Annotated in this window: 56 protein-coding genes and 3 tRNA genes (1 of these 59 only partly in view); 34 read left to right on the top strand and 25 right to left on the bottom strand. The window is 66.6% G+C overall.

What is annotated here, in order from left to right:
- Positions 1-794 carry the 3' portion of a TIGR03862 family flavoprotein gene (locus BM115_RS07515; protein WP_092292267.1) on the top strand. The gene continues 469 nt to the left of window position 1, outside the view, so the window shows 794 of its 1,263 coding nt (coding positions 470-1,263); its start codon lies beyond the left edge, outside the window; the stop codon is at positions 792-794.
- 3 nt (positions 795-797) lie between these two features.
- Here the strand turns inward: BM115_RS07515 and BM115_RS07510 are convergent, their stop codons facing one another.
- Positions 798-2,417, bottom strand: coding sequence for an NAD(P)/FAD-dependent oxidoreductase (locus BM115_RS07510; protein ID WP_092292265.1), 1,620 nt, complete (start codon positions 2,415-2,417; stop codon positions 798-800).
- Positions 2,401-2,784 (bottom strand): hypothetical protein, encoded by a 384-nt coding sequence (locus tag BM115_RS07505; protein ID WP_092292263.1) that lies wholly within the window; start codon positions 2,782-2,784, stop codon positions 2,401-2,403. The genes BM115_RS07510 and BM115_RS07505 overlap by 17 nt, the downstream gene beginning before the upstream one ends.
- A 176-nt stretch (positions 2,785-2,960) precedes the next feature.
- Between BM115_RS07505 and BM115_RS07500 the strand changes: the two genes are divergently transcribed.
- Positions 2,961-4,409, top strand: a complete 1,449-nt coding sequence (locus BM115_RS07500; protein ID WP_092292261.1) for an aminotransferase-like domain-containing protein — start codon at positions 2,961-2,963, stop codon at positions 4,407-4,409.
- A gap of 90 nt (positions 4,410-4,499) precedes the next feature.
- On the top strand, positions 4,500-6,032 hold the full coding sequence (locus tag BM115_RS07495) for a sensor domain-containing diguanylate cyclase (protein ID WP_177219870.1): 1,533 nt from the start codon (positions 4,500-4,502) through the stop codon (positions 6,030-6,032).
- 24 nt (positions 6,033-6,056) lie between these two features.
- Here the strand turns inward: BM115_RS07495 and lpxO are convergent, their stop codons facing one another.
- The 3 genes from lpxO to BM115_RS07480 all read right to left on the bottom strand — a co-directional run bounded on the left by lpxO (position 6,057) and on the right by BM115_RS07480 (position 8,837).
- Positions 6,057-6,959 carry a lipid A hydroxylase LpxO gene (lpxO, locus tag BM115_RS07490; RefSeq protein WP_092292257.1) on the bottom strand — a complete coding sequence of 301 codons (903 nt, stop codon included), beginning with the start codon at positions 6,957-6,959 and terminating at the stop codon, positions 6,057-6,059.
- Positions 6,960-7,070: 111 nt separating this feature from the next.
- On the bottom strand, positions 7,071-7,382 hold the full coding sequence (locus BM115_RS07485) for a hypothetical protein (RefSeq protein ID WP_092292255.1): 312 nt from the start codon (positions 7,380-7,382) through the stop codon (positions 7,071-7,073).
- Between the two features lie 39 nt (positions 7,383-7,421).
- The gene (locus BM115_RS07480; protein ID WP_092292253.1) at positions 7,422-8,837 is read right to left on the bottom strand and encodes a DUF2252 domain-containing protein; all 1,416 of its coding nucleotides are present in this window, start codon (positions 8,835-8,837) and stop codon (positions 7,422-7,424) included.
- A gap of 229 nt (positions 8,838-9,066) precedes the next feature.
- Here BM115_RS07480 and BM115_RS07475 point away from each other — a divergent pair, with 229 nt between their 5' ends.
- Both BM115_RS07475 and BM115_RS07470 read left to right on the top strand, forming a co-directional pair.
- Positions 9,067-9,348, top strand: coding sequence for a hypothetical protein (locus BM115_RS07475; protein WP_092292251.1), 282 nt, complete (start codon positions 9,067-9,069; stop codon positions 9,346-9,348).
- A gap of 56 nt (positions 9,349-9,404) precedes the next feature.
- On the top strand, positions 9,405-9,668 hold the full coding sequence (locus BM115_RS07470; RefSeq protein ID WP_092292249.1) for a hypothetical protein: 264 nt from the start codon (positions 9,405-9,407) through the stop codon (positions 9,666-9,668).
- Between the two features lie 93 nt (positions 9,669-9,761).
- Here BM115_RS07470 and BM115_RS07465 read toward each other — a convergent pair.
- The 4 genes from BM115_RS07465 to BM115_RS07450 all read right to left on the bottom strand — a co-directional run bounded on the left by BM115_RS07465 (position 9,762) and on the right by BM115_RS07450 (position 10,854).
- A tRNA-Met gene (locus tag BM115_RS07465) sits at positions 9,762-9,837 on the bottom strand.
- Positions 9,838-9,959: 122 nt separating this feature from the next.
- Positions 9,960-10,199, bottom strand: a complete 240-nt coding sequence (locus tag BM115_RS07460) for a hypothetical protein (RefSeq protein ID WP_092292247.1) — start codon at positions 10,197-10,199, stop codon at positions 9,960-9,962.
- Positions 10,200-10,359: 160 nt separating this feature from the next.
- Entirely contained in the window at positions 10,360-10,638 is a 279-nt protein-coding gene (locus BM115_RS07455) for a hypothetical protein (RefSeq protein ID WP_092292245.1), read from the bottom strand.
- A gap of 139 nt (positions 10,639-10,777) precedes the next feature.
- A tRNA-Arg gene (locus tag BM115_RS07450) sits at positions 10,778-10,854 on the bottom strand.
- Positions 10,855-10,979: 125 nt separating this feature from the next.
- On the opposite strand from BM115_RS07450, the gene greB reads away from it, so the two are divergent.
- Positions 10,980-11,549, top strand: coding sequence for a transcription elongation factor GreB (greB, locus tag BM115_RS07445; RefSeq protein WP_092292243.1), 570 nt, complete (start codon positions 10,980-10,982; stop codon positions 11,547-11,549).
- Positions 11,550-11,552: 3 nt separating this feature from the next.
- Here greB and BM115_RS07440 read toward each other — a convergent pair whose 3' ends face one another.
- From BM115_RS07440 to BM115_RS07425, 4 genes are all read right to left on the bottom strand, one after another.
- Entirely contained in the window at positions 11,553-13,970 is a 2,418-nt protein-coding gene (locus tag BM115_RS07440) for a RelA/SpoT family protein (RefSeq protein ID WP_092293273.1), read from the bottom strand.
- Positions 13,971-14,286: 316 nt separating this feature from the next.
- Positions 14,287-14,490, bottom strand: a complete 204-nt coding sequence (rpoZ, locus tag BM115_RS07435) for a DNA-directed RNA polymerase subunit omega (protein WP_006578656.1) — start codon at positions 14,488-14,490, stop codon at positions 14,287-14,289.
- A 97-nt stretch (positions 14,491-14,587) separates the two neighbouring features.
- The gene (gmk, locus tag BM115_RS07430; RefSeq protein WP_092292241.1) at positions 14,588-15,262 is read right to left on the bottom strand and encodes a guanylate kinase; all 675 of its coding nucleotides are present in this window, start codon (positions 15,260-15,262) and stop codon (positions 14,588-14,590) included.
- A gap of 10 nt (positions 15,263-15,272) precedes the next feature.
- Positions 15,273-16,208, bottom strand: coding sequence for a YicC/YloC family endoribonuclease (locus tag BM115_RS07425; protein ID WP_092292239.1), 936 nt, complete (start codon positions 16,206-16,208; stop codon positions 15,273-15,275).
- Positions 16,209-16,455: 247 nt separating this feature from the next.
- On the opposite strand from BM115_RS07425, the gene BM115_RS07420 reads away from it, so the two are divergent.
- From BM115_RS07420 to hemW, 5 genes are all read left to right on the top strand, one after another.
- Entirely contained in the window at positions 16,456-17,502 is a 1,047-nt protein-coding gene (locus tag BM115_RS07420) for a serine/threonine protein kinase (protein WP_092292237.1), read from the top strand.
- Positions 17,503-17,561: 59 nt separating this feature from the next.
- Positions 17,562-18,476 (top strand): PP2C family protein-serine/threonine phosphatase, encoded by a 915-nt coding sequence (locus BM115_RS07415; protein ID WP_092292235.1) that lies wholly within the window; start codon positions 17,562-17,564, stop codon positions 18,474-18,476.
- An 85-nt stretch (positions 18,477-18,561) separates the two neighbouring features.
- On the top strand, positions 18,562-19,278 hold the full coding sequence (rph, locus tag BM115_RS07410) for a ribonuclease PH (RefSeq protein WP_092292233.1): 717 nt from the start codon (positions 18,562-18,564) through the stop codon (positions 19,276-19,278).
- A gap of 35 nt (positions 19,279-19,313) precedes the next feature.
- Positions 19,314-19,928: an RdgB/HAM1 family non-canonical purine NTP pyrophosphatase gene (rdgB, locus tag BM115_RS07405; RefSeq protein ID WP_092293271.1), complete on the top strand. Its 615-nt coding sequence runs from the start codon at positions 19,314-19,316 to the stop codon at positions 19,926-19,928.
- On the top strand, positions 19,925-21,193 hold the full coding sequence (gene hemW / locus BM115_RS07400; protein ID WP_092292231.1) for a radical SAM family heme chaperone HemW: 1,269 nt from the start codon (positions 19,925-19,927) through the stop codon (positions 21,191-21,193). The genes rdgB and hemW overlap by 4 nt, the downstream gene beginning before the upstream one ends.
- Before the next feature lie 76 nt (positions 21,194-21,269).
- Here hemW and BM115_RS07395 read toward each other — a convergent pair whose 3' ends face one another.
- Positions 21,270-21,782 carry an outer membrane lipoprotein gene (locus tag BM115_RS07395; protein WP_092292229.1) on the bottom strand — a complete coding sequence of 171 codons (513 nt, stop codon included), beginning with the start codon at positions 21,780-21,782 and terminating at the stop codon, positions 21,270-21,272.
- Between the two features lie 192 nt (positions 21,783-21,974).
- Here BM115_RS07395 and BM115_RS07390 point away from each other — a divergent pair.
- A tRNA-Ser gene (locus tag BM115_RS07390) sits at positions 21,975-22,064 on the top strand.
- An 82-nt stretch (positions 22,065-22,146) separates the two neighbouring features.
- Here the strand turns inward: BM115_RS07390 and BM115_RS07385 are convergent.
- Positions 22,147-23,145: a Bug family tripartite tricarboxylate transporter substrate binding protein gene (locus tag BM115_RS07385; protein ID WP_092292227.1), complete on the bottom strand. Its 999-nt coding sequence runs from the start codon at positions 23,143-23,145 to the stop codon at positions 22,147-22,149.
- 58 nt (positions 23,146-23,203) lie between these two features.
- Positions 23,204-24,556, bottom strand: coding sequence for a glucarate dehydratase (gene gudD / locus BM115_RS07380; protein ID WP_092292225.1), 1,353 nt, complete (start codon positions 24,554-24,556; stop codon positions 23,204-23,206).
- Positions 24,557-24,775: 219 nt separating this feature from the next.
- Between gudD and BM115_RS07375 the strand changes: the two genes are divergently transcribed.
- Both BM115_RS07375 and BM115_RS07370 read left to right on the top strand, forming a co-directional pair.
- Positions 24,776-25,534: a FadR/GntR family transcriptional regulator gene (locus BM115_RS07375; RefSeq protein ID WP_092292223.1), complete on the top strand. Its 759-nt coding sequence runs from the start codon at positions 24,776-24,778 to the stop codon at positions 25,532-25,534.
- A 112-nt stretch (positions 25,535-25,646) separates the two neighbouring features.
- Positions 25,647-27,224, top strand: a complete 1,578-nt coding sequence (locus BM115_RS07370) for an aldehyde dehydrogenase (NADP(+)) (protein ID WP_092292221.1) — start codon at positions 25,647-25,649, stop codon at positions 27,222-27,224.
- A gap of 87 nt (positions 27,225-27,311) precedes the next feature.
- Here the strand turns inward: BM115_RS07370 and BM115_RS07365 are convergent, their stop codons facing one another.
- The 4 genes from BM115_RS07365 to BM115_RS07350 are packed head-to-tail and all read right to left on the bottom strand — an operon-like array spanning position 27,312 to position 30,846.
- Positions 27,312-28,514 (bottom strand): osmoprotectant ABC transporter ATP-binding protein OsmV, encoded by a 1,203-nt coding sequence (locus tag BM115_RS07365; RefSeq protein ID WP_092292219.1) that lies wholly within the window; start codon positions 28,512-28,514, stop codon positions 27,312-27,314.
- Positions 28,511-29,164, bottom strand: a complete 654-nt coding sequence (locus tag BM115_RS07360; RefSeq protein ID WP_092292217.1) for an ABC transporter permease — start codon at positions 29,162-29,164, stop codon at positions 28,511-28,513. Before BM115_RS07360 ends, BM115_RS07365 begins: the two co-directional genes overlap by 4 nt.
- Before the next feature lie 10 nt (positions 29,165-29,174).
- Positions 29,175-30,116, bottom strand: a complete 942-nt coding sequence (locus BM115_RS07355; RefSeq protein ID WP_092292215.1) for a glycine betaine ABC transporter substrate-binding protein — start codon at positions 30,114-30,116, stop codon at positions 29,175-29,177.
- Between the two features lie 13 nt (positions 30,117-30,129).
- Positions 30,130-30,846: an ABC transporter permease gene (locus tag BM115_RS07350; RefSeq protein WP_092292213.1), complete on the bottom strand. Its 717-nt coding sequence runs from the start codon at positions 30,844-30,846 to the stop codon at positions 30,130-30,132.
- Between the two features lie 679 nt (positions 30,847-31,525).
- On the opposite strand from BM115_RS07350, the gene BM115_RS07345 reads away from it, so the two are divergent.
- From BM115_RS07345 to BM115_RS07320, 6 genes are all read left to right on the top strand, one after another.
- On the top strand, positions 31,526-32,431 hold the full coding sequence (locus BM115_RS07345; protein WP_092292211.1) for a pirin family protein: 906 nt from the start codon (positions 31,526-31,528) through the stop codon (positions 32,429-32,431).
- 341 nt (positions 32,432-32,772) lie between these two features.
- Complete coding sequence (locus BM115_RS07340; RefSeq protein WP_092292209.1) at positions 32,773-34,341, top strand: ABC transporter ATP-binding protein; 1,569 nt, start codon at positions 32,773-32,775, stop codon at positions 34,339-34,341.
- A complete protein-coding gene (locus tag BM115_RS07335) occupies positions 34,334-35,428 on the top strand; it encodes an ABC transporter permease (RefSeq protein WP_092292207.1) in 1,095 nt (364 codons plus the stop codon). The genes BM115_RS07340 and BM115_RS07335 overlap by 8 nt, the downstream gene beginning before the upstream one ends.
- Before the next feature lie 18 nt (positions 35,429-35,446).
- Entirely contained in the window at positions 35,447-36,367 is a 921-nt protein-coding gene (locus BM115_RS07330; RefSeq protein WP_092292205.1) for an ABC transporter permease, read from the top strand.
- Between the two features lie 72 nt (positions 36,368-36,439).
- A complete protein-coding gene (locus BM115_RS07325; RefSeq protein WP_092292203.1) occupies positions 36,440-37,582 on the top strand; it encodes a BMP family ABC transporter substrate-binding protein in 1,143 nt (380 codons plus the stop codon).
- Between the two features lie 147 nt (positions 37,583-37,729).
- Positions 37,730-38,023 carry a YkvA family protein gene (locus BM115_RS07320; RefSeq protein WP_092292201.1) on the top strand — a complete coding sequence of 98 codons (294 nt, stop codon included), beginning with the start codon at positions 37,730-37,732 and terminating at the stop codon, positions 38,021-38,023.
- A gap of 19 nt (positions 38,024-38,042) precedes the next feature.
- On the opposite strand, the gene BM115_RS07315 is transcribed toward BM115_RS07320, so the two are convergent.
- The 3 genes from BM115_RS07315 to BM115_RS07305 form a co-directional block, all read right to left on the bottom strand.
- On the bottom strand, positions 38,043-38,462 hold the full coding sequence (locus BM115_RS07315) for a methylglyoxal synthase (RefSeq protein WP_092293269.1): 420 nt from the start codon (positions 38,460-38,462) through the stop codon (positions 38,043-38,045).
- Positions 38,459-39,247: an SDR family oxidoreductase gene (locus tag BM115_RS07310; protein ID WP_092292199.1), complete on the bottom strand. Its 789-nt coding sequence runs from the start codon at positions 39,245-39,247 to the stop codon at positions 38,459-38,461. The genes BM115_RS07315 and BM115_RS07310 overlap by 4 nt, the downstream gene beginning before the upstream one ends.
- Before the next feature lie 76 nt (positions 39,248-39,323).
- Positions 39,324-40,211 (bottom strand): DMT family transporter, encoded by an 888-nt coding sequence (locus BM115_RS07305; protein WP_092293267.1) that lies wholly within the window; start codon positions 40,209-40,211, stop codon positions 39,324-39,326.
- 246 nt (positions 40,212-40,457) lie between these two features.
- On the opposite strand from BM115_RS07305, the gene BM115_RS07300 reads away from it, so the two are divergent.
- Both BM115_RS07300 and upp read left to right on the top strand, forming a co-directional pair.
- Entirely contained in the window at positions 40,458-41,435 is a 978-nt protein-coding gene (locus tag BM115_RS07300) for a Bug family tripartite tricarboxylate transporter substrate binding protein (RefSeq protein WP_092292197.1), read from the top strand.
- Between the two features lie 158 nt (positions 41,436-41,593).
- Positions 41,594-42,244: a uracil phosphoribosyltransferase gene (gene upp, locus BM115_RS07295; RefSeq protein ID WP_092292195.1), complete on the top strand. Its 651-nt coding sequence runs from the start codon at positions 41,594-41,596 to the stop codon at positions 42,242-42,244.
- Positions 42,245-42,313: 69 nt separating this feature from the next.
- Here upp and BM115_RS07290 read toward each other — a convergent pair whose 3' ends face one another.
- Positions 42,314-43,840: a helicase HerA-like C-terminal domain-containing protein gene (locus BM115_RS07290; protein WP_092292193.1), complete on the bottom strand. Its 1,527-nt coding sequence runs from the start codon at positions 43,838-43,840 to the stop codon at positions 42,314-42,316.
- Positions 43,841-44,008: 168 nt separating this feature from the next.
- On the opposite strand from BM115_RS07290, the gene BM115_RS07285 reads away from it, so the two are divergent.
- The 12 genes from BM115_RS07285 to BM115_RS07230 all read left to right on the top strand — a co-directional run bounded on the left by BM115_RS07285 (position 44,009) and on the right by BM115_RS07230 (position 54,882).
- Complete coding sequence (locus tag BM115_RS07285) at positions 44,009-44,734, top strand: YebC/PmpR family DNA-binding transcriptional regulator (RefSeq protein WP_092292191.1); 726 nt, start codon at positions 44,009-44,011, stop codon at positions 44,732-44,734.
- An 82-nt stretch (positions 44,735-44,816) separates the two neighbouring features.
- Positions 44,817-46,085, top strand: coding sequence for a phosphoribosylamine--glycine ligase (purD, locus tag BM115_RS07280; protein WP_092292189.1), 1,269 nt, complete (start codon positions 44,817-44,819; stop codon positions 46,083-46,085).
- Positions 46,086-46,221: 136 nt separating this feature from the next.
- The gene (gene hemF / locus BM115_RS07275) at positions 46,222-47,133 is read left to right on the top strand and encodes an oxygen-dependent coproporphyrinogen oxidase (RefSeq protein WP_092292187.1); all 912 of its coding nucleotides are present in this window, start codon (positions 46,222-46,224) and stop codon (positions 47,131-47,133) included.
- 11 nt (positions 47,134-47,144) lie between these two features.
- The gene (locus BM115_RS07270) at positions 47,145-47,852 is read left to right on the top strand and encodes a nicotinate-nucleotide adenylyltransferase (RefSeq protein ID WP_092292185.1); all 708 of its coding nucleotides are present in this window, start codon (positions 47,145-47,147) and stop codon (positions 47,850-47,852) included.
- 44 nt (positions 47,853-47,896) lie between these two features.
- Positions 47,897-48,652 (top strand): ribosome silencing factor, encoded by a 756-nt coding sequence (gene rsfS / locus BM115_RS07265; RefSeq protein ID WP_092292183.1) that lies wholly within the window; start codon positions 47,897-47,899, stop codon positions 48,650-48,652.
- Between the two features lie 58 nt (positions 48,653-48,710).
- Complete coding sequence (gene rlmH / locus BM115_RS07260) at positions 48,711-49,190, top strand: 23S rRNA (pseudouridine(1915)-N(3))-methyltransferase RlmH (RefSeq protein ID WP_092292181.1); 480 nt, start codon at positions 48,711-48,713, stop codon at positions 49,188-49,190.
- Positions 49,191-49,233: 43 nt separating this feature from the next.
- A complete protein-coding gene (locus BM115_RS07255; RefSeq protein ID WP_092292179.1) occupies positions 49,234-49,848 on the top strand; it encodes a Maf family protein in 615 nt (204 codons plus the stop codon).
- 82 nt (positions 49,849-49,930) lie between these two features.
- Positions 49,931-51,394, top strand: coding sequence for a ribonuclease G (rng, locus tag BM115_RS07250; RefSeq protein WP_092292175.1), 1,464 nt, complete (start codon positions 49,931-49,933; stop codon positions 51,392-51,394).
- Between the two features lie 129 nt (positions 51,395-51,523).
- Positions 51,524-52,372, top strand: coding sequence for a phosphonate ABC transporter ATP-binding protein (phnC, locus tag BM115_RS07245; protein ID WP_092292173.1), 849 nt, complete (start codon positions 51,524-51,526; stop codon positions 52,370-52,372).
- Between the two features lie 87 nt (positions 52,373-52,459).
- Entirely contained in the window at positions 52,460-53,440 is a 981-nt protein-coding gene (phnD, locus tag BM115_RS07240) for a phosphonate ABC transporter substrate-binding protein (protein ID WP_092292171.1), read from the top strand.
- Between the two features lie 78 nt (positions 53,441-53,518).
- Positions 53,519-54,340 (top strand): phosphonate ABC transporter, permease protein PhnE, encoded by an 822-nt coding sequence (gene phnE, locus BM115_RS07235; RefSeq protein ID WP_092292169.1) that lies wholly within the window; start codon positions 53,519-53,521, stop codon positions 54,338-54,340.
- Positions 54,337-54,882: a phosphonate degradation HD-domain oxygenase gene (locus BM115_RS07230; protein WP_092292167.1), complete on the top strand. Its 546-nt coding sequence runs from the start codon at positions 54,337-54,339 to the stop codon at positions 54,880-54,882. Before phnE ends, BM115_RS07230 begins: the two co-directional genes overlap by 4 nt.
- Positions 54,883-54,946: 64 nt before the next feature.
- On the opposite strand, the gene BM115_RS07225 is transcribed toward BM115_RS07230, so the two are convergent.
- A partial coding sequence (locus BM115_RS07225) for an IS3 family transposase (protein WP_143093865.1) occupies positions 54,947-55,257 on the bottom strand: 311 nt, incomplete at its 5' end.

Below are 55,257 nucleotides of genomic sequence, written 5' to 3'. Positions count from 1 at the left end.
CCTCGCCGGCGGGCGAATCGACGGTGTCGGCGCCAGCCGTGGTGCTGGCGCTGGGCGGCGGCAGCTGGGCGCGACTGGGATCGGACGCAGCCTGGGTACCCTGGCTCGCCGAACATGACGTGACCATCACCCCGCTGCGCCCCGCCAATTGCGGATTCGACGTGGACTGGTCCGATGTCTTCCGCGAGCGCTACGCCGGCCAGCCGGTGAAATCCGTGGCGATGGCGGTCACCACGCCGGACGGCACGCCGCTGCATCGCCAGGGCGAGTTCGTGATCAGCGCGACCGGCATCGAAGGCAGCCTGTTCTACGCGCTGTCCGCCCCGATCCGCGATCTCATCGAACGGGATGGCAGCGCCGAGATCCGCCTGGACCTGGCGCCCGGCATGAGCGCGGCGCGCGTGGCCGACGAGATCGCCCGCCCGCGCGGCTCGCGCTCGGTGTCGAGCCACCTGCAGAGCAAGCTCGGCATTACCGGGGTCAAGGCAGGGCTGCTCTATGAAGGCGTGTCGAAGGCCGACATGCATGATCCGGCCGCCCTCGCGGCGGCCATCAAGGCGCTGCCGCTGCGGCTGGTGCGCGCGCGGCCCATCGACGAGGTCATCAGCACGGCCGGCGGCGTCGCGTTCGAGGCGATGAACGATCACCTGATGCTCAACGCCATGCCGGGCGTGTTCTGCGCGGGGGAGATGCTGGACTGGGAGGCGCCCACCGGCGGCTATCTGCTGACAGCCTGCTTCGCCAGTGGGCGGATGGCCGGCCTGGGCGCGGCCAACTATCTGATGGGTATGTAACGGCTAGCTGTTGGCGATGTCGAGCGCCACGGCTTCGGCCACCTCGATACCGTCGATGGCGGCCGAGTAGATCCCGCCCGCATAGCCGGCGCCCTCGCCCGCCGGGTACAGCCCCTTCACATTGATGCTCTGGTAGTCGTCGTTATTGCGCCGGATCCGCAGCGGCGACGACGTGCGCGTCTCCACCCCGGTCAGCACGGCGTCGTGCATCGCAAACCCGGCAATCTTCTTGTCGAGTTCCGGCAGCGCCTCGCGGATCGCGTCAATCACATAGTCCGGCAGCGCCGTGCTGAGGTCCGTCGGCGTCACGCCCGGCTTGTACGAGGGCTCGACCGAGCCCAGCGCCGTGGACGGCCGTCCCGCGATGAAATCCCCCACCAGCTGGCCCGGCGCGCGGTAGTCGCTGCCGCCGAGCACGAAGGCACGCTCCTCCCAGTGACGCTGGAGGGCGATGCCGGCCAGCGGGCCACCCGGGAAATCGACCTCCGGCGTGATACCCACCACGATGCCGGCGTTGGCGTTGCGCTCGGCCCGGTAGTACTGGCTCATGCCGTTGGTCACCAGCCGGCCCGGCTCGGATGCCGCCGCCACCACCGTGCCGCCCGGGCACATGCAGAAGCTGTACACCGCGCGCCCATTGCTGGCGTGGTGCACCACCTTGTAGTCCGCCGCGCCCAGCAGCTTGTTGCCAGCGAACTTGCCGAAGCGGCTGCGGTTGATCAGCCCCTGCGGATGCTCGATGCGGAAGCCCAGCGAGAACGGCTTGGCCTCCATGAACACGCCGCGGTCGTGCAGCATGTGGAAGGTGTCGCGCGCGCTGTGGCCCACGGCCAGCACCACGTGGTCGCACTCGAGGTAGTCGCCGGTGGAGAGCTTGAGCCCGCGCACCTGGCCGTTCTCGATGTCGATGTCGTCCACGCGCGTCTCGAAGCGGATTTCGGCGCCCAGCGACAGCATCTCGGCGCGCATCTTCTCCACCATGCTCACCAGCCGGAATGTGCCGATGTGGGGCCGCGCCTTGAAGAGGATGTCCTCGGGTGCGCCCGCGCGCACAAATTCATCGAGCACCTTGCGACCGTAGTGGCGGGGGTCCTTGATCTGGCTGTAGAGCTTGCCGTCCGAGAACGTGCCCGCGCCGCCTTCGCCAAACTGCACGTTCGACTCGGGATTGAGCACGCTCTTGCGCCACAGGCCGAAAGTGTCCTTGGTGCGCTCGCGCACTTCCTTGCCGCGCTCGAGGATGATCGGGCGGAAGCCCATCTGCGCCAGCAGCAGGCCCGCCAGCAGCCCGCACGGACCCAGGCCGATCACCACCGGGCGCAGCGTCGGCCCGCCCGCCGGGGCCTGTGCCACGAAGCGGTACGTCATGTCGGGCGTCACGCTCCAGTTGGGCTTGCCGGCCATGCGCTGGAGGGCGGCGGCCTCGTCGCGGACTTCGATATCGACGATGTAGGTCAGCTTGATATCGGCGCGCTTGCGGGCATCGTGCGCGCGGCGGAAGACGGTGAACGCGACCATCCCGTCGCCTTTGACACCGATCTGCGCGAGGTGGCTGCGCACGGCTGCCTCCAGGTCGCTCTCGGTATGGTCGAGCGGGAGTTTGACTTCACTTAGACGTAGCATGGGGAACGGGTATTTCAGCGGCCTTGGTGTCTGGTGGCCGGGCGTTACCCAGCAGGAGGCCAGATCGGCCGAAGCGGGATTTTATCAGTCGCCACCATCCCGGGGGCGGCGACGGCTGCATGATGTGCACGGTTGCCGCGCCGTGGGCCGCCAGCGTGGTCCAGCCGGCGATGCCGGCGATGTACACCGCGCCGGGCGTGAGCGTGGCGGCAGGCCGGCTAACCGTCTCGGCCAGCCAGGTTGGCGGGCCCGCCACGGTCAGGCGACCGGATGCGAGGTGCACCACGGCGCCGGGCTTCAGGTGCAGCTTGAGCCACTGACCGGCGGCCAACTGGTAGGTTTCGGTCGAAAATTTCGCTTGGGACATGATCGCGCTCCGGGGTCCAGAATCAGGTTTCCAGCCTATCCGGCGACCCGCCAAGCCAACAGGCACAAGGGATTGCGGGTGCGACCAGAACAGATCGCACAGTCCGGCTCTGTTACGATACAGACACCCTTCATCTGTATCTGTTGTGCCCGCGCCCCGTGGGCGATGATCGCGCCATGACTGCCACGCACCCCTCCCTCCCCCTTTATCAACAGGTGGCCGGCCACTACCGGCAGGCCATCGCCGCCGGCACGCTGGCCGTGGGCGACCGCATGCCGTCGGTGCGGTCGCTGATGGGGCTGCATGAGGTGAGCCTGTCCACGGCGCTCCAGGCGTGCCGGGAGCTGGAAACCGCGGGCCTGCTCGAAGCGCGGCCGCGCTCGGGCTACTTCGTGCGCGCGCCGTCGCGCCCGGCGCTGGCGCAGATCGAGGAACCGGCCGCCGGCCTGCCTGACCCGGCGCAATACGTCGGCATCCATCAGCGCATCTCGGCCATCCTCGCGCGCGGCCAGCATCGCGATATCAAGATCAACTTTGGCGGCGCGTGCGGCGCGCCCTCGCTCTACCCCACCGCTGCGCTGCGCACCGCCACGGCTCGCGCGCTGCGGCGCTATCCCGATCTCTTCGGCACCGCAGCCGAGGCGGACGGCCACCCGTCCCTGCGCGCCGCACTCGCCCGGCACGCGCTGCGCTCGCGGATCCAGCTCGCGCCTGAGGACGTCGTCGTCACCCACGGCTGCACCGAGGCGCTGAACCTCGCCCTGCGCGCCGTGGCCAAGCCTGGCGATGTCATCGCCGTGGAATCGCCCACGTATTACGGTTTGTTGCAGATTCTCGAGAGCCTGGGCATGCGCGCGCTCGAAATCCCGTGCAGCCCGCAGACCGGCATCTCGCTGGAGGCGCTGGAACTGGCCGCGCAGACCTACGACAACATCAAGGCCGTGGCCGTGGTGCCGAATCTGCAGAACCCGCTCGGCTGCGTCATGCCCGACGCGCACAAGCAGCGCCTGGTGGCGTGGTGCGAGGCGCGCGGCATCACGCTGATCGAGGACGATAGCTGCGCCGCCACCTACGAGGGCGAGACCCCGCTCGCGGCGGCCAAGACGTGGGATACAACGGGCAACGTGATCCACTGCGCCTCGCTCCACAAGGTGCTGGCACCGGGCATGCGGCTGGGCTGGATCGCCGCCGGCAAGTGGCAGGCGCGCGTGGAGATGCTCAAGTTCGGCCTGTCGCGCCCCAACGAGATGCTCGCGCAGATCGCCGTGGCCGATTTCATGGGCACCGGCGCGTTCGAGCGCCATCTGCGCCGCCTGCGCGAGCAGTTGCGCATCCAGCGCGAATGGATGGCGCAGGCTGTGGCGGGCAGCTTTCCGGCCGGCACGCGGCTCACGCTGCCGCGCGGCGGGCTGCACCTGTGGATCGAGTTGCCGGCCGGGATGTCGTCCGAAGCCGTCTTCGAGGAGGTATTGACCCATGGCATCCGAGTCATGCCTGGCTCGATGTTCTCGAATTCGAACCGCTTCGATCACTATCTGCGGCTCAACTGCGGCAATCCGCGCGAGCCGGCGCTCGAACGCGCGTTGGAAACGGTGGCCGGCGTGGTGCGTCGGCTGGCACCCTGACGCCGCCCTGCCCTCCCGCTCCCCCGCGCCCGGCACCGTTCTTGCGAGACTTCCGCTAGGATTTGTCCCAAAATGGCGGCGCCCTCGCCTATGCTTGTGCGCGGACACCGACTACCAGAACCAGGGAGAGCAAACTTGGGCAGTGCACCCGCCGCTTCGCGGCTCGACGACGATTATCAAACGCTGTTTCAGCTCGCGCCTGTCTCGCTCTGGCTCGAGGACTTCAGCGCCGTGCGGCTGGCCTTCGATCAACTGCGCGCGGACGGGGTCACCGACCTGCGCGCCTATCTGCGCGAGCGCCCGGCCGAAGTGGCGCGCTGCTCGGCCCTGATCCGCGTGCTCGACGTCAACCGCCGCACGCTCGACCTCTTCCGCGCCGCCGACCTGGCGGACCTCGTCGCCAACCTCGACACCGTGTTCCGTGACGACATGTTCGACCAGCACGTCGAGGAACTTGGCCAGCTCTGGGACGGCGGCCGGCACTTCGCCAGCCAGACCGTCAACTACACGCTCGACGGCGAACGGCTCGACATCCGGCTCGACGCCACGGTCATGCCGGGCCACGAGCAGGACTGGTCGCGCGTGCTGTTGTCGATCGAGGACATCACCACGCGCGTGCGCAGCGAGCGCGACCTGCGCCGCAGCCAGCAATACGCTCAGGGACTGTTCGAACACTCGCCGGTCTCGCTCTGGGTGGAGGACTTCAGCGCGGTGAAGATGCTGCTGGACGAGGTGCGCGCGGCCGGCATCACCGATTTTCGGACCTTTCTGAATGTGCACCCGGACTTCGTCTCGCGCTGCATGCAGGAGATCCGCGTGCTCGACGTCAACCAGCAGACGCTGACGATGTTCGCCGCGCCGAGCAAGGACATCCTGCTGTCCCGGCTGGGCGACGTGTTCCGCGACGACATGCGCATCCACTTCGCCGAGCAACTGATCGACCTCTGGCACGAAAAGCTCTGGCAGCAGCGCGAAGTTATCAACTACGCGCTCGATGGCCGCTCGGTGGACGTATTCATGCAGTGGTCGGTCTTCCCGGGCCGGGAGGCGGACTGGGATCAGGTGTTGGTGTCGCTGACCGACATCACCGCGCGCAAGAAGGCCGAGGCCTACGTCGAGTTCCTGGGCAAGCACGACGTGCTGACCAAGCTCTACAACCGCGCGTATTACGAGGATGAACTGGCGCGCCTGGGCCGCAAGGGTCCGTGGCCGGTCAGCGTGGTGGCGGTGGACCTCAATGGCCTGAAGCAGGTCAACGACCAGTACGGCCACGGCGACGGCGACGCGCTGCTGCGCCGCACGGGCGAGGTGCTCAAGAAAGCCGTGGGCGAGCAGGCCTGCGTGGCCCGCATCGGCGGCGATGAATTCATGGTTTTGCTACCCGGCAACGACGAACGCGGCGCAGCCACGGTGGTCGATCAGATCCAGCAGGTGGTGGAGCTGAACAACCAGTTCTATCCGGGTGCGCGGCTGTCGTTTTCGATTGGCGCCGCCACGTGCACGCAGGGCGACCGGCTGACCGATACGGTCAAGCTGGCCGACAGCCGCATGTACGAGGACAAGCGTGCGCACTACGAGGCCGTGGGCGCCGAGCGTCGGCGGACGGGTGCCGCCGAGCCCTGACTATCGGGAAATCGATCGCAAAAATCAGAGGAAAACGATCAGCGCGACGCCGCCGAGGATCAGCCCGAACTTGGTCACGTAGTAGACGTTCTTGTTCCAGGACTTGAAGCGGCGGCGGTACTGACCGCCCAGCCAGACGAAGCGGAACAGCTTGTTGATGGCGCCGGTCTGGTCGGATTCCTCGTTCGGCGAGCTGGCGGCCGTCATCACCTTGCGGCCCAACCAGTGGTTGACCGCGGCGGTCCAGCGATAGCGCATCGGACGCTCGATGTCGCAGAACAGGATCAGGCGATCCTTGTCGCTGCGGTTCTCGGCCCAGTGCAGGTAGGTTTCGTCGAACACCACGCCGTGGCCATCGCGCCAGCTATGGCGCTCGCCGTCCACCTCGATGAAGCAGCGGTCGTCGTTCGGCGTGGACAGTCCCAGGTGATAGCGCAGCGAGCCGGCAAACGGGTCGCGGTGCGGGTTCAGCTTGCCGCCCGGCGGCAGCTCGGCAAACATCGCCGCCTTCACGGTCGGCAGTTCGCGCAGCAGCGCCACGGTCTTCGGGCACAACGTCTCGGCGGACGGGTGCTGCGCCTCGTACCATTTCAGGTAGAAACGCTTCCAGCCGTACTTGAAGAACGAGTTGAAGCCGGCGTCGTCATTCTTGTCGGCGGCCTTGATCTTGCGCATCGCGACCAGGGCCAGGCCCTCGTCACGAATCTGCGGCCATGCAGCGCGCAGCTTCTCCAGGTCCGGGAACCGCTCGACGCCAATGTACGGCGTACGCGGCACGCCCGAGAACATGTACATGAAGCAGTTGACCGGCGCCACCAGCGCGGAGTGGTCGAGCAACTGGCGCATGAACGGCAGTCGCACCTTGCCGCGGAAATGCACATACAGGATGGCACCCAGATATGCAGCGACGATAATCCACTTGATCACGCGTAAAACCTCCAGAAATCAGGCCCAGGCCCGATTGAAGCCGGTATTTTATCCAAACGCCGGCCCCCGCGCATCGTGTGATGCACGGGCCGCTTTTTATCGCTGGAGGATTCACGCCCCACCGCGCGACTGGCGGGCGATACGGTCGATCAGCGCCTTGGCGTCGTCGGGCAATCCCTGCAAGGTCAGCAGCCGCGCGTTGAGCACGATGTTCTCGAGCACGAGCTTGGCCGTGGACGCCCAGAGTGTCGCCAACAGCGCTTCCTGCGACATCCCCGACAGCTCCAGTTCCGTCGATCGTTCGGCGATCAGCTTGCAGGCGAGCGCCCGCAGCGCGTCATCGTCGAACGGCAGGTTGGCGTAGTCGATGGGGTCCGCACGCTCCACCTCCACCATCAGTTGCAGCAGCATATCCTCGGTCATCGGCAAACTCCTTAGGACGATTCTGATTTTACGCGGGCATCAAACCTGGAAATCGGCAGCCATGTCGGCATCGGTACGCGCGGCGAGCCGCCCCGACCGGCATGCTGCGGCGAAGGCCTCGTAGTCGCGGTCCACCTGGTCGGCATAGGCGTTGGCGTAGCCCACCAGCGCCTCGGCCATGGCGTCGCTGGTGCCCAGGTAGCCGCTGATCTCCGGCGCCAGGTTGCTCGCCTTGGCATGCGCGCGGGCCAGCGCCCGGCCGCACACGCGCCCGTAGCCGGTCAGCAGTTCGGCATCCATCAGTTCGATCTCGGCCGAGAATTTCATGTCGCGCAACTGCCGGGCGTAGAAGTGGCGGCCGGAGGGCCCCTTGGTCCAACCCAGGAACAGGTCGCTGGCGGCCTGCATCAGGCGCTGCCCTTCCACCACGCGCCGGCCCTCGTGCGTCACCGCCGGGGACTTGAAATAACGCGCCACCACCGATTGCGTGGCCTCCTTGAACTGGAGGAACAGCGGCTTGTCATGGCTGTCCGTGAGTAGCTGGATCAGGCAGCGCGTGCCCACGCTGCCCACGCCCACCACCTTGAAGGCGATGTCCTGGGAGATGAAATGCGAGAGCAGTTCGCGGCGATCGGCGGCCAGCGTGGAGGTGTAATCGCTGAAGCACTTGGCGATCACGTCGGCATCGACGCTCTTCTTCAGCCAGTCGTCGTCCTTCGTGAACAGCGTTTGCTCGCCCCGGATATGGAAGACGGCCGGCGGGGCGTCCAGGATGCGCCAGCGGTGCCCTGAGCGCGCGCTCAGCTTCGGCAGCAGGGTCTCATGCGTACGCGTGGCGGCACGCTCCATCGCGCGGCGGATCTCCTTCTGGGCCGTGGGGTTGAGTGCCTCGGCCAGCAGGCGGTCGAACGTAATGCGGTCGTACCAGGTTTCCAGCACGCCCATTTCCGCATACATGGCCATGCGGTCGCGATAGCTGTTGACCACTTCGCAGACCATATTGTCGGCGGCAGTCTTGCCGTGACGCAGGTGGCGCGCGGCGACGACCATGCTGGCGGTGAGCCGCTTCAGGTCCCACTCCCACGGGCCTGGACTGGTCTCGTCGAAATCGTTCACATCGAACAGCAGCGCGCGCTCGGGCGTGGCAAACCCGCCGAAATTCGAGAGGTGGCAGTCGCCGCAGATCTGGATGGTCATGCCCGAGGCCGGCGTACCCGCAAGGTCGTGCGCCTGGACGATCGCGCTGCCTCGGAAAAATGTAAACGGGGACTGGATCATGCGCCCGTAGCGCAAGGGCACCAGCCGCTCCACCCGGCCAGCGCTGCTGGTCTCGAGTAGCGGAATCGGGTCCCGATCCACGTTGCCGACCGCTGCGTGTGTCCGTCGCGGCACCAGTTGGCGCAGCGCCTTGCCACGGGCGCGCCGTTCGTTCAGATCCGCTACATGTTCCACCATGCCTCCATGCCTTGGGCCGGGACAACGATTCAGGAAACAGCGATGTGCAGAGTATGTAACGAAGCTAAGACAAGCGTCGCCCAATGTCAATTTGGCAGCGCACGTCGCATGCATCACATTCGGCCGTGCCTTTGCGGAAAAATCAGACGCCTCCCTACAAAGGTGTCACAACTAAGCGTGTAAGCTTGGGTCTCATCTCGCAGCACTACAACAAGGAACCGTCGAGTCCATGACAAAGAATTTTCTTGCAGCCATGCGTCAGTACGTGTGGTTCAGGGGGGTGAAGCACCATGTGGTCCAGGGCGTGGAAGCCCTGGCCGATCTGCTCAAGTCCCCTTCCGTCGCCGCCCGTGCCGTGGCCGCGATCGTTTCCGAAACCGAACAAGGCGTGCAGGTGTGGGTCTCGTACTTCGGCAAGCCGATGGACCCGCATACGAACTACGTGCTCTGGCCCACGCGGGCGCTGAAGCCCGCCCGACGGCGCATCACGCCGCAACTGCCCCGGTCCTGATCCCGCCGGCCCTGCGTCTCACATCGCCTCTCTCAATCGTTCGACAAGGAGCAGCCATGCCCGAACCGCAACATGATGAAGCGCTGGTCAACAATTTTCTGGAGCGCGTGTCCGCGCTGTCGGTCAGCGCCTTCGATGGTGCTGACGTGACGCAGGAACTCACGCAACTGATGCGCGATGCATCGACCAAGCTGGGCGGCGGCGGCAATATCGCCGTGCTCAAGGGCCGCCTCACCGATCGTGCCGAGGCGGCGGAGCGCGAAGGCCAGCCGCAAGTGCGCGATACGTTCGCGAAGGCGGCGTCGCTGGTGCACGCGTAAGCGTCAGGCGTTGAAATTACGAACTTTGGAAAGTACTGCCAGGAACGCTCTGCCGTGATCGGCAGAGGTTTTTGAAGAGGGCTTCAGAGGTGTTGGTTGCGGGGGCAGGACTTGAACCTGCGACCTTCGGGTTATGAGCCCGACGAGCTGCCAACTGCTCCACCCCGCGTCCGAAGGAGATGGATTATGGGGGATCGTCCCGCATAAGGCAAACACTATTTCCACTTTCTGCACCGTGAAGAAGAACACGCCCGCGAAGGGCGTTTTCTTTTTGTGCATCACCGATGCGGATCATGCGATCCGCCGCACCGTGTGCGCGTCATCGAGATCATCGAGCGTCGAAGCGACGTAGCGGTTCACATGCTCGAGCGCCTCGAGCTTCGTATCGAAAGGATGGCTCGGAAAAGGATTGTGGCGAGCCATCAGGATTTCGCCGTCCACGCGCCGGATGATCTCGATCAGGATCCCCCACTTGCCCTTCGGCAAATGGATCACCTCGTAGACGATCTTGAATCCTTCATACTCGGACATGGTGGCTACCTCCGGTCTGCTGCAAGGCGCGAACATCGCGCTCCACATCCAGCCTAGGTGCCACCCCACCGATCAAAAATGATCAAGATCAAGTTCCGCCCCGACAGGCAGGTCACGCCGTGACATACGTCATTGCGCTACCCGCAAGGAACTTTGCTGTCTATCTGACCGGTCCTAAAAGTTTGTCGATGAGTGCATAGGCGGCACTGAAAGCCGCCACTTCGGCAGCGTGCCGCGTGGCAAATTCGTGGCCGCCGCTGGAGAGGATCTCCGTATCGCCGGTATCGGAGGGATCGACACCCTCCTGCGCGATGCGCACCTCGTAGCCGTACGTTTCCGTATCAGACACGCTGCCAGCCACGGCCTGCCGATGCGACGACAGCAGCACGTAGGCATCCATGCCCCGATAGCCCTCTACCCGCCATTCATCCTGGTTCATGCGCGTTCTCCGTGCGATCGACAAGGACCGATGCAGGTTTGAGCGGTATGCGGGCGGAGTGTTCCGGGAGGGAAGGGAAATGCGGGGAGGGAATGCAAAAAGGGCTTCCGTTTCCGGAAGCCCTTTTTGACTCGATAGGTGGTGCGGCTGGCAGGATTCGAACCCACGACCCCTTGGTTCGTAGCCAAGTACTCTATCCAACTGAGCTACAGCCGCACTCGAGAAATGAGATTATATAGAAGTTTTCAATTTTGTGAACCCCCTACGCCGCATTTTTTTCGCCCGGCGCGCTCCGGCCGCGCAACTTCCTATAATGACTACCCGAAGAAGTGATCCGGACCATGAACAAGGCTTTTGTCAAAGAGTCGTCGGACGATGATGACGACGACCTGCCCGAGGGCGCCACGCCGGTGCCTGCCGGCACCAAGAACTACATTACCGCCACGGGCTACAACCGCCTGCGCGACGAGCTGATGCACCTGATCGACGTGGACCGTCCCGAGGTGGTGCAGATCGTCTCCTGGGCCGCCTCCAACGGCGACCGCTCCGAGAACGGGGACTATCTCTATGGCAAGAAGCGGCTGCGCGAGATCGATCGCCGCATCCGCTTTCTCACGCGCCGGCTCGACAAGGCCGAAGTCGTCGACCCCTCGCTGCAGGGCGACAACGACCAGGTCTTCTTCGGCGCCACGGTCACCTATGCGAACCAGTCCGGCGACGAAACCACGATCACCATCGTCGGCATGGACGAGGTGGACCTCGACAACAACCATGTGAGCTGGATTTCGCCGATCGCCAAGGCACTGATCAAGGCGCGCGAGGGCGACACCGTGCCGCTGCGCACGCCGGCCGGGATGGAACAGATCGATATATTGGAAGTCCGTTACCCGGCGAAGGGCGCGGTGAACTAGGCGTCAGCCGTCGTTGCGGTCGCGGAAGATCCGGATCACGTCCGGGTTGCGCCGCAGCCCGCGCATCACGTTGGCCAGGTGCAGGCGGTTCTGGACCTGGATCACGAACTGCATGTACGTGGCTTCCTGGTGGCCGCCCTGCTGCTGCTCCATGGCCACGTGGGCCACGTTGGCGTCGGCGGCGGTCAGGTCCGCGGCCACGCGCGCCACGATGCCCTTCACGTTGCGCACCATGACCTTGATCGACACGTCGAAGGCGCGGGTCGTCTTCTTGGCCCACATGACCTCGATCCAGTGCTCCGGGTCCTTGCTGTGCAGCCGCTTGGCCACCTTGCAATCCTGCACGTGGATCTGCAACCCCTCGCCCTTGCCGAGATAGCCGACGATCGAATCGCCGGGAATCGGCCGGCAGCAGGCCGAGAAGATCATCGACATGCCTTCGTCGCCGGTAATCGGCACGGCCGGCGCTTCCTCGCCCGCGAAGGTCTGCACGGCAGCCAGCAGCGCGCTGTCGACGTCGCCGGACAGCTCCTGCAGCAGGATCTCCATGCGCCGCGCCACCACCGCCGGCACGCGGCGGCCGAGCGCCAGGTCGGCGAAGATGTCTTCCTTGTGCTTGTTGCCGGTCCACTGGATCATGCGATCCCAGACCGCCTGCGGCACCGCCTTGAGCTCGATGCCAAGCTGGCGCGCCGACTGCTCCAGCAGGCGTTCGCCCAGCTGGATGGCCTCGTCGAGCTTGGTCGTCTTCAGGTAATGTCGGATCGCCGCGCGCGCCTTGCCCGTGCGGACGAAGGCGAGCCACGCCGGATTTGGCTTCGAGTACGGCGCCGTGACCACCTCGACGATATCGCCGCTCTTCAGCTCGGTACGCAGCGGCAACAACTCGTTGTTGATCTTGACCGCCACGCACTGGTTGCCGAGGTCGCTGTGCACCGCGTAGGCGAAGTCCAGCGCGGTGGCGCCGCGTGGCAGCGCGCGGATATGGCCCTTCGGCGTGAACACGTAGACCGCGTCCGGGAACAGGTCGATCTTGACGTGCTCCAGGAACTCCTGCGAGTCGCCGGTCTGGCTCTGGATGTCCAGCAGTGACTGGAGCCACTGGTGCGCCTGCTGCTGGATATCGTTGGCGTGATCGGCCTGGTGCTTGTACATCCAGTGCGCAGCCACGCCGGCCTCGGCAATCTGGTGCATGCCGCGCGTGCGGATCTGGAACTCCACCGGCGTGCCGAACGGGCCCACCAGCGTCGTGTGGAGCGACTGGTAGCCGTTGATCTTCGGAATTGCGATGTAGTCCTTGAACTTGCCCGGCATCGGCTTGTACAAGCTGTGCAGCGCGCCCATCGCCATGTAGCAGTGCATCTGCGTTTCCACGACCACGCGGAAGCCGTAGACGTCCAGCACCTGCGAGAACGACAGCTGCTTGTCGTGCATCTTGCGATAGATGCTGTACAGCGTCTTTTCGCGCCCGGACAGCTCGGCCACGATGCCGGCGTCGGCCAGCGCGCGCTCGGCGGCTTCCAGGATGCGCTTGACCACCTCGCGCCGGTTGCCGCGCGCGGCCTTGACGGCCTTCTCGAGCGTAGCGTAGCGGAACGGCGAGCCCACCTTGAACGACAGTTCCTGGAGCTCGCGGTAAATCGTGTTGAGACCCAGCCGATGCGCGATCGGCGCGTAGATCTCCATGGTTTCGAGCGCGATCCGGCGCCGCTTCTCGGGCGGCACGAAATCGAGCGTCCGCATGTTGTGCGTGCGATCGGCCAGCTTGACCAGGATCACCCGCACATCGCGCGCCATCGCCAGCAGCATCTTGCGGAAGCTTTCCGCCTGCGCCTGCTCGCGGCTCTGGAATTCGAGCTTGTCCAACTTGGTCAGGCCATCCACCAGTTCCGCGACCTTGGGACCGAATTTCTCGGCCAGTTCGCTCTTGGTGATGCCCTGGTCCTCCATCACGTCATGGAGCAGCGCGGCCATGATCGACTGGACGTCCAGCTTCCAGTCCGCGCACAGTTCCGCCACCGCCACCGGGTGGGTGATGTACGGCTCGCCGCTCTGGCGGTACTGGCCCAGGTGGGCTTCGTCGGAAAACTGGAAGGCTTCGCGCACCAGCGCCTGATCGGCGGGCTTCAGGTAGGTGAGCGTCTCCATCAGCCGGGAGATGGAGATGACCTGCTGGCGCGGCGGGACGGCCGGCTGCGAGGTCGGACCGAAGAAGTGCCGGTATGACTGCGCCAGCACTGCGTCGATGAACAATTCGCCCGCCGGCGCGGCAGGCAGGGTGCCCTCGATGGGCTCGGCCACGAGGTCGTTGGCCAACCCAGCACGTGACTTGCCTTGCAGCGGCGGCACGACAGACCGTTCCCCGACGACGTTGTCGCCGAGCGGATCGGGCAGGTTCGGGGCGCCGGTTCGGGCGGTCATCGGCATCTGGCCAGACATGGTGCGCCTACCCCCGGGTGAACCCGGCGGCGCAGGCGGCAAGCCGACCGACACCGGCAGTGCGGAGGGCGTGGCAGGCAAAGGGGCGCCCGGGGCCACGCTGGCGGCGGCAACGGGGCCCGGTGCCGGCCGTTCGCCGTCCGTCCGTACGCCGGGCGGACCCGGCAGGACGATCGCGGGATGGATCGCGGACTTGGACGACGATGAAGACATGGGGGCGGCCCCTGGAATCCGGACGAATGCGCGGCTGAATCCGCACGTACGCGAGACAACGATGCACCACAGGCCGCCCTGGCAATCAGGTCGGTACCTTCTTCAGCATCTCGATGCCGACCTGACCGGACGCGATCTCGCGCAGCGCCACCACGGTGGGCTTGTCCTTGGCCTCAACCTTGGGCGTGTGGCCCTGCACCAGCTGGCGTGCCCGATACGTCGCGGCGAGCGCAAGCTCAAAGCGGTTCGGGATGTGTTTCAGACAATCTTCGACGGTAATACGCGCCATATTGAATCCACCTTGAGACAAAACCTGTTCGACAGGCCGTCATTTTACAGCACGCGGCCGAAAACGTTCCGGCCGACCCTTGGGCACCGACCTTCGGTCAGTGAATGCCCAGCTCGATGAACAGCTCGTTGTGACGTGCCTTCTGCGACGAAAAGCGCAGACGGGTGGCACGGACGACGTCTTTCAGCTGCGCCAGCGCGTCATCGAACACCTCGTTGATGATGACGTAATCCGATTCCGACGCATGCGACATTTCGCTGCCCGCGGCCAGCAGGCGGCGCACGATCACGTTCGGCTCGTCCTGGCCGCGTTTCTTGAGCCGCTCCTCGAGCGCGGTCAGCGACGGCGGCAGGATGAAGATCTCCACCGCGTTCGAGAACCGCTTGTGCACCTGCTGGGCGCCCTGCCAGTCGATTTCGAGCAGCACGTCGTTGCCCTGGGCCATCTGCTGCTCGATCCAGACCTGGGACGTGGCGTAGTAATTGCCATGCACCTCGGCCCATTCCAGGAATTCTCCCCGGTCGCGCGCGACGCGGAACTCGTCCACGGTCGTGAAATGGTACTCGCGGCCGTTTTGCTCGCCCGGGCGCGGCTTGCGCGTGGTGTGCGAGATCGACAGGCGGATGGCCGAATCCTGCGACAGCAGCTTGTTCACCAGCGTGGACTTGCCGGCCCCGGACGGGGCCACCACCATGAACAGGTTGCCGGGGTAGGCGGTGTCGATGGCGACGTGCGGCGCGGACTGGGACGCGGTGTGGGACGTTTCACTCATGGTTTAGGACTTATTCGAGATTCTGGATCTGTTCGCGCATCTGCTCGATCAGCAGCTTGAGCTCCATCGACGCATCGGCCAACTCCTTGGCGGCGGCCTTCGAGCCGAGCGTGTTCGCCTCGCGGTTCAGCTCCTGCATCATGAAGTCGAGCCGCTTGCCGACCTGCCCGCCCTTCTTCAGGATATGCCGCGTTTCGTTGAGGTGGGCCTGCAGGCGCGACAGTTCCTCGGCAATATCGATGCGGATGCCGTACACCGTGGCTTCCTGGCGAATGCGCTCGCCGATCTCGTCGCGGCTCATCGACGGCATGCCGGACGGCGCGGCCAGGTTGAACGCCTCCTGGAGGCGCTCGGTCAGCTTTTCCTGATGATGGGCGATCAGTTGGGGGATGGTCGGCGTCAGGCGCTCGACGATGGCCAGCATCGCGTCGATGCGCTCCATCAGCGTGGCCTTGAGGGCCTCGCCCTCGCGCCGGCGCGCTTCCAGCAACTGGTTCAACGCCTCACGGGCGGCACCCGTGACGGCCTCGCGCAGGGATTCCTGCGACAGTTCCGGCTCGACCAGCACGCCGGGCCAGCGCAGGATCTCGCCCATGCGCAGCGAACCGGCGCCGCTGAAGGTGGCGGCCACGGTGGACTCCAGCGCGCGGATCTGGTCCAGCAAACCCTGGTTCAGCGCCAGCGTGGCGCCGCCGGTATCGGTGCGCTGCAGGTTGATACGGCATTCCAGCTTGCCGCGCGACAGCTCGCCCATGAGCATCTCGCGCAGGGCGGGCTCGAACGCGCGACATTCCTCGGGGGCGCGGAACAACAGGTCGAGAAAACGCGAATTGACAGTCCGGAATTCCACCGAAACCGATGCGGTCCGGCCGCTGGGCTCGCCCTTGGCGTTTGTCAGCGGCGCCTGGCGCGTCGCCAGGCCATACCCTGTCATGCTGTGGATCATTGTCGGTTATCTCGCGTAAGAGTCGGAAAGGGTCGAAATACGGGTAAATCGGAGCGGTTATCGCGCCCGCCGGGGCGCGCAAAGCCAGCACCGGGGCGGGGGCGCCGGCAGCGCGCCGGCCGGGCAGAAAATCAACGAAAAATCCGGTTGGAAAACGCGGATTTTTGGCAACAGTCCCCGCTAATGTTTTCTTTACAAGTGATCGATTAGCCGGGAGAATCCGGGAGCAAATGAGGTCCCGAATCCTATGACAGAGTCCAAGGGCGCTAACCAACCCAAGAGTGCGCCGCTGCCCATCGGCACGCTGCTGGCCAACTACCGTATTGTAAAGAAGTTGGCCAGCGGGGGGTTCAGTTTCGTCTACCTCGCCACCGATGAAACCGGCGCCCCGGTGGCCATCAAGGAATACCTGCCGTCCTCGCTGGCCCGCCGCAACCCGGGCGAGCTGATTCCGGTCGTCCCGGAAGAGAACGCGGCCTCGTTTCGCCTGGGCCTGAAATATTTCTTCGAGGAAGGCCGCTCGCTGGCGCGCATTTCCCATCCGAGCGTGGTGCGCGTGGTGAATTTCTTCCGCGAGAACTCCACGGTCTACATGGTCATGAACTACGAGCTGGGCAAGACGCTGCAGGAGCATATCCTGCAGGCCCGGCAGCAGGGCAAGCCCAAGGTGCTGCGCGAGCGGTTCATCCGCAAGGTGTTCCACGACCTGATGAGCGGCCTGCGCGAAGTCCATATCCACAAGCTGCTGCACCTGGACATCAAGCCCGGCAATATCTACCTGCGCGAGGACGAATCGCCGATCCTGCTCGACTTCGGCGCCGCGCGGCAGATCCTGACCATGGAAGCCGCCCGCTTCCAGCCGATGTACACCCCCGGTTTCGCCGCACCCGAACTCTACGGCAAGCACAGCGACCTCGGCCCCTGGACCGACATCTACAGCCTGGGCGCCACGCTCTACGCCTGCATGGCCGGCATGCCGCCGCAGGAGGCCAACCAGCGCGAGAAGGAAGACCGCATGGGCGAGTCGATCTCCCGGCTGCGCGCCACCTATACCAACGGGCTGGTGGACCTCGTCGAATGGTGCCTCCGGCTCACGCCGTCCGAGCGCCCGCAAAGCGTGTTCCGCCTCCAGAAGGAGTTGCGCGACCAGAGCAACGCGCTGGGCGAGCAATCGGCCGCCGCGGCGGCAGCCAACCCTGCTGGGCCCGTTACCGAACGCATGAACGCGACGAGCCGCTTCATGACCTTGCTGCGCCGCCGCGACGACACCGCCACGACGCAGAGCGGCGATTAAATCACTACGCGTCGGCCCCGCGCACCCGCCGGGCTGACCCTGACCGAACTCACGACAACATGCGATTCTCCGTCTACCAGGAAAGCCGGAAAGGCGGCCGCCGTATCAACCAGGACCGCATGGGCTACTGCTTCACGCGCGATGCCCTGCTGATGGTGCTGGCCGACGGCCTGGGTGGCCATGCGCTGGGCGAAGTCGCCGCGCAGCAAGCCCTGCAGACGCTGGCGCGCCAGTTCCAGACCCAGGCCCGCCCGGCCATCCGCAATCCGGCGGACTTCCTCCAGGACACGGTCATGCTGGCGCACCGCGAGATCCATCGCTATGCCGAAGCCAACCGCCTGGCGGACGTGCCGCGTACCACCGTGGTCTGCTGCCTGATCCAGAACGGCCAGATCCACTGGGCCCACGCCGGGGACTCGCGCCTGTACCTGATCCGCAAGGGCACCCTGCTCACCCGCACCCGGGACCACTCGAAGATCGAAAACCTGCTCCAGCAGGAGCGCGTGCTGCCGATGGACGTCGCCAACCACCCCGAGCGCAACAAGCTCTACAACTGCCTCGGCTCGCCCAACCTGCCGCTGATCGACATCGGCGGCCCGGTGCGCCTGGAACCGGGCGACGTGGCGATGCTGTGCTCGGACGGCCTGTGGGGCGCGCTGGAGGAGAAGGTCATTGTCGACCGGGTGACCAGCCTGTCGGTGGTGCACGCCATCCCGGACATGATCGAACAGGCGCTTCAAAACGCCGGCGAAGGTGCCGACAACACCACAGCCATCGCCATGATGTGGGAAGCCGACGCCACCGTGCCGAACGACGACGCCGTGCTGACCGACACCCTGCCGCTGAACGCCTTCACCACGTCGATCCTGGAACGGACGGGCAACGAGAGCGACCTGCTGTCCGAGGAAGAGATCGAACGGTCGATTGCCGAGATCCGCGCCGCGATCGACAAGACCACCAATTTCATGCGCTGAGGTATCGCGCACGGGACTCCGGCGGACACGCATGGCCCGCCGGCGTTAGAATCGCGGTCTCACCCGATTCCAACGAAAGATCCCCATGCGACCCAGCGGACGCGCAGCCGATGCGCTGCGACCCATCACCCTGACCCGCCAATACACCCGCCACGCGGAAGGTGCCGTGCTGAGTGCCTTTGGCGATACCAAGGTGCTGTGCACGGCCAGCGTGCTGGCCAAGGTGCCGCCGCACAAGAAAGGCAGCGGCGAAGGCTGGGTCACGGCCGAGTACGGCATGCTGCCCCGCGCCACGCACACCCGCTCCGACCGCGAGGCCGCGCGCGGCAAGCAGACCGGCCGCACGCAGGAGATCCAGCGCCTGATCGGCCGCGCCATGCGCACGGTGTTCGACCTCGGCGCGCTGGGCGAGTACACCATCCATCTCGATTGCGACGTGCTCCAGGCCGACGGCGGCACCCGCACGGCCGCCATCACCGGCGCCTTCGTCGCCGCCCATGACGCCGTGAGCAAGATGCTGGCCGATGGCCTGATCGCAAAAAGTCCAATTCTTGACTTCGTGGCCGCGGTCTCCGTGGGCATGGTCGACGGCGTCCCCGTGCTCGACCTGGACTACGCCGAGGACAGCAGCTGTGACACCGACATGAACGTGGTCATGACCGGCAGCGGCGGCTTCGTCGAAGTACAGGGCACCGCCGAAGGCGTGCCGTTCAGCCGCGCCGACCTCGACGCCATGACGCGCCTGGCCGAAGCCGGCATTGCCGACCTCGTGCGCCACCAGAAGCTGGCGCTCGGCCTGTAAGCGACGAGAAACGTGCAAAGCAAAAGGGGATGACGATGCAACGCCTTGTGCTGGCCTCCAACAATCCCGGCAAGCTGAGCGAGTTCGGCGCGCTGCTGATGCCGCTTGGCATCGACGTGGTGCCGCAGGGCGACCTTGGCATTCCCGAAGCCGAGGAACCGCATCCGACCTTCGTCGAGAACGCGCTGGCCAAGGCGCGCCACGCCAGCCGCCTCGCCGGCATGCCGGCGCTGGCCGACGACTCGGGCATCTGCGTGGACGCGCTGGACGGCGCGCCGGGCGTGTACTCGGCCCGCTACGCGCAAAGCGTGGGCAAGCCGAAGTCCGACGCAGCCAACAACGCGCACCTGATCTCGCAGCTGGCCGGCAAGCTCAATCGCCACGCGCATTACTACTGCGTGCTGGTGCTGGTGCGCCATGCCGACGACCCGCGCCCGATCATCGCCGAAGGCACCTGGGCCGGCGAGGTGGTCGATGCCCCGCGCGGCGCCGGCGGTTTCGGCTATGACCCGCATTTCCTGCTCCCGCGCATCGGCAAGACGGCCGCCGAACTGAGCGCGGAAGAGAAAAACGCCATCAGCCATCGCGCGCTGGCGCTCCAGGGGCTGGTGGCCCGGCTCCAGGCGGCCAGCCTGAAGGTTCGCGCATGATTCCGATTCACCCCGTCAGCAGCGGCAAGCCGGCTGTCTCGGCTCCCGTCTCTCCCGCCGACAACCAGCAACTCTGGCTCAAGCCGGGCCAGATCGCCCTGCCCGGCTCCCCGCCGCTCTCGCTCTACGTCCACATCCCGTGGTGCGTGCGCAAGTGTCCGTATTGCGATTTCAACTCGCACGCGGCGCCGGGCACCGTCGGCGGACAAGACAGCCACGACATCCCCGAAGACGCCTACCTCGACGCCCTGCGCGCCGACCTGGAACAATCGCTGCCGCTGGTCTGGGGCCGCCCCGTGCATACGGTGTTCATCGGCGGGGGCACGCCGAGCCTGCTGTCCGCCGCCGGCATGGACCGGCTGCTGTCGGATATCCGCGCACTGCTGCCGCTCGATGCCGACGCCGAGATCACGATGGAAGCCAACCCCGGCACCTTCGAGGCCGAGCGGTTCGCGAGCTATCGCGCGAGCGGCATCAACCGGCTGTCGATCGGCATCCAGAGCTTCAGCGACCGGCATCTCCAGGCGCTGGGCCGCATCCACGGCGAGCGCGAGGCGCGCGCGGCCATCGACATCGCGCAGGCCAGCTTTGACAACGTGAACCTCGACCTGATGTACGCGCTGCCGGGCCAGACCGTGGAGGAATGCGTGCGCGACCTCGAAGCGGCGCTGGCCTATGGCACCACGCATCTGTCGATGTACCACCTGACGCTGGAGCCGAACACGCTGTTCGCCAAGTACCCGCCCGCACTGCCGGACGAGGACATCGCCTACGAGATGCAGGACATCATCGACGCCCGCACCGGCGAGGCCGGCTTCCGCCACTACGAGACCTCGGCCTACGGCAAGCCGCACCGGGAGGCGCGGCACAACCTCAATTACTGGCGTTTTGGCGATTACCTCGGCATCGGGGCGGGCGCGCACGGCAAACTGTCGTTCCCGCACCGGGTACTGCGCCAGATGCGGCACAAACACCCCGCCACCTACATGCGCGAGGCGATGGCCGGCAACGCCGTGCAGGAATCACGCGATGTGAGCGCCGACGAACTGCCGTTCGAGTTCATGCTCAACGCGCTGCGGCTGACCGACGGCGTGCCGGCATCGAGCTTTCACGACTACACCGGCCTGCCGCTGCACACCATCAGCAAGACGCTGGCCGAGGCCGAGAAGAAGGGCCTGCTGGAAGCCGACCTCGCCACGATCCGCCCGACCGAACTGGGCCGGCGCTTCCTGAACGACCTCCAGGAGATGTTCCTGAAGGACTGAGCCGGCGCCCTCCTGCCCCAATGAAAAAAGCCACGCATGTCGCGTGGCTTTTTTCGTAGAACTACGAAGTACGTACTCAGTACGGCGTGGCCATATCGTTGGCCACACGCGCCCGGTCGCCCACGCGCAGGTTGCCGATATTGCTCTGGGTCACGGTGGCCATCCGGCCATCGTCCAGCCGCACGTTCACGCGATACACGGTCTGCGTATTGCTGCCCGCCCGCTTCTCGATCTGGTTGCCGGCCACGGCGCCCGCCACGGCACCGCCGATGGTCGCCACGGTCTGGCCACGCCCGCCGCCGATCTGGTGACCGAGCAGGCCGCCCGCCGCGCCGCCGATCACGGTGCCGAGCAGGCCCGAGCTGCCTTGCGTGGAGTTGATCGGCTCGATCGACTCCACGCGGCCCGTGAACACCGAGCCCGCCGGAGCCTGGTAGGTGCTCTGGTTCGGGTCCTGATAGCCCGTGTTCGGCGGGGCGTTGTTGTAGTTGCCATAGCCGTTGTAGCCGGGCTGCGCGCACCCTGCCAGGGTGGCCGCACAGGCCAGCGCGCCAAGGGCCAGCCATGATTTGCTGCGATGTTGCTGCATGGATAAGTCCTCCTCTATCGCTTGTTTGACATGCCAACGCGCGGTGGGCAGGCGCCGCGCGTCCTGCCAATATGAGGCGAACCGGCTCACAAGGTTCCGCTGTGTCCGACAAACACCGACACCGCAGACAAGGCGATTGACGAGGGCATCACACTACGGGCCGCCGCCACCTTGTATAATGCGGCCCTCCAAGGAAGCGTGGCCGAGTGGTTTAAGGCAGCAGTCTTGAAAACTGCCGATGGGGTGACCCATCCGTGAGTTCGAATCTCACCGCTTCCGCCAGACAATAAAAAACCCCGCCATTCAGGCGGGGCGAAGGACTGCAGTGGAGCATTGACCCCCCACGGTGATTCGGTCCTGGCGCTTATTCCAGCGTGATCTTGCCCTGCTCGATCACGGTCTTCCAGCGCTTCAGTTCTTCGTTCTCGAACTGGACGAACTGCTCCGGCGTGTTGGCGACGATCTCGAAGCCCTGCTCGCCCAGCTTCTTCTGCATCCCCGGCTCCTTGAGCGCGCTGACCAGCGCGCCGTGCAGGCGCGACTTCACGTCGGCCGGCAGGCCCTTCGGGGCGGCCACGGCCTGCCACGAATAGACTTCCACATCCTTGACGCCGGCCTCGGCCATCGTCGGCACGTCCGGCAGCAGCGCCGAGCGCTTGTCCGACGTAATCGCCAGCGCGCGCAGCTTGCCCGTGCGGATGTGCTGGATGACCGCGTTGAGGTTCTGGAACGAGACATCGACCTGGCCCGCGAGCAGGTCCGAGATGGCCGGCGCACCGCCCTTGTACGGCACGTGCAGGCCATCGGTACCGCTTTTCTGCCAGAACAGCGCCGCGGTCAGGTGGTCAGACGACCCTGCGCCCGAGGTAGCGAAGCTCACCTTGCCCGGGTTCTTCTTCATATGCGCAACCAGCTCGGCCAGGTTCTTGGCCGGGAAGTTCGGGTTGGCCACCAGCACGTTCGGCGCACGCACGGCCACGGTCAGCAGGTCGAAGTCCTTGGCCGGGTCGTAGGCCAGGTTCTTCTGGAGGAACGGGTTGACCGCGTACACGCCGATCGAGGCCACCAGCAGGGTGTAGCCGTCGGCCGGGGCACGCTTGACGAAGGTCGCGCCGATCGCGCCCGTGGCGCCGGGGCGATTGTCGATCACGAACGGCTGGCCCAGCTTGTCGTTGAGCGGCTGCGCCAGCACGCGGGCGATGGTGTCTGACGACCCACCGGCCGGGAACGGCACCACCATCGTCACCGCCTTCTGCGGCCAGGCCGTGCCAGCCGCCACGGCCGCACTGCTGACCGTGGCGCCCACGGCCAGGGCGACGAATACACCGGCAATCCGGCGGAACAGCGTCTTCTGTTTCAGCATTGTCTTGTCTCCTGTCTTACTGTCTTATCTTTAATGCTTGAATCCGTGATCGGACGCGTTACCGGACCATGCACGGCGCCTTGTTGTTGAACTTCCACCCCGGGATCAGGAACTGCATGGCGATGGCGTCATCGCGCGCGCCCAGCCCCTTCTCCTGATAGAGACGGTTGGCGCGTGCCAGCGCGTCCATGTCGAGTTCCACACCCAGCCCCGGCGTCTTGGGCACCTGCACCAGGCCGCCCTCGATCTTCAGCGGGCTGCGCGTCAGGTGCTCGCCGTCCTGCCAGATCCAGTGCGTGTCGATGGCGGTCACGCGCCCCGGCGCGGCGGCGGCCACGTGGGTGAACATCGCCAGCGAAATATCGAAATGGTTGTTCGAGTGCGAACCCCAGGTCAGGCCCCACTCCGCGCACATCTGCGCCACGCGCACCGAACCCTGCATGGTCCAGAAGTGCGGGTCGGCCAGCGGAATGTCCACCGAGTGCAGGCGCACCGCGTGGCCCATCTGGCGCCAGTCCGTGGCAATCATGTTGGTGGCGGTCGGCAGGCCGGTGGCGGTGCGGAACTCGGCCATGATCTCGCGGCCCGAATAGCCGTCTTCAGCGCCGCAAGGGTCTTCGGCGTAGGCCAGGATGCCGTGCTTGTCGCGGCACAGGCGGATCGCGTCGGCCAGCAGCCAGCCGCCGTTCGGGTCCAGCGTCACGCGCGCCTTGGGGAAGCGCTCGTGCAGCGCGATGATGGCTTCCATCTCCTCGTCGCCGCTCAGCACGCCGCCCTTGAGCTTGAAGTCGTTGAAGCCGTAGCGCTCGTACGCGGCCTCGGCCAGACGGACGACGCCCTTGGCGTCCATCGCCACTTCATTGCGCACGCGGAACCATTCGTTGTCGCCATCGGGCTCGGTGCGGTAGTCGAGCGTGGTCTTCTGGCGGTCGCCCACATAGAAGAGGTAGCCGAGCATCTCCACGGCGTCGCGTTGCTGGCCCTCGCCGAGCAGCGCGGCCACGGGCACCTGCAGGTGCTTGCCGAGCAGGTCGAGCATCGCCGCCTCGATCGCCGTGACGGCGTGGATGGTGATGCGCAGGTCGAAGGTCTGCAGGCCACGGCCGCCGGCGTCGCGGTTGGCGAACGTCGCACGCACCTTGTTCAGCACGGCCTGGTACTGGCCGATCGGCTGCCCAACCACCAGCGGACGCGCATCCTCCAGCGTCTGGCGAATGCCCTCCCCGCCCGGCACCTCGCCCACGCCGGTATTGCCGGCGCTGTCCTTGAGGATCACGATATTGCGGGTGAAGTACGGGCCGTGCGCGCCGGACAGGTTCATCAGCATGCTGTCGTGGCCCGCCACGGGGACGACAGTCAACTCGGTGACGACGGGCGTGACGCCGCCGGCGGCATGTTGGGATGCGGTCATGTGGATCTGTCTCCGAAAACGCGTTTCAGGGTGATGCCGGGTTCGCGCTCCACATCGAGACTGCGCCCTGCTTGTGATGTTTGGCCGCCATACGCAACAGATCGATGCCGATTATGGCAAGGGGTCTCGCAAACCTGTGCGTTATCTGTCATCGTATGACTTACGACGCAGTATAATGAGCGCATCTTGCGACGGTCAATACCTCAGTTTCCCCTACCCATGTCCAATGTCCCGATAACTTCGCCCGCTCCCCTGCGCCGCCGCGGCCGCACGCTTGCCGAGGAAGTAGTGGGTAACCTGACCGAGAGCATCCAGCAGGGCCAGATCAAGCCCGGCGACAAGCTGCCAACGGAATCCGAGATCATGGCCACGCTCGGCGTGAGCCGCACAGTGGTGCGCGAGGCACTTTCGCGCCTGCAAGCCAGCGGCCTGGTCGAGACCCGCCATGGCATCGGCACCTTCGTGCTGGCCCGCCCGGTGGAGACCCATTCGCCGTTCCGCATCGACCCCTCGGCCATGGTCACGGCCATGGACGTGCTGGCGATGCTGGAATTCCGCGTCAGCCTGGAAGCCGAGGCCGCGAGCCTGGCCGCCACGCGGCGCAGCGACGAGCAGCTCACGGCCATCCGCCGCGCGCTCGACGACATGAAACGCAAGGCTTCCGAAGGCAGCGACGCCGTGGGCTCGGATTTCGAGTTCCACCTGTCCATCGCGCGCGCCACCGGCAACCGCTATTTCACGGACATCATGGGCCACCTCGGCACGATGGTGATTCCGCGCAGCCGCCTGCAGGTCAGCACGCCCGAGCGCGAGCAGTACCTGGAGCGCGTCAACTTCGAGCACGAAAGCATCTACGATGCGATCGAGCGCCGCGACCCCGAGGCCGCCAAGGCCGCCATGCGCATGCACCTGACCAACAGCCGCGAGCGCCTGCGCAAGGCTTCCGCCCTGGCGGGCTCCTCCGCTCCTTCCGCCTGACGCCATGCGCGCGGCCCCTTCGGTAATTGGGGGCGGCGCGGTTGCGGGCGACTTTCCGATGTCATATGATGTCTTATGACATGTTTCTGATACGACGCAGGATCGATACACCATGACTCTTACCGGCGAGATGCTGATCGGCGCGAATGCCGTACGCGGCACCGAAGACACTTTCCAGGCCATCAACCCGGCCACGGGCGAGACCCTGGCCCCGACGTTCCACGGTGGCAATGCCGCCGATGTGGACCGCGCCTGCCAACTGGCCGAGGCGGCTTTCGACACGTATCGTGCGACCACGCCCGAGCAGCGCGCGCGCTTCCTCGAATCGATCGCCGAAGGCATCGAGGCACTGGGCGATGAACTGGTCCAGCGCGCGCACGCCGAGACGGCGCTGCCGATCGCCCGCCTGCAGGGCGAGCGCGGCCGTACCGCCGGCCAGCTGCGCCTGTTCGCACGTGTGGTGCGCGACGGCCGCTGGCAAGACGCCACGCTCGACAGCGCCCTGCCCGAGCGCACCCCGCCGCGCCCCGACCTGCGCATGCAGAACATCCCCGTCGGTCCGGTGGCCGTGTTTGGCGCCAGCAACTTCCCGCTCGCGTTCTCGGTGGCCGGTGGCGATACCGCTTCCGCGCTGGCCGCAGGCTGCCCGGTGGTCGTCAAGGCCCACCCGGCGCACCCGGGCACCTCGGAACTGGTCGGACGTGTGATTCAAAAGGCAGTTGCCGATAACGGCCTGCCGGAAGGCGTGTTCTCGCTCGTGATGGGCGCCGGCATCGCCATCGGTACCGCGCTGGTCGCCCATCCGGTGATCCAGGCCGTGGGCTTCACCGGCTCGCGCACGGGCGGTATGGCGCTGGTCAAGGTCGCCAACGAGCGTCCGCAGCCGATTCCGGTCTACGCCGAGATGAGCAGCATCAACCCGGTCTACCTGCTGCCCGAGGCACTGGCCGCGCGCGGCGAAGCCATCGCACGTGACCTGGTGGATTCGCTGGTGATGGGCGTAGGCCAGTTCTGCACGAATCCCGGCCTGCTGCTGGCCATCGAAGGCCCGGCGCTGGACGCCTTCCGCGCCGCCGCCGTGGCAGCGGTGTCGGCCAAGGCCGCCGGCACGATGCTGACGCCGGGCATCCATCAGGCGTTCGAGCGTGGCGTGGCCCAACTGTCCGCCGTGGAAGGCCTGACCCGCCCGGGTTGCGGCCTGGCAGGCACGGGTCCGAACCAGGCCCGTCCGGCGTTCTTCGAGACCTCCGCCGAACGCTTTATCGCCGATCACCGCATGCATGCCGAAGTGTTCGGCCCGTCGACGGTGCTCGTCACCTGCCGCGACGTGGACACGCTGCTGGCCGTCACCCGCATCCTGGAAGGCCAGCTGACGGCCACGGTGCAGGCCGATGCCGGCGATAAGGCCGTGGCCGCGCGCCTGCTGCCGGCGCTGGAACGCAAGGTGGGCCGCGTGCTGTTCAACGGCTACCCGACCGGCGTGGAAGTGTCGTTCGCGATGGTGCACGGCGGCCCGTTCCCGGCCACGTCGGACACCCGCACGACCTCGGTGGGCGCTTCGGCGATCGACCGCTTCCTGCGTCCGGTGTGCTACCAGAACGTGCCGGCCGCCCTGCTGCCGGCCGCCGTGCAGGATGGCAACCCGCTGAACCTGTGGCGTCTGAAGGACGGCGAACTCGGCCGCGCCTGAGCCGCGTCGTTGTTCTGATGGACGAAAAAACGGCCGCGCAAGCGGCCGTTTTTCATGGCGGAGGGCGCTCCAGCCGCGATCATGCGATCAGGCGGCTACCCGCATCGGCGCCGAACTCGGCGTGGTGACGGGCGACGACACCGGCGGCGGAATCACCGGCGCATTGCCGCGCGAGCGCCCCGAGCTCAGGTAGTCGGCAATCGACTCCTGCGTGACTTCGCCCAGGTAGACACCATCGCCGTCCACCACGGGCAGCCAGCTCGTGTTGTGCTGGTACATGCGCGACAGCACGATGCGCAGGTGCTCGTCGAACGCGGCGCTGACCGCGAACGGGCGCAGCACATCGGCGCAGCTACCGCCCTTGGCCAGGGCGTTGCGCACGTCGCGGCGCGTGACGTAGCCCAGCGCGCGCTGCGCCTCATCGATCACAGGCAGGTGGCGCACGTCGGCTTCGTCCATCACGCCGAACGCTTCGGCCAGCGACATGTCCGGACGGCAGCTCGGCGGCATCGTCGCCGCATCGCCCGCGCGCACCAGCAGCAGGCGCTTGAGCGTGTTGTCATGGCCGACGAAGGCCTGCACGAAGTCGTCCGCCGGATGGGCCAGCAGCGCGTCCGGATGGTCGAACTGCACCAGTTGCCCGCGCCGGAACACGGCCACCTTGTCGCCCAGCTTGATCGCCTCGTCGATGTCGTGCGACACCATGATCACGGTCTTGCCGAGCTGCCGCTGCATCTGGAAGAACTCGTTCTGGATGCTCTCCCGGTTGATCGGGTCCACCGCGCCGAACGGCTCGTCCATCAGCAGCACGGGAGCGTCCGCCGCCAGCGCGCGGATCACGCCGATGCGCTGCTGCTGGCCGCCCGACAGCTCGCGCGGGTAGCGCCCCAGCATCTTGTCCGGGTCGAGCTGCACCATCGACATCAGCTCCCGGGCGCGCTCGCGGCAGCGGCGCTTGTCCCAGCCGAGCAGGCGCGGCACGACCATGATGTTTTCCTCGATCGTCATGTTCGGGAACAGGCCGATCTGCTGGATCACATAGCCGATCTTGCGGCGCAGCGCCACGCCGTCGATACCGGCGGTGTCCTCGCCCTCGATGCGGACCGTGCCCGAGGTGGGCTCGATCAGCCGGTTGATCATCTTGAGCGTGGTGGTCTTGCCGCAGCCCGAGGGGCCCAGGAAGACGCAGATCTCGCCCTTGGGTACCGTCATCGAGACGGCGTCCACGGCGCGCACTTCCGTGCCGTCCTTCTGGTGGAAAGACTTGGTGAGTTGGTCGAGTTCGATCATGGTTGGCGGATTCCTTTCGGCGTCAGCGCGCGCTGCAGGGCTTGCAGGCCGGCGTCCGCCACAATGGCGAGCACGCTGACGAGGACCGCGCCCACGGCCAGCTTGCTCATGTTGCTCTGGCTGATCGCTTGCAGGATCAGCACCCCAAGGCCACCGGCGCCAATGATGGCGGCAATGGTGGCCACGCCGATGTTCATCACCACGGCCGTGCGCACGCCGCCCAGGATCACCGGCACGGCCAGCGGCAGGTCCACCAGCCGCAGGCGCTGCCAGGTGGTCATGCCGATGCCACGGCCGGCCTCCTGGATGCCGGGATCGACATTGGCCAGCGCCGTGTAGGTGTTACGCATGATCGGCAACAGCGAGTACAGGAACACGGCGGTCACGGCCGGCACGTAGCCGAGCGCGTGGCCGAAGCGCGCGAAGATCGGGATCATCAACCCGAACAGCGCGATGGACGGCAGCGTCAGCACCACCGTGGCCAGCGCCAGCAGCGGCGTGGCCAGGAAGCGGTGACGCGTGATCAGGATGCCGAGCGGCACGCCGATCAGGATGGCCAGCCCCACGGCGGAGCCCACCAGCGCCAGATGCTCGCCGGTCAGCCGCAGCAGCGTCGGCCAGCTATGCGCGAGATAAGTCAGCAAATCCATGGGCGGCTCCTCAAATCAGTCCGTGGCTGCGCAGGAAGTCTCCTGCCACCTTGTCCACCGGCTGCTGGCCGATATCGACCTGATAGTTCATGTCGGTCATCGCCGCGTTGTCCAGCTGGGCGGACAGCGCGTTGAGCAGGCCGGCCAGTTCCGGCCGCTTGTCGAGCACGGCCTTGCGCACCACTGGCACGGCGTTATACGGCGGGAAGAAGTGCAGGTCGTCTTCCAGCAGCACGAGGTCGAAGCCCTTCACACGGCCATCGGTGGTGTAGACCAGGCCCAGATCGACCTGATTGTTCTTGAGCGCGGTGTAGACCAGGCCGGGATCGAGCTGGATCACGTCCTTGCGGCCCAGCGGCAGCTGGTAGGCGGCCTTGAGCGGCTCCAGGCCGTCCGGGCGCGCGGCGAACTCCATGTCCACGGCGAACGGGCGGGCCTTGTCATCGGCGGCCTTCTCGCGCAGCTTGGCGGCGTAGGCGGACAGCGTGGTCAGGCCCGGCTCGGCGCGCTCCTTCGGCATGGCCAGCGCGTAGGTGTTGTTGACCTTGGAGGCGTCCAGCCAGATCAGACCCTTGGCGGCGTCCAGCTGCTTCACGCGTGCGTAGCTCTGCTCGGCGTCCAGCTTTTCCTCGACCTTGTTGAAGACGATCAGCGCGGTGCCGGTGTAGTCCCACACCACGTCCAGCTGGCCGGACTCCATGGCCTGGCGCATCAGCGTGCTGCCCAGGCCCGAGGTGACTTCCGTGTTGATGCCCTTGGCGCGCAGGTACTGCGTGGTCATCGACGACAGGATCAGCTGCTCGGTGAAGTTCTTGCCGCCCACCCGCACAGGCTCGCCGGCCGGCTGTTGCGCGCGGGCGGGCGCGGTGCCCAGCAGCACGGCGGCAGCCGCCACGCCCACCACGGCGAACAGCCAGAACAGCCGGCGCTCCCAGTTTCGTTGCATTCCCATGTAATTCGACTCCTCAGTACGCCAGCCCGCGGCGGCGCAGATAGATATGGCCGGCCGTGGCGAACAGCGCGTCCAGCAGCAGCGCGAGCAGCGCGGTGGCCGCGGCGCCCAGCAGCAGCAGCGGCTGGTTGTTCAGGTAGATGCCCGGGAAGATCAGCTCGCCAAGGCTGTTGGCGCCAATCAGGAACGAGAGCGGCACGGTGCCCACGTTGATCACCAGGCTGATGCGCACCCCGGCCAGGATCACGGGCAGCGCGTTGGGCAGTTCCACGCGCACCAGGCGCTGGCACGGCGTCATGCCAATGCCGCGCGCGGCCTCGCGCAGCGCCGGCGAGACGTTGCGCAGCCCTTCGTACGTATTCCGCACGATGGGCAGCAGCGACGCCAGCCACAGCGCCAGCACCGCCGGGCGCTCGCCAATGCCGAGCACCGCCAGCGCAAGCGCCAGCACGGCCAGCGACGGCACGGTATTGCCGATATTGAAGATCTGCATCAGGCGGTCCGCCCAGCGGCGCATGCAGGGCCGGCTCAGCGCGATGCCCGCCGGCACGCCGGTGACGAGTGCCATCGCCATCGAGATCGCGACCAGACGCAGGTGGTCGCCTACGTCGTAGAACAGACGCTCGTGATACTGATGGATCACATCCACACCAATCCACGCGACCAGACCGGCCAGCGCGGCGGCAATGACACCGCTCCAGGCCAATGCCCGGATGGTTTGCTTCGACATATTCCCCCTTTCCAACGCCGGGGGCGGCACCATGAGCATCAGGCGCCACTTCCCGGAAGCGGAAAACAAAAGGGCCGGCGGTAGTTCGGATGGGTGCCCGCCGGGGCCCGGTTCAGATTGCCTTGCCGCCATGACTGGCACGATTGCCAGCGGACGGACTTGTGGCTGCCACGCGAGGGGCGGGACAGCCTTGTGAAGGGGATTCGCGCGGTACAGCGGTGGGTGCGAATCGCCCGGTAGCGGCGCAATCGGATCAGTTCGATCCGGCTTGGCCAGTGGCGGCGACTGGTGTCGTTGTGGAAACGCGCTTCGGTGGGCGCCGCCGGTCAATCGGCCGTTGCTGGACAAGGGATCGCGGGGATTCCGGCACAAACCGGACCACAGCAATTTCCAGCAACGGATGACAAAGAGAGCGCTATTCTACACAACTTCTGTCAATCTGTCATCTTCGCGTTTTCCGAGATGGTTTCAGGTGCCTTCTTCGGCCATCTGGCGGCGATCTTTCGGCTTCTAAAACGCCGGCCAGTCCGTTGCAGCCATGCACTGACTGGGCGCTCATTTGCAACACGATTGGAACAATCTGTTGCCCGCCCGCCGTCTACCGCTTTGCCACCAAACCCCTACATTTACGGGTATGCAGAGACGGCCGAGGGCCGTCCGCCACAGGAGAAACCACAACATGGAAACCCGCACTCTCGCCACCGTTCCGGCCACCGCCCAGGAGACCGTTGAGCGCTCGCGCACCGTCGATCGCGTGGTGCGCGGCATTGCCACGTCCGATGGCGCCGGGGTGAAGCTCACCCGCGTGCTGACGCAGAACCTGCAACGCCGGCTGGACCCGTTCCTGATGCTCGACGCCTTCGGCACCGACAACAAGGACGACTACATCGGCGGCTTCCCCGATCACCCGCACCGGGGCTTCGAGACCATCACCTACATGCTGGCTGGCCGCATGCGTCACCGCGACAGCGCCGGCAATGAAGGGCTGCTCGAAGGCGGCGGCGCGCAGTGGATGGTGGCTGGCTCCGGCGTAGTGCACTCGGAACTGCCCGAGCAGGAAGACGGCCGCATGGAAGGCTTCCAGCTCTGGCTGAACCTGCCCGCCGCGGACAAGATGACCACGCCGTGGTACCGCGACATGCCGGCGGCGTCGATCCCGACTGTGGCGCTGCGTTCCGGCGGCACCGTACGCGTGCTGGCCGGCGCCTCCCACGGCGTGGCCGGGGCCATGACGCGTCCGGTCACCGCGCCGATCTACCTCGACGTGAACCTGCCTGCCGGGCAGACCTTCACGCAGGCAGTGCCGGCCGGCCATAACGCCTTTGTCTATGTGCATCAGGGCGAAGTGCGGATCGGCGATGCCGTGGTGGAAGCGCAGCGCATGGGCGTGCTCGACAACGCCGGCGGGGCCGATGGCGTGGTCGTGACCGCCACGCAGGATGCCCAGTTCCTGGTGATTGCCGGCCAGCCCCTGAACGAGCCGATCGCGCAGTACGGCCCGTTCGTGATGAACACGCAGGAACAGATCTACCAGACGCTGGCCGACTTCCGCGAAGGCCGTTTTGGCGTGGCAGCCAATGCCTGACCGGCGCTAATTTGCGCTAGCCGGCGCTAACCTCCTCCCCTGCCCCGGCCATGCGCCGGGGCCCTTGCTGACCGCCGCCCTGTCCTCGTGACAGCGCGGCGGTTTTTTCTTGCCCGCGTGCTCGGCACGCGACTTGCAACCTGCCTGTAACCGTTGTGGGGCATGGCCTGCGGCCGGAAACGGGCCGCCGAACCCCCGCGCACTTATATAATCCACAGCAAATTCCGGGCATCACGACACCATGATGATGACAACCTGCCGCGCGGCGATGCTGCGCCACGCACAGCCGCTGTCACGTGCCTGATCTCAACGTTGCTGCCACAACAATCCGAGCCGCCTCAGTGACATTACAACTTCCCCCCAGGCTGGCGCTTGCCCACATCACCAAGCGCTATCCCGGCGTGACCGCCAATGACGACGTGAGCCTCTCCGTCGCCCCCGGCGAGATCCACGCTGTTCTTGGCGAGAACGGCGCCGGCAAATCCACCCTCATGAAGATCATCTTCGGCGCGGTCCGTCCGGACGCCGGCGAGGTGCACTTCAACGGGGCGCCGGTCGCCATCGCCAGCCCGCACGATGCCCGCAACCTGGGCATCGCCATGGTCTTCCAGCATTTCTCGCTGTTCGACACGCTGACCGTGACCGAGAACATCGCGCTCGGCCTGCCGCCGAAGGAAGTCGGCGGGATGAAGCAACTGGCCGAACGCATCCGCGACACGGCGGCGCGCTACGGCCTGCCGCTGGAACCGAACCGCCACGTGCACACGCTGTCCGTGGGCGAGCGCCAGCGCGTGGAGATCGTCCGCGCGCTGCTGGCCCGGCCGCAACTGCTGATCCTGGACGAGCCCACCTCGGTGCTGACCCCGCAGGCTGTGGAGACGCTGTTCGTCACGCTGCGCCAGCTGGCCGAGGAAGGCACCAGCATCCTCTATATCAGTCACAAGCTCGACGAGATCCGCGCGCTGTGCCATCACGCCACCGTGATGCGGATGGGCCGGGTGACGGGCGTCTGCGACCCGCGCGCGGAAAGCGCGGCGTCGCTGTCGCGGCTGATGATCGGCGGCGAGCCGCCGCGCGAGGCCCGCGTGACCACCGAGCGCGGGCCGGTGCGGCTGGCCGTGCGCGACCTCTCGGTGCCGCGCGCCCACGCCTTCGCCACTGAATTGCAACAGATTGCGCTCGATGTGCATGCCGGCGAGATCGTCGGCATCGCCGGGGTGTCCGGCAACGGCCAGCAGGAACTGCTGGCGGCGCTCTCCGGCGAGGACCCGCGTGGCGCGGCGGGCAGCGTGCAGATCGACCAGCAACCGGTGGGCCGGCTCGACGCCGCCGCGCGCCGCCGCGTAGGGCTCGCCTTCGTGCCCGAGGAACGGCTAGGCCGGGGCGCGGTGCCGGGCATGAGCCTGTCGGCCAATACCCTGCTGTCGCACCAGACGCCGCCCTATGTGCGCGGCGGCATGGTGTCGCCGAAGGCGGCCGAGGGGCTGGCGGCCGGCATCATCAGCCGCTTCCGCGTCAAAGCCAGCGGGCCGGCGGCGCTGGCGCGCAGCCTGTCGGGCGGCAATCTCCAGAAATTCATCGTCGGACGCGAGATCGAAAGTGGTCCGAAAGTGCTGATCGTGGCGCAACCGACCTGGGGCGTGGACGTGGGCGCCGCCGCACAGATCCACAACGAAATCCTCGCGCTCAAGGCCACCGGCTGCGCCGTGCTGGTGGTGTCCGAGGAACTCGACGAGCTGTTCGGCCTGTGCGACCGGCTCCATGTGATGGCCAAGGGCCACCTGTCGCCGTCGATTCCCGTGGAATCGGCCACGCGCGAGCAGGTCGGCCTGTGGATGAGCGGCTTATGGGAGGGCGGGCCGGCCAGCGAACGGCCGCACGCCACCACGGAGGGGGCTAGCCATGGCTGATCTCCGCTCCCCGCTGACGCTGGCGCCGCGCGGCGCCCCGTCGCGCCCGATGGCCTACGCCTCGCCGCTATTCGCGCTGGTGCTGACGCTGCTGTTCGGCGCGCTGCTGTTCCTGGTGCTCGGCAAGGACCCCGTGGCTGCGCTCAAGGTGTTTTTGGTCGATCCGCTGAAAGACAAGCGCGCGATTGGCGAAGTGCTGCTCAAGACCGTACCGCTGGTGCTCTGCGCGCTGGGGCTGTCGGTCTGCTACCGGGCCAATGTCTGGAATATCGGCGCGGACGGGCAGCTGATCCTCGGCGGCATCTTCGCCGGGGCCGCCGTGCTCTATTTCGACACGCCGGGCCACACCATCTCCGGGCCGGCGGTGCTGGTCATTGCCGGGCTGGCCGGCATCGTCGGCGGCATGGCCTGGGCGGCCATCACCGCGCTGCTCAAGGACCGCTTCAACGCCAACGAGATCCTGGTCTCGCTGATGCTGACCTACATCGCCCAGCAGTTGCTGCTGTGGGTCGTCAACGGACCGCTGAAGGACCCGGCGGGGATGAACTTCCCGCAGTCGAAAGTGTTTTCGTCCGAGTTCCTGCTGCCGAACCTGCTGTCCGGCTCGCGGCTGCACGTAGGCTTCCTGGTCATGCTGGTGCTGGTGGCCGCGATGACGGTGTTCGTCTTCCGCAGCTTTGCCGGCTTCCGGCTCCAGGTGGGCGGCACCGCCCCGCTGGCGGCGCGCTACGCGGGGTTCTCGTCGCGCAAGGCGCTGTGGAGCGCGCTGATGATCTCGGGCGGCACCGCCGGGCTGGCAGGCGCGTTCGAGGTGACGGGGCCGATCGGCCAGCTGCTGCCGTCGATCTCGCCCGGCTACGGCTTCACGGCCATCATCGTCGCCTTTGTGGGGCGGCTGCATCCGGTGGGCGCCGTGTTCGGCGGCATCGTCATGTCGCTCTTCTATATAGGCGGCGAGATGGCGCAGTCGCGGCTGGGGCTGCCCTCGGCCATCGGCTGGGTGTTCCAGGGCATGCTGCTGTTCTTCCTGCTGGCGTGCGACACGCTGATCGACAACCGGCTGCGCTGGCGCGCCCGGGCCGCCTGAACCGGAGCCGATAACAATATGGAACAACTCGCTCCCCTGATCGCCACGGCGATCAACGCCGGCACCCCGCTGCTGCTGGCCGCGCTGGGCCTGCTCGTCAACGAGCGCGCCGGCGTGCTCAACCTCGGCGCCGAAGGCATGATGCTGGTGGCCGCCGCGTTCGGCTTCATGGTCGGCTACCAAACCCAGTCGCCGATGCTCGGCTTCGCGGCTGGCGCGCTGGCCGGCATGCTGATGGCTTCGCTGTTCTCGTGGCTGGCGCTGGTGCTGGCCACCAACCAGGTGGCCACGGGCCTGGCGCTGTCGATCTTCGGCACGGGCCTGTCGGCCTTCATGGCGCAGCGCTTCGTCGGCTACGCCATGCCCGCGCAGGCCAAGTCGGTGCCGTTCCTGGCCGACCTCCCGTTCGTCGGGCCGGCCTTCTTCCAGCATCACTGGATGGTGTATTTCAGCATTCTGCTATGTGCCGCGATCACCTGGTTCCTGTTCCGCACACGGGCCGGGCTGACGCTGCGCGCGATCGGCGAGTCCCCGGAGTCCGCCCATGCACTGGGCTACCCGGTGCGCTGGATCCGCTTCGGCGCGCTGCTGTTCGGCGGCGCCTGCTGCGGGCTGGCGGGCGCCTACCTGTCGCTGGTCTATACGCCGATGTGGGTGGAGAACCTCGTCTCGGGCCGGGGCTGGATCGCGCTGGCGCTGACCACCTTCGCCACGTGGCGCCCGGGCCGGGTGCTGGTGGGCGCGTGGCTGTTCGGCGGCGTGACCATCCTCCAGTTCTATTTGCAGGGCATTGGCGTGTCGGTGCCGTCGCAGGTGCTGTCGATGTTGCCGTACGCGGCCACCATCGTCGTGCTGGCGCTGATTTCGCGGAACCCGGCGTGGATCCGGCTCAATATGCCGGCCTCGCTGGGCAAGCCGTTCCGCCCGGGCAATGCCTGATGTTTCCGTTTTTTCGAGCCAACCAGTAGTCAAAACCAAACGCATCACAAGACGTTTTTCAAGGAGAGATCGATGATCGTGTCACGCAGGACCACCCTGGCAGCCCTGGCCGCCACCGCCGTACTGGCCCTGGCCGGCTGCGGCAAGAAAGAGGCCGACAAGCCGGCCGAGACGGCAGGCCCGGCCTCCGCGCCGGCAGCCGCCGCCAGCGAACCGCTCAAGGTGGCGTTCGTCTATATCGGCCCGGTGGGCGATGCCGGCTGGACCTTCGCCCATGACACCGGTCGCAAGGCGGTGGAAGCCAAGTTCGGCGACAAGGTGAAGACCTCGTTCGTCGAGAACGTGCCCGAGTCCGCCGCGGACGCCGAGCGCGTGTTCCGCGACCTGGCCAGCCAGGGCAACAAGCTGATCTTCGGCACCACGTTCGGCTATCAGGAATCGATGCTGAAGGTGGCCAAGGAATTCCCGGACGTGAAGTTCGAGCACGCCACCGGCTTCAAGACCGCCGACAACCTCGCCCAGTACGACGTACGCACCTATGAAGGCGCCTACCTGGCTGGCGTGGTGGCCGGCAAGATGAGCAAGTCGGGCAAGATGGGCGTGGTGGCGTCGGTGCCGATTCCCGAGGTCATCCGCAACATCGACTCGTTCGCGCTCGGCGCGCGCAGTGTGAACCCCAAGGCCACCGTCAAGGTGGTGTGGGTGAACAAGTGGTTCGATCCGGGCAAGGAGCGCGAGGCCGCCACCACCCTGATCGGCCAGGGCGTGGACATGCTGATGCAGAACACCGACTCCGCCGCCGTCGTCCAGACCGCGCAGGAGAAGGGCGTCTACGCGTTCGGCTGGGACAGCGACATGAGCAAGTTCGGCGAAAAGGCCCACCTGGCCGCCTCCGTCATTAGCTGGGGCGTCTACTACAACAAGGTGGTGGAAGACGTGCTGAACAAGCAGTGGAAGAACAGCACCACGTGGTGGGGCCTCAAAGAAGGCATGATCGACCTGAAGGGTTTCAACGCCGTGGTGCCGGATGACGTGAAGGCGCTGGTCGAGGAACGCAAGAAGGGGGTGATCGACGGCACCGCCCCGATCTGGAAGGGTCCGCTCAAGGACAACGCCGGCAAGGAACAGCTGGCCAAGGATCAGGTCGCCGACGACAAGTTCCTGCACGACATCAAGTTCTACGTGGAAGGCGTGGAAGGCAACGTGCCGGGCTGATCGCCGGTTTCAGGCCTGACTGACCGCCCCTCCGTCCGCTGCCTCGGGCGGAGGGGAACTTGAATCCCCCTGCATCGGCCCAAGTTATCCCTGCATGCGCACTGGCTGCGCGTGTTGCGCATGTTGCGTGTGGATAAGGAGGCCCATATGTGGAAGCGAATTTCGGCCCTGTGGACGCTGGTGCGCCGCGACGGCCGCCTGCTCTGGTTCGCGCTGCGTCATCCCGACGCGCCCGCGTGGCTCAAACCCGCCGCGCTGGGGCTGGTGTTCTACGCCATCTCCCCGATCGACCTGATTCCCGATTTCATCGCCGGGCTCGGCATTGTCGATGACGTGGTGCTGATTCCACTGGCCGTCCACCTGATCCTGAAGCGGCTGCCGCCGCACATCCTGCGGCAGGCGACGATGCGCGCCACCGCGACCACGATCCGGCCGCGCTGACGGCAACGTCTGTCCCGACTCAAGCCGCCGGCGTTCCGGCGGCTTTTTCGTCTTCGAAGCAGTGCCGCGCGAGTTCCACCAGCAGCAGTTCGGCCGTGGCGAGGTTGGTCGCGCACGGCACATTGTGGACATCGCACGCCCGGACCAGCGCGTTGATGTCCGGCTCATGCGGCTGCGGGGTCATCGGATCGCGCAGGAAGATCACCGCGGTCACCCGGCCCTCGGCCAGTTGCGCGCCGATCTGGAGATCGCCGCCCCACGGGCCGGACAGCATGCGCTCCACCTCGAGGCCGGTTTCAGCCGCGATGCGCCCACCGGTGGTGCCGGTGGCCAGCAGGTCGCAGCGCGCCAGCATCTCGCGGTGACGGCCGGCAAAGGCGACGATGTCGTCCTTCTTGTGATCGTGGGCGATCAGCGCGATGCGCGGCTTGCCCATCAGAACGTCCCCGGGTACGCGCCGCCGTCCAGCAGCACGTTCTGGCCCGTCATGTAGGCGGCCTGCTTGCTGCACAGGAACGCGCAGGTCGCGCCGAACTCGGCCGGCTCGCCAAAACGGCGCGAGGGGTTGGCGGCGGCGCGCTTGGCGGCCACTTCCTCCACGCTCAGGCCGGCCTTCTTGGCGCCGCCTTCCATCGTCTTGAACAGGCGGTCCGTGTTGAACGGGCCGGGCAGCAGGTTGTTCACGGTCACGCCGTGCTGCGCCACTTCGCGCGCCAGGCCGGCCACGAAGCCGGTCAGGCCCGAGCGTGCGCCGTTGGAGAGACCCAGCACGTCGATCGGTGCCTTGACCGCGCCGCTCGTAATGTTGACGATGCGGCCCCACTTGCGCGCGATCATGCCGTCCACGGTGGCCTTGATCAGCTCGATCGGGGTCAGCATGTTGGCGTCGATGGCGGCGAGCCAGGCGTCGCGGTCCCAGTCGCGGAAATTGCCGGGGGGCGGGCCGCCGGCGTTGTTCACGAGGATGTCGAGGTCGCCGAGCTTGGCCACGGCGTCCAGCGCGAGCTTGCGGCCCTCGGGCGTGGTGATATCCGTGGCCACGGCCAGCACGCGGCGGCCGTATCGGGCACGCAGGTCGGCGGCGGCCTTTTCCAGCGCATCGGCGCCGCGCGCCACGATCACGACGTCCACACCTTCGGCCGCCAGCGCGTCGGCGCACGCAAACCCGAGTCCCTTGCTGGCGCCACACACCAGCGCATGCTTACCGCGCAGTCCGAAATCCATCGCTTGCTCTCCTTCCTTGGTTGCTAAAACCGGGCGCCGGCTCTTGATGCGGCGTCCCGGTTGCTCTCGAAAATATTCAGGCCCGGCGGCTCGACAACAAATACATGCCGCCCAGCACCAGCGTGCTGCCGGCGATCTGCCAGCCCGTGATCGGCTCGCCGAGCAGCCAGAAGGCCAGCAGCAGCGTCGACACCGGGCCGATCATGCCCGCCTGCGACGCCATCGGCGCCCCGATGCGCGCCACCGCGATCATCGTCAGTGACACCGGCAGCACCGTGCAGAACACCGCATTGATGAGTGACAGCCACATCACCGGGGCCGGCTGCGCCAGCGCCGCCAGCGGACGGCCCAGCGCCACATACTGCACCACGCAGCAGGCCGTGGACACGCACATCGCGTAGGCCACCAGCCGCAGCGAGCCGACGCGCTTGACCAGCTCGCCGCTCAGGATCAGGTACACACCATACGACAAGGCGCTGGCCAGCACCAGCGCGCCGCCAAGCCAGACTTGCGCGCCGCTCACGTCGAGGTCATGGGCGAACACCAGCACGATGCCGGCATAGGCCAGCAGCAGCGACATCCACTGCCGGGCGTGGATCGGCCGATGGAACACCAGCGCGGTGGTCAGCAGCACGAAGGACGGCGTCAGGAACAGGATCAGCCGCTCCAGGCCGGCGGTGATGTACTGCAGGCCGAGGAAATCGAGAAAACTGGACAGGTAATAGCCGATGAAGCCCAGGAAGACCACCCGGCCGCGATCGGCCCAGGACAGCGCCGGCAGCTTGCGTGCCTGCCACCAGCCGATGGCCATGAACAGCGGCACCGCGAACAGCATGCGCAGCGTGATGACCATGACGGCATCGACGCTATATCGGTACATCAGCTTGGCCACGATGGCCTTGGCGGAAAACAGCACGGCGCCGACGGCCGCGACGGCGAGCCCGTAGCGCTGCGGCGCGGGCAGCTCGGCGGGCGTGGACAGGGACTTCTGGGAAGCGGGCACGGGAGACGCAGGGTTCGGATGCCGGCCGCAGTCGCGAGGGGGTGACGCGAGGAAGACGCGGGGCCGGAACGCGTCGATTGTATGTCAAAAGGCGCAAGGCGCGCCGGGGTGCGGCGCGCGGCACCAGCGGCTTTCCCCTACAATGGCCCGCGCCGTCCTGGCGCCCTGCCATATAAAGAAACTAGAGAAATACGGAGACACCGAGCCATGCCCTTCCCGTTCGCCCGCGCCGTCCTTGCCACCGGCGTCCTGTTCGCCGCCGCGGCCACCCCCGCCGGCGCCGCCGATGCCTTCCCCGCCAAGCCGATCCGCTTCGTGGTGCCCTACGCCGCCGGCGGCACCACGGACCTCGTCGCCCGCACCGTCGGCCAACGCGTAGCCGAGAAGCTCGGCCAGCCGGTAGTGGTGGAGAACCGCCCCGGCGCAGGCGGCAACATCGGCATGGAAGCCGTGGCCAAGGCGCCTGCCGATGGCTACACCATCGGTTTCGGGGCGATTTCGACGAACGCGCTCAATCCCCATATCTACAAGCACGTGCCGTTCGACCCCCGCAAGGACTTCACGGCGATCAGCCTGCTGGGCACCTCGACCATCGTGCTGGAGGTCAGCGAAAGCCTGCCCGTGAAGACCGTGCCGGAGCTGATTGCCTATGCCAAGGCGCACCCGGGGCTGACTTATGCCACGGCGGGGACCGGCACGTCGATGCATCTGGCCGGCGCGATGTTCTCCCAGATGACCCAGACCGGCCTGACCCACGTGCCTTACAAAGGCAGCAGCCCGGCCATCAACGACCTGCTTGGCGGCCATATCCAGGTGATGTTCGATAACCTGCCCGCCTCGCTGCCCCATATCCAGGCGGGCAAGCTGCGCGCGCTGGCAGTGGCCGGCAAGACCCGCGCGCCGTCGCTGCCCAACGTGCCGACCCTGGCCGAGGCCGGCCTGCCCGGCTACGCCGTGGAGCCGTGGTTCGGCGTCTACGGCCCGGCTAACCTGCCAGCGCCGGTGGTGCAGGCGCTCAACGCGGCCTTCGTGGAGGCGCTGGCCCGCCCCGAGGTGCGCGACAAGCTGCAGCAGGCCGGCTTCAATCCGAAGGGATCGAGCGCGGCCGAACTCCAGACGCTGACGCTGACCGAGTACGAGCGCTTCGGCAAAGTGGCGAAGTCGGCGGCCATCACGGTGGACTAAGGCGGGACGAGATCAAAGGCGGGGCCCGGCGGCCCCGATGGTGGCGGAGATGGCCGCGTGACGCGGGGCGGCATCCATTACAATCCCGCTGCATCGGGCGCCGCGCCGGCCTTGCCAGGCCCGCGCGCCCACCACCCTCCGCCGAGCCTGCCGCCGCCATGAAACAAGATCCGCGTTTCCCCAATCTGTTCATCCTCAATCACCCGCTGATCCAGCACAAGCTCTCGCACATGCGCGACAGGGACACGTCCACGCGCACGTTCCGCGAGCTGCTGCGCGAGATCACGCTGCTGATGGGCTACGAGATCACGCGCAACCTGCCGCTGACCACGCGCCGCATCGAGACCCCGCTGGTGCCGCTGGAAGCCCCGGTCATCGCCGGCAAGAAGCTGACCATCGTGCCGGTGCTGCGCGCCGGCGTAGGCATGAGCGATGGCCTGGTCGAGCTGATTCCGTCGGCCCGTATCGGCCATATCGGCGTGTACCGAGACGAACAGCATCGCCCGGTGGAGTACCTGGTGCGCCTGCCGGACGTGGAAGACCGCAGCTTCATCCTCTGCGACCCGATGGTCGCCACGGGCTATTCGGCCGCGCACGCGGTTGATGTGCTCAAGCGGCGCGGCGTGAAGGACGAAGCCATCACCTTCGTGGCACTGGTCGCCGCGCCGGAAGGCGTGGAAGTGTTCCAGAAGGCCCACCCGGGCGTGCGGCTATACGTGGCATCGCTGGACAGCCATCTGGACGAGCACGCCTACATCATCCCGGGCCTGGGCGATGCCGGCGACCGCCTGTTCGGCACCAAGAACTGATGTGAAATGTGAGGCGCTTGATGCGCCTCATACGCCATATTTAATGAGGATGGGCCGCGCTGAGCGGCCCTACTTCTTTCGCCCGCCGCCGCCCAGCAGGCTGCCCAGCACGCCACGGACCAGTTCCCGGCCGACTTGCGAGGCGAGCGTCCGGCCGGCGGACTTGGCCATCGATTCGAGGATGGAGTCGCCGCGGCCGGTCTTGCCGGTGCCCTTGGTCAGCGAGCCGAAGATTTCGCCGGCCCAGCTGCTACCGCCCTCCTCGGCCTGCGGCTGGGGAGTGCCGGGTTTCTGTGCCTGTGTCTGGCCATTGCCGGCGGTCGCCACGCTACCGCGCAGCTTCTCGTAGGCCGATTCCCGGTCTACGGTCTTTTCGTAGGTGCCAGCCACGAGCGAATTGGCGATCAGGGCCTTGCACTCGTCGGGCGTGGCCGGGCCGATGCGGCTGCCCGGGGGCAGCACCCATGCGCGCTCGGTGACGACTGGCGTCCCCTTGGCGTCCAGGCATGAGACCAACGCCTCGCCCACGCCCAGTTCGCCAATCGCCTGTTCGAGATTGAGCTTCGGATTGGGACGCATGGTCGTGGCGGCCACCTTCACCGCCTTCTGGTCGCGCGGCGTGAACGCGCGCAGCGCGTGCTGCACGCGGTTGCCAAGCTGGCCCAGGACGGTATCGGGAATATCTACGGGGTTCTGCGTCACAAAGTACACGCCGACACCCTTGGACCGCACGAGCCGCACCACCTGTTCGATCTTGTCCAGCAGCGCCTTGGGGGCGTCGTTGAACAGCAGGTGCGCCTCGTCGAAGAAGAAGACCAGCTTGGGCTTGTCGAGGTCACCGGCCTCGGGCAGCCGCTCGAACAGTTCGGACAGCATCCACAGCAGGAAGGTAGCGTACAGCCGGGGCGCATTCATCAGCTTGTCGGCGGCGAGGATGTTGACGACGCCCTGCCCCTTCTCGGTCTGGATGAAGTCCTCCAGGTTCAACATCGGCTCGCCGAAGAACTTGTCCGCGCCCTGCGACTCCAGCGCGATCAGCCCGCGCTGGATCGCGCCAATGGAAGCCGCCGAGATATTGCCGTACTCGGTGGTGAACTGGCTGGCGTTGTCGCCCACGTGCTGGAGCATCGCGCGCAGGTCCTTGGCATCGAGCAGCAGCAGGCCGTTGGCATCGGCAATGCGGAACACGAGGTTCAGCACGCCCTGCTGGGTGTCGTTGAGTTCGAGCATCCGCGACAGCAGCAGCGGCCCCATGTGCGAGACCGTCGCGCGCACCGGATGCCCCTTTTCGCCAAAGACATCCCAGAGCGTGGTCGGGCAGGCGCCCCAGACCGGTTCGGGCAGCCCGTGTTCCGCCAGGCGGGCCTTGAGCTTGTCCGATGGCTTGCCGACCTGGGATATGCCTGACAGATCACCTTTGACGTCCGCCATGAACACCGGCACCCCCAGCCGCGAGAAGCCCTGCGCCAACGTCTGCAGCGTGACGGTCTTGCCGGTACCCGTGGCGCCGGTGATGAGACCGTGCCGATTCCCCATCTCGGGCAGCAGGACGAGCTCGCAGTCGGCGTTCTTGGCGATGAGGATGGGGTCGGCCATGATGGTCTCGTGGTGATAGCGGCGGTATCCGGGATCGGAAGGCGGGGGCCGCGTGATAAAATCCTGCGCTGATTATAGCCAGCAAATTGGCACATCCATCACATGGCGTGGCCGCCAGAAGCGCCACCCAGCACGCTGCACCACAGCTATTCCGCCTCGGAGAGAATCATGGCCGGTCACTCAAAATGGGCCAATATCAAACACAAGAAAGCCGCCGCTGATGCCAAGCGGGGCAAGATCTGGACGCGCCTGATCAAGGAAATCACCGTCGCCGCCAAGCTCGGCGGCGGTGATGCCGACTCCAACCCGCGCCTGCGCCTGTCGATCGACAAGGCCATGGACGCGAACATGCCCAAGGACAACATCCAGCGCGCGATCCAGCGCGGCGTGGGTGGCCTGGAAGGCGCGAACTACGAGGAAATCCGCTACGAAGGCTACGGCCTGGCCGGCGCGGCGATCATCGTCGACTGCCTGACCGACAACCGTACCCGTACCGTGGCCGAAGTCCGCCACGCGTTCTCGAAGCACAACGGCAACATGGGCACGGAAGGCTCTGTGGCCTTCATGTTCACCCACTGCGGCCAGTTCCTGTTCGCGCCGGGCACGCCCGAGGACAAGCTGATGGATGCCGCGCTCGAAGCCGGCGCCGATGACGTGCTGACCAACGACGACGGCTCGATCGAAGTGACCTGCCCGCCGAACGACTTTTCGACGGTCAAGTCCGCCCTCGAAGCGGCCGGTTTCAAGGCCGAGCTGGCCGATGTGGTGATGAAGCCGCAGAACGAGGTGAGCTTCACCGGCGACGACGCGGTCAAGATGCAGAAGCTCCTGGACGCCCTGGAAAACCTGGACGACGTACAGGAAGTCTTCACCAACGCGGTGATCGAGGACTAAGTCCTCCGCCGCGCCCCATGGCGGCAGCCCGGCCCCGGCCAGCTGCCGCTTTTCGCATGCGTTTCTTTTCTGGCAGTGGATCATGAAAGTATTGGTTGTCGGTTCGGGCGGACGTGAGCACGCGCTAGCGTGGAAAATGGCCCAGTCCCCCAAGGTGCAAGTGGTGTACGTGGCGCCGGGTAACGGCGGCACGGCGCTCGACAAGCGCCTGCAGAACGTGCCGCTGACCGATCCCGAGGTGCTCGCCGCCTTCGTGGAGCGCGAAGGGGTGGCGTTCACCGTGGTCGGCCCCGAGGCCCCGCTGGCCGCCGGCATCGTCGACGTGTTCCGCGCCCGTGGCCTGCGCATCTTCGGGCCCACCCAGGCCGCCGCCCAGCTGGAGTCCTCCAAGGACTTCGCCAAGGCGTTCATGCATCGCCACAACATCCCCACGGCTGCCTACCAGACGTTTGCCGATGCGGCCGGCGCGCACGCCTATATCGACGCCCAGGGCGCCCCGATCGTGATCAAGGCCGATGGCCTGGCCGCCGGCAAGGGCGTGGTCGTGGCGATGACGCTGGAAGAAGCGCACGACGCCGTCGACATGATGCTGGCCGACAACAAGCTCGGCGATGCAGGCGCGCGCGTGGTCGTCGAGGAATTCCTGGAAGGCGAGGAAGCCAGCTTCATCGTGCTGGTGGACGGCAAGAACGTGCTGGCCCTGGCCACCAGCCAGGACCACAAGCGCCTGCTGGACGCCGATGCCGGCCCCAACACCGGTGGCATGGGCGCTTATTCGCCCGCCCCGGTGGTCACGCCGGCGCTGCACGCCCGCGCGCTGCGCGAGATCATCATGCCGACCGTGCGCGGCATGGAAAAGGATGGCATCACGTACACCGGCTTCCTGTACGCCGGCCTGATGATCGACAAGGACGGCAACCCGAAAACGCTCGAGTTCAACTGCCGCATGGGCGACCCGGAGACGCAGCCGATCATGGCGCGCCTGAAGACCGACCTCGTCGACGTGATGGAAGCGGCCGTGGACGGCAAGCTCGACCAGGTGGAACTGGACTGGGACCGCCGCACCGCGCTGGGCGTGGTGATGGCTGCCTACAACTACCCGGAAGAGCCCCGCAAGGGCGATGCCATCACCGGCATTCCCGCCGAGACGGCCGAGGCCGTGACGTTCCACGCCGGCACCACGCTCAAGGACGGCACCCTGCTGACCTCGGGCGGCCGCGTACTCTGCGTGGTGGGGCTGGCTGACACCGTCAAGGCCGCGCAGCGCGCCGCCTACGCGGCCGTTGAGCAGATCCGCTTCGACGGCGCGCAGTTCCGCACCGACATTGGCTACCGCGCCATCAAGCGCTGATGCGCGCGCCGGACACCCGCGTGCCACGTTCCAAGGCGCGGCGGGAGTCCAGCCGGTACAATCATGACAGCGCCATGACGGCCGCGCCCTCCGGGCGGCGGCCGTCGCGCTACCGGCCCATCCGATTCCGCCCATCATGATCGACTCCCAGGCAGTCCGCGCCTACCTGCTCGGCTTGCAAGACCGCATCACCGACGCCATCGCCGCCGTGGACGGCCAGCCATTCCTGACCGACGAATGGGAAAAGCCGCCGACCGAGCGCCTGCGCGGCAGTGGCCGCACCCGCATTCTGGAAGGCGGCGCCGTGATGGAGCGCGCCGGCGTGGGCTTCTCCCACGTGCGCGGCGACACCCTGCCCCCCTCGGCCAGCGCCAACCGGCCCGAACTGGCCGGGCGCCGCTTCGAGGCCATGGGCGTCTCGCTGGTGTTCCATCCGCGCAATCCGTACGTGCCGACGGTGCACATGAACGTGCGCTGCTTCGTGGCCGTGAAGCCCGATGCGGACCCGGTCTGGTGGTTCGGCGGCGGCATGGACCTGACGCCGTACTACGGCCACACTGATGACTGCGCGCACTTCCACCGCACCTGCAAGACTGCGCTGGCACCGTTCGGCGACGACCTGTACCCGCGCTTCAAGCAGTGGTGCGACGAGTATTTCTTCCTGCGCCACCGGGGCGAGGCACGCGGCATCGGCGGGGTGTTCTTCGACGATTTCGCCGCGCTGGGCTTCGATCGCAGCTTCGCGATGATGCAATCGGTCGGCGACGCCTTCCTCGACGCCTACCTCCCTATCCTCGAAACCCGCAAGGACACGCCCTACGGCGCGCGCGAGCGCGACTTCCAGGCCTACCGGCGCGGGCGCTATGTGGAATTCAACCTGGTATTCGACCGCGGCACGCTGTTCGGCCTGCAATCGGGCGGCCGCGCCGAATCCATCCTGATGTCGATGCCGCCGCAGGTAACCTGGCGCTACGACTGGCAACCCGAGCCGGGCAGCGCGGAGGCCGCGCTGTACACCGACTTCCTGCCGGCACGCGAGTGGGCCTGACGGCGAGTGTGATGACAGTTCCCGAAGATTCCCGCACCACCGATTCCGCACCGTCCACCGGCCGCCCGTACCGCCTGGGTATCCTGGGCGGCACTTTCGATCCGCCGCATCGCGGCCATGTCTCGCTGGCGCAGCTTTGCATCGACCATCTGGCGCTCGACGAGCTGGTCTGGATTCCGACCGGCGAGTCCTGGCAGAAGGGCGACCATGTGACGCCCGCCGCCGACCGCTTCGCCATGACCGAGCTGGCCGCCGCCACGCTGGACAGCCCGCGCGCCAAGATACGAGTCAGTCGCATGGAGGTGGACCGGGCCGGCCCGAGCTATACCATCGACACGGTGCGCCACCTGCGCGACGAATACGCCCCGGATACCTCCATGGCCTGGCTGATGGGCGCCGACCAATTGCTGCGCCTGCACACCTGGCACGGCTGGGAGGCATTGTTCGAACAAGTGCACCTGTGCATCGCCACCCGCCCCGGTTTCGACCTCGCCGCGCTGGACGGTCCGGTGCTCGCGGCGATGAACCAGCGGCTGGCGGACACGCACCTGATACAATGCACGCCCTCCGGCCGGATGTGGATCGACCAGACCCTTGCCGTCGATCTTTCCTCCACCGGCCTGCGCCAGCGCCTGGCTGAGGGCCAGGCGGCGGATGACCAACTGCCTGCCGGCGTGGCACACTACATCGCGAGTCGCGGGTTATACCGCAATCCCTGACCGGCTCGCCCCTATCCCGAACGAAGCTGAACAAGAAAGACACCATGGATATTCGTAAACTGCAACGCGCCATCGTCGACGGGCTCGAGGATGTCAAAGCGCAGGACATCAAGGTGTTCGACACCACTCACCTGACCGAACTATTCGACCGGGTGGTGATCGCCAGCGGTAGTTCGAACCGCCAGACCAAGGCGCTCGCCGCCTCTGTGCGGGATACGGTGAAGGATGCCGGCGGCCATATCATTGCCGTCGAGGGCCTGGAGACGGGCGAGTGGGTGCTGGTGGACTGCGGCGACGCCGTGGTGCACATCCTCCAGCCGCAACTGCGCCTGTACTACAACCTCGAGGAAATCTGGGGCGACAAGCCGGTGCGCGTGAAGCTGACCGGCGCCAGGAGCCTGGCCAAGGCCAGCGAGCCGATGGACGACGACGAAGCCGAGGCTTCGGCGCCGGCACCGCGCTCGCGCCGTGCCTCGAGCCTGCGCCCGGCGCTGGCCAAGCTGCCGGAAGGCATGAAGGAGCCTTCGCCGCCGATGGGCCACGAGGACACCGATCCGGACGCCATCGCCACGATCCGCAAGCCGGTGCGCAAGACCAGCACCGGCGCCGCCACCAAGACGGCGGCTGCCAAGACGCCGGCCCGCAAGTCCCCGGCCGTGAAGGCGCCGGCCCGCAAGGTGGCGACCAAGACGGCCACCAAGCCGGCGACCAAGACTGCCGCCAAGGCCCCCGCACGCAAGGCGCCGGCCGCCAAGAAGGCTGCGACCAAGACCGCCGCGCCGCGCAAGCGCTCGGCCTGAGTCGACTGCGTCGACTTAAGCCGTTCGCACCGATCCACCCGGTATCGCCAGATCGCCCATGCAACTCGTGATCGTGGCCGTCGGCCACAAGATGCCCGGCTGGATCGAAACCGGCTTCGGCGAGTATGCCAAGCGCATGCCGCCGGAGCTGCGCATCGAACTTCGCGAAGTCAAGCCGGAAGCCCGTTCGTCGAGCAACAACGCCGCCACGGTGATGCAGCGGGAAGCCGCGCGCATCGACGCCGTGCTCGGTTCGCTGTCCAAGCAGTGCCGGATCGTCGCGCTCGATGAACGCGGGCGCGACTTCACCACGGTGCAGCTGGCCGACCAGCTGACCGGCTGGCAGCGCGAAGGCGGCGACGTGGCTTTCCTGATCGGCGGCGCAGACGGGCTCGACCCGGCCCTCAAGGCACGCGCCACCACCCTGATCCGGCTCTCCAGCCTGACGCTGCCCCACGGCATGGTGCGCGTGCTGCTGGCCGAACAGCTCTACCGCGCCTGGTCCGTCACGCAAAACCACCCGTATCACCGGGTCTGAGTTCCCGCCGCCGACGGTTACAATCGCCGCATCGATTTTCCCGATGCGCGCCGTGACCCACGACCTCCTCTACCTCGCCTCCCAAAGCCCGCGCCGCCGCGAATTGCTGACGCAGCTCGGCGTCTCCCATGAACTGCTGCTCGCCGATGACGACGAGGATGCCGAAGCGCTCGAAGCCGTGCTGCCCGGCGAGATGCCCGACGCCTACGTGCAGCGCGTCTGCGCGCTCAAGGCCGAAGCCGCCCTGCGCCGCCGCGAGCGCCGCGCCCTGCCCGACCATCCGATTCTGACCTCCGACACCACGGTATGCCGGGGTGGCGACATCCTGGGCAAGCCGGCCGACCCGGACGATGCCGCCGCGATGCTGGCCGCGCTCGCCGGCACCACCCACCGCGTGCTGACCGCCGTGACCGTGGTCTCGACGCTCGGCCAGCGCCATGCGCTGTCGATCTCGCACGTCACTTTCCGGCCGATGAACGCCGCCGAGATCGCCCGCTACGTGGCCAGCGGCGAGCCGCTCGGCAAGGCTGGCGCGTACGGCATCCAGGGCCGCGCGGCCGAGTTTGTCGAACGAATCGACGGCAGCTATTCGGGTATCATGGGCTTGCCCTTGTTCGAGACCGCGGCCCTGCTGCGCGAGGCCGGGCTGCGCTTCTGAGCGCCCCGTCCCGCAGCCATCCCGCCCGGCGCCGAACGACAACAACAAGCCGCCGACAACACGGCAGCGCGCATCCATCGCTATGACTGAAGACATCCTCGTCAACATCACGCCGCAAGAGACGCGCGTTGCCATCGTGCAGCAGGCCGCCGTGCAGGAACTGCATGTCGAGCGCACGCTGACGCGCGGGCTGGTTGGCAATATCTATCTCGGCAAGGTCGTGCGCGTGCTCCCGGGCATGCAATCCGCATTCATCGACATCGGCCTCGAGCGCGCGGCCTTCCTGCACGTGGCCGACATCTGGCATCCGCGCGACCCCGACAAGAACGGCGCCCCGCCGCTCGCCATCGAAAAGACGCTGTTCGAGGGCCAGGCCCTGATGGTGCAGGTCATCAAGGACCCCATCGGCACCAAGGGGGCGCGGCTGTCCACGCAGATCAGCATCGCCGGCCGGACGCTGGTGTACCTGCCCCAGGACCCGCATATCGGCATCTCGCAGCGCATCGAGGGCGAGGTGGACCGCGAGGCGCTGCGCGCCCGCGTGCAGGGGCTGGTGCCGCGCGACGAGCGTGGCGGCTTTATCGTGCGGACCATCGCCGAGGAAGCCAGCGACGACGAGCTCGGCAACGACATCGCCTACCTGCGCAAGATCTGGGCGTCGATCCGCCTGAACGCGACCACCCAGCCGGCCACCAGCCTGCTGTACCAGGACCTGAACCTGGCCCAGCGCGTGCTGCGCGACTTCATCAACGACGCCACGGGCGTGATCCAGATCGACTCGCGCGAGAACTACCAGAAGCTGGTGGAGTTCGCCCAGGAGTACACCCCGGCCGTGCTGCCCCGGCTCTCGCACTACACCGGCGAGCGGCCGATCTTCGACCTGTTCAACATCGACGCCGAGATCGAGAAGGCGCTGTCGCGGCGGGTGGACCTGAAGTCCGGCGGCTACCTGATGATCGACCAGACCGAGGCGATGACGACGATCGACGTCAACACGGGCGGCTACGTCGGCGCCCGCAACTTCGACGACACGATCTTCAAAACCAACCTCGAGGCCGCGCACACCATCGCCCGGCAACTGCGGCTGCGCAACCTCGGCGGCATCATCATCATCGACTTCATCGACATGGAGAACGTGGAGCATCGCGACGCGGTGCTCTCCGAACTGAAGCGCGCGCTGTCCCGTGACCGCACCCGGATCACCGTGAACAGCTTCTCGCAGCTCGGGCTGGTGGAGATGACCCGCAAGCGCACGCGCGAGTCGCTGGCGCACGTGCTGTGCGAGCAGTGCCCGGTCTGCACGGGCAAGGGCCAGGTCAAGACGCCGCGCACGGTCTGCTACGACATCCTGCGCGAGATCATGCGCGAGTCCCGCCAGTTCAATCCGCGCGAGTTCCGCATCCTGGCCTCCCAGGAAGTGATCGATCTGTTCCTCGAGGAAGAAAGCCAGCATCTGGCGATGCTCAACGACTTTATCGGCAAGCCGATCTCGCTCCAGGTGGAATCCACGTTCCATCAGGAACAGTACGACATCATCCTGATGTAAGTGCATTGGGCGTCACGCGCCCAATGCCTCACCCCGCAGACATTCACCCCTCACTCTCCCGCCCAGCGTCATCGTTCTGTCATCCACTCCCCCCAGAATGCGCCAAGTCATTCAAGCAAGGGAGTCGACATGACGCATGCAATCGAAGTCCGCGGACTCAGCAAATCGTTCCGCGCGGACCGCAAGGCGCTTGACGATGTCACGCTGCACGTCGCGCCGGGCGAAATGGTGGCCCTGCTGGGCGCCTCGGGTTCTGGCAAGTCCACGCTGCTGCGCCATGTGGCCGGTTTCGTGACTGGCGATGCTGGCGAGATCCTGGTCAATGGCCGATCCATCCAGCGCCATGGCCGCCTGGCTGGCAACGTGCGCAAGGTGCGCGCCGAAATCGGCTTTGTTTTCCAGCAGTTCAATCTGGTGGGCCGCCTGCCGGTGATCACCAACGTCCTCGTCGGCATGCTCACCCGCATCCCGGCCTGGCGCAGCCTGTTCCGCCTGTTCAGGGCCGATGAAGTGCAGGCCGGCCTCGACGCCCTCGCCCAGGTTGGTATAGACGACTATGCGTTTCAGCGTGCCTCCACGCTGTCCGGTGGCCAGCAGCAGCGCGCCGCCATCGCACGGACGCTGGTGCAGAACGCCAAGGTCATCCTGGCCGACGAACCGATCGCCTCGCTCGACCCGGAATCGTCGCGCCGCGTGATGACGCTGCTCTCGCAGATCAACCGCACCCGCAAGGTGGCCGTGGTGGTGTCGCTGCACCAGGTGGACGTGGCCATGCGCTACTGCCCCCGCGTGGTGGCGCTGCGCCAGGGCAAGGTGGTCTACGACGGCCCGTCCGCCGCACTCACCCCGGGCATGCTGCGCGACCTGTACGGCACCGAGGCCGAGGAACTGCTCCACGACTCGGTTCCCGACGAAGCCGACACCGCCAGCGGCATGCCGGCGCCGGCCATGGTCACGATGAATCTCGCGGCCGCCTGATCGCCACCGCGCCCCCCTTTTCGCTTTCCCGCTGTATTGCCGTCATTTGCCGTTATCCACAACGACTCATCCGAAACGGAGTCACACATGCTTCGCAGAACCTTTCTCGCCGTGGTCGCCTCGGGCGTCGTGGCCCTGCCCGCTTACGCCCAGGACGCCAAGACCCTGAACATCGGCTTTATCTCGACGGAATCGTCGTCGAACCTGAAGACCGCCTGGCAGCCGCTGATCGACGACCTGAGCAAGGCGCTCGGCGTGCAGGTCAAGCCGTTCTTCGCCTCCGACTACGCCGGCATCATCGAGGGCATGCGCTTCAACAAGGTGCAGCTCGGCTGGTTCGGCAACAAGTCGGCCATGGAAGCCGTGGACCGCGCCAACGGCGAGGTGTTCGCGTCCGTGATCGACAAGGACGGCAACCCGGGCTACTGGTCGCTGCTGGTCGTGCGCAAGGACAGCGACCTGAAGACGGTGGAAGACGTGATCAAGCGCGGCAAGGAGCTCTCCTACGGCGCCGGCGATCCGAACTCCACCTCGGGCACGGCCGTGCCGGGCTACTACCTGTGGGCCGCCCACAAGGTGGAGCCGAAGACGCTGTTCAAGGCCGTGCGCATCAGCAACCACGAGACCAACCTGCTCTCCGTGCTGAACAAGCAGGTGGACGTGGCCGTGAACAACACCGAGAACTTCGAGCGCTATCGCATCAACACGGGCAAGAACGCCTATGACGAGGTGCGCGTGCTGTGGAAGAGCCCGCTGATCGCCGCCGACCCCATGGTCTACCGCAAGGACCTGCCGGCCGAGACGAAGAAGAAGATCCAGGACTTCTTCGTCAACTACGGCAAGGGTGCCGACGCTGCGCGCGAGAAGCAGATCCTGACCACGCTGACCTACCAGGGCTTCCGCGTCTCGTCGGACGCGCAGCTGCTGCCCATCCGCCAGATCGAGCTGGCCAAGCAGAAGTCCAAGATCGAGACCGACACCACGCTGGCCGCCGCCGACAAGGAAAAGCAGCTGGCTGACGTATCGCGCCGCCTGGCCGAGATCGACAAGGCCATCAGCGCCCAGTAAGCCGTACCCCGCCCAGGGCCGATGGCGCGCTGCCATCGGCCTTGCGCCATCTTCACCGTATTCCATCCGATGCCCCCCATGACCGCCACCGCCAAGCCCGGCCTCCCGCCCCCGTCCCCCGCGCCGCACAGCAACGTCCGCCCGCCGCGCACCTCGCTGTCCATGATGCTGGTCTGGGCGATCGTGCTGGCCTTGCTCGCCATGTCCTGGCAAGGCGCCGACATGCGCCCGATGGACCTGCTGCGCGACTCCGGCAACATGGCGAAGTTCGCCGCCGACTTTTTCCCGCCCAATTTCCGCGACTGGCGCAACTACCTCGACGAGATGCTCGTGACCGTGCAGATCGCGCTCTGGGGTACCGCCATCGCCGTGTTCATGGCCGTGCCGCTCGGCCTGCTGTGCTCCGCCAATATCGTGCCGGTGTGGGTCTACCAGCCGGCGCGCCGCATCATGGACGCCTGCCGCGCCATCAACGAGATGGTCTTCGCGATGCTGTTCATCGTGGCCGTGGGCCTCGGCCCGTTCGCCGGCGTGCTGGCGATCTGGATCCACACCACCGGCGTGCTGGCCAAGCTGTTCGCCGAAGCCGTGGAAGCCATCGACCCGCGTCCCGTGGAAGGCGTGCGCGCCACCGGCGCCGGCCCGATCGAGGAGATCGTCTACGGCGTGATCCCGCAGGTGCTGCCGCTGTGGCTGTCCTTCGCGCTGTACCGATTCGAGTCGAACGTGCGCTCGGCGTCGGTGGTCGGCATCGTCGGCGCCGGCGGCATCGGCACCGTGCTCTGGGAGATCATCCGCAGCTTCCAGTACGCGCAGACCTGCGCGGTGATGATCATCATCATCCTGTTCGTGACCGGCATCGACATCGTGTCCGCCCAGATCCGCAAGGTGCTGGTATGAGCGCGGACCGCCTGACCCTGGCACGCATCGAGACCCTGTTCGCCAACCACGGTAAGGACTGGTATGGCGGCGAGGCGATCAGCCAGACCGCCCACGCGCTGCAGTGCGCGCAGCTGGCCGAGCAGGCCGGCGAGCCGGCGGCGCTGGTGGCTGCCGCGCTGCTGCACGACGTGGGCCATCTGATGCTGGCCGAGAGCAGCACCACCGACATGCGCCACCAGGAGGCCGCCGCGCAGGCGCTGGCCGACCTGTTCGGCGCGGAAGTGACCGAGCCCGTGCGCCTGCACGTGGCCGCCAAGCGCTACCTGTGCGCGGTGGACCCGGCCTACTTCGCCACACTCTCGCCGGCCTCGGTCCACAGCCTGGCCCTGCAGGGCGGCCCGTACGACGCCGCGCAGGCAGACGCCTTCATCGCCAGCCCGCACGCCGAAGCGGCGGTGCGGCTGCGCCGCTACGACGATCTGGCCAAGGTAGTGGATTTGCCGACGCCGGCGCTGGCGCACTATCTGGACATCGCCGCCGGCTGCGCACGGCACGCGTAAGCCACGCGCCCATGGAAAAAGCCCGGGAGTCTGAACTGACCCCCAGAAGTTGGACGGTTGATGGCTAGGCCGGAAAGGGCTGAGTCCTGTATTGCACAGGACTCAGCCCTTTTAGTTTGAGCTTGATGCGGTCATGATTGTAGTAGTGAATGTATTGGCGCAGTCCATCCTGCAGTTGCTCGATGCTGGTGAACTTGTTCAGGTAGAAGAATTCGGACTTTAGGATGCCGAAGAAGCTCTCCATGGCAGCGTTGTCGAGGCAGTTACCTTTGCGCGACATACTGGGACGGACACTGTGCTGCTTGAGCATCGATCGATAGGACGCCATTTGGTATTGCCAGCCCTGATCCGAATGCAGGATCGGTCGGTCCTTGG

Origin of the sequence: Cupriavidus sp. OV096, assembly GCF_900115455.1 — a bacterium.
Classification (GTDB): Bacteria; Pseudomonadota; Gammaproteobacteria; order Burkholderiales; family Burkholderiaceae; genus Cupriavidus.
The sequence above is the reverse complement of the archived record's forward strand: the minus strand, read 5'-3'. Positions and strand labels throughout refer to the sequence as shown.

Excerpts from the sequence above, each read along its gene's own strand:
- BM115_RS07510 (WP_092292265.1), bottom strand. The coding sequence starts at position 2,417 with ATGCTACGTCTAAGTGAAGTCAAACTCCCGCTCGACCATACCGAGAGC.
- BM115_RS07330 (WP_092292205.1), top strand. The coding sequence starts at position 35,447 with ATGGAACAACTCGCTCCCCTGATCGCCACGGCGATCAACGCCGGCACC.
- BM115_RS07285 (WP_092292191.1), top strand. The coding sequence starts at position 44,009 with ATGGCCGGTCACTCAAAATGGGCCAATATCAAACACAAGAAAGCCGCC.
- hemW (WP_092292231.1), top strand. The coding sequence starts at position 19,925 with ATGATTCCGATTCACCCCGTCAGCAGCGGCAAGCCGGCTGTCTCGGCT.
- BM115_RS07470 (WP_092292249.1), top strand. The coding sequence starts at position 9,405 with ATGCCCGAACCGCAACATGATGAAGCGCTGGTCAACAATTTTCTGGAG.
- BM115_RS07345 (WP_092292211.1), top strand. The coding sequence starts at position 31,526 with ATGGAAACCCGCACTCTCGCCACCGTTCCGGCCACCGCCCAGGAGACC.
- BM115_RS07325 (WP_092292203.1), top strand. The coding sequence starts at position 36,440 with ATGATCGTGTCACGCAGGACCACCCTGGCAGCCCTGGCCGCCACCGCC.
- BM115_RS07350 (WP_092292213.1), bottom strand. The coding sequence starts at position 30,846 with ATGTCGAAGCAAACCATCCGGGCATTGGCCTGGAGCGGTGTCATTGCC.
- BM115_RS07415 (WP_092292235.1), top strand. The coding sequence starts at position 17,562 with ATGCGATTCTCCGTCTACCAGGAAAGCCGGAAAGGCGGCCGCCGTATC.
- gudD (WP_092292225.1), bottom strand. The coding sequence starts at position 24,556 with ATGACCGCATCCCAACATGCCGCCGGCGGCGTCACGCCCGTCGTCACC.
- BM115_RS07495 (WP_177219870.1), top strand. The coding sequence starts at position 4,500 with ATGCTTGTGCGCGGACACCGACTACCAGAACCAGGGAGAGCAAACTTG.
- BM115_RS07335 (WP_092292207.1), top strand. The coding sequence starts at position 34,334 with ATGGCTGATCTCCGCTCCCCGCTGACGCTGGCGCCGCGCGGCGCCCCG.
- phnD (WP_092292171.1), top strand. The coding sequence starts at position 52,460 with ATGCTTCGCAGAACCTTTCTCGCCGTGGTCGCCTCGGGCGTCGTGGCC.
- rng (WP_092292175.1), top strand. The coding sequence starts at position 49,931 with ATGACTGAAGACATCCTCGTCAACATCACGCCGCAAGAGACGCGCGTT.
- BM115_RS07230 (WP_092292167.1), top strand. The coding sequence starts at position 54,337 with ATGAGCGCGGACCGCCTGACCCTGGCACGCATCGAGACCCTGTTCGCC.
- phnE (WP_092292169.1), top strand. The coding sequence starts at position 53,519 with ATGACCGCCACCGCCAAGCCCGGCCTCCCGCCCCCGTCCCCCGCGCCG.
- BM115_RS07360 (WP_092292217.1), bottom strand. The coding sequence starts at position 29,164 with ATGGATTTGCTGACTTATCTCGCGCATAGCTGGCCGACGCTGCTGCGG.
- BM115_RS07420 (WP_092292237.1), top strand. The coding sequence starts at position 16,456 with ATGACAGAGTCCAAGGGCGCTAACCAACCCAAGAGTGCGCCGCTGCCC.
- greB (WP_092292243.1), top strand. The coding sequence starts at position 10,980 with ATGAACAAGGCTTTTGTCAAAGAGTCGTCGGACGATGATGACGACGAC.
- BM115_RS07370 (WP_092292221.1), top strand. The coding sequence starts at position 25,647 with ATGACTCTTACCGGCGAGATGCTGATCGGCGCGAATGCCGTACGCGGC.
- BM115_RS07425 (WP_092292239.1), bottom strand. The coding sequence starts at position 16,208 with ATGATCCACAGCATGACAGGGTATGGCCTGGCGACGCGCCAGGCGCCG.
- BM115_RS07455 (WP_092292245.1), bottom strand. The coding sequence starts at position 10,638 with ATGAACCAGGATGAATGGCGGGTAGAGGGCTATCGGGGCATGGATGCC.
- rpoZ (WP_006578656.1), bottom strand. The coding sequence starts at position 14,490 with ATGGCGCGTATTACCGTCGAAGATTGTCTGAAACACATCCCGAACCGC.
- BM115_RS07300 (WP_092292197.1), top strand. The coding sequence starts at position 40,458 with ATGCCCTTCCCGTTCGCCCGCGCCGTCCTTGCCACCGGCGTCCTGTTC.
- BM115_RS07385 (WP_092292227.1), bottom strand. The coding sequence starts at position 23,145 with ATGCTGAAACAGAAGACGCTGTTCCGCCGGATTGCCGGTGTATTCGTC.
- BM115_RS07255 (WP_092292179.1), top strand. The coding sequence starts at position 49,234 with ATGCGCGCCGTGACCCACGACCTCCTCTACCTCGCCTCCCAAAGCCCG.
- rsfS (WP_092292183.1), top strand. The coding sequence starts at position 47,897 with ATGGATATTCGTAAACTGCAACGCGCCATCGTCGACGGGCTCGAGGAT.
- BM115_RS07395 (WP_092292229.1), bottom strand. The coding sequence starts at position 21,782 with ATGCAGCAACATCGCAGCAAATCATGGCTGGCCCTTGGCGCGCTGGCC.
- gmk (WP_092292241.1), bottom strand. The coding sequence starts at position 15,262 with ATGAGTGAAACGTCCCACACCGCGTCCCAGTCCGCGCCGCACGTCGCC.
- BM115_RS07375 (WP_092292223.1), top strand. The coding sequence starts at position 24,776 with ATGTCCAATGTCCCGATAACTTCGCCCGCTCCCCTGCGCCGCCGCGGC.
- BM115_RS07290 (WP_092292193.1), bottom strand. The coding sequence starts at position 43,840 with ATGGCCGACCCCATCCTCATCGCCAAGAACGCCGACTGCGAGCTCGTC.
- upp (WP_092292195.1), top strand. The coding sequence starts at position 41,594 with ATGAAACAAGATCCGCGTTTCCCCAATCTGTTCATCCTCAATCACCCG.
- rph (WP_092292233.1), top strand. The coding sequence starts at position 18,562 with ATGCGACCCAGCGGACGCGCAGCCGATGCGCTGCGACCCATCACCCTG.
- BM115_RS07460 (WP_092292247.1), bottom strand. The coding sequence starts at position 10,199 with ATGTCCGAGTATGAAGGATTCAAGATCGTCTACGAGGTGATCCATTTG.
- BM115_RS07485 (WP_092292255.1), bottom strand. The coding sequence starts at position 7,382 with ATGACCGAGGATATGCTGCTGCAACTGATGGTGGAGGTGGAGCGTGCG.
- phnC (WP_092292173.1), top strand. The coding sequence starts at position 51,524 with ATGACGCATGCAATCGAAGTCCGCGGACTCAGCAAATCGTTCCGCGCG.
- BM115_RS07310 (WP_092292199.1), bottom strand. The coding sequence starts at position 39,247 with ATGGATTTCGGACTGCGCGGTAAGCATGCGCTGGTGTGTGGCGCCAGC.
- hemF (WP_092292187.1), top strand. The coding sequence starts at position 46,222 with ATGATCGACTCCCAGGCAGTCCGCGCCTACCTGCTCGGCTTGCAAGAC.
- BM115_RS07365 (WP_092292219.1), bottom strand. The coding sequence starts at position 28,514 with ATGATCGAACTCGACCAACTCACCAAGTCTTTCCACCAGAAGGACGGC.
- BM115_RS07355 (WP_092292215.1), bottom strand. The coding sequence starts at position 30,116 with ATGGGAATGCAACGAAACTGGGAGCGCCGGCTGTTCTGGCTGTTCGCC.
- BM115_RS07475 (WP_092292251.1), top strand. The coding sequence starts at position 9,067 with ATGACAAAGAATTTTCTTGCAGCCATGCGTCAGTACGTGTGGTTCAGG.
- rlmH (WP_092292181.1), top strand. The coding sequence starts at position 48,711 with ATGCAACTCGTGATCGTGGCCGTCGGCCACAAGATGCCCGGCTGGATC.
- purD (WP_092292189.1), top strand. The coding sequence starts at position 44,817 with ATGAAAGTATTGGTTGTCGGTTCGGGCGGACGTGAGCACGCGCTAGCG.
- rdgB (WP_092293271.1), top strand. The coding sequence starts at position 19,314 with ATGCAACGCCTTGTGCTGGCCTCCAACAATCCCGGCAAGCTGAGCGAG.
- BM115_RS07270 (WP_092292185.1), top strand. The coding sequence starts at position 47,145 with ATGACAGTTCCCGAAGATTCCCGCACCACCGATTCCGCACCGTCCACC.
- BM115_RS07480 (WP_092292253.1), bottom strand. The coding sequence starts at position 8,837 with ATGGTGGAACATGTAGCGGATCTGAACGAACGGCGCGCCCGTGGCAAG.
- BM115_RS07500 (WP_092292261.1), top strand. The coding sequence starts at position 2,961 with ATGACTGCCACGCACCCCTCCCTCCCCCTTTATCAACAGGTGGCCGGC.
- BM115_RS07440 (WP_092293273.1), bottom strand. The coding sequence starts at position 13,970 with ATGACCGCCCGAACCGGCGCCCCGAACCTGCCCGATCCGCTCGGCGAC.
- BM115_RS07505 (WP_092292263.1), bottom strand. The coding sequence starts at position 2,784 with ATGTCCCAAGCGAAATTTTCGACCGAAACCTACCAGTTGGCCGCCGGT.
- BM115_RS07320 (WP_092292201.1), top strand. The coding sequence starts at position 37,730 with ATGTGGAAGCGAATTTCGGCCCTGTGGACGCTGGTGCGCCGCGACGGC.